We start from the raw sequence: 57,671 nt of genomic DNA, 5'->3' as shown, positions 1-57,671 counted from the left end.
AAACACGTAGTTCTCTCCACCAAGAGCAATGGTCGCGTCCAGGGCCGCTTTCACCTGTGCAGCACCATGGGTCAGTACCTGAAAGTCCGGATTGGTTGCTGCACCGTTCATGTAACGGCGGTGACTAAACAGATTGGCAGTTCCCCAGAGGAGTTTCACCCCGCTGGCCTGCTGCTTTTCTTTCGCATAATCCACTATAGCCGCCAGTCTTTTTTCGTTCTCTAAGACATCGTCTGTATAATCGATCAGATCCACATCATGAAAACAATAGTAAGGTATATTCATCTTAGTGATGAATTCAAATGCTGCATCCATTTTATCTTTGGCCCGTGTCAGCACGTCGCTGCTCGCATCCCAAGGGAACACATGCGTACGGCCACCAAATGGATCCGAACCGTCTCCATTGAAGGAATGCCAATAAGAACAGGCAAACTTAAAATACTCTTCCATGGTTTTGCCCGCAACGATCTGCTTGGGATTATAATACCGAAAGGCCAGCGGATTCTTGCTGTCTTTGCCTTCGAACTGAATCTGTTCAATTCCCTTGAAAAATTCTTTTTGTCCTTTAATTATATTCATCTTATTTTAAATTGATTTTTGTGTTCAATAATTCTTTCCATTGCTGATAATACGTTTCATAGACATCGACCTGCTGTGGTTCAACAATGTACACCGGTTTTAGTGAATGAAAGGCATCTTTTGCATCGCTGTAATAGCCGCTTCCTATCCCTGCACCTAGAGCAGCGCCGACGCTGCCATCGTGATCAAAGATTTCGACCGGCACGCCAGTGGCGCCCACAAATGACTTCCGGAATACTTCACTCAGAAAAAGGTTTGTATTTCCGGCGCGAATCACCTCAGGATAAAAGCCGTTTTCGCGCATAATATCCAGACCGTAGCGGAAGGCAAAGGCAATTCCTTCCTGTATGGCACGCAAGATGTCGCTTGTGTCATGTCTGTTGAGATCTATGGAAGCGATCGACGCTCCGACCAGCTGGTTATGCAGCATGCGTTCGGCGCCGTTACCAAAAGGTATGACCTGTACCCCTTTGCTGCCGACCGGCGATGTGGCTGCCAGTGCATTGATCTGGTCATAGGAAAGCTCCTTCCCGAACAGTTTTTTGCCCCAGCTGTTCATGATGCCGGTCCCGTTGATGCAAAGCAGCATACCGGTACGGATCTCATCAGCACTGTAATTGACGTGCGCAAAGGTATTGACGCGTGATTCGGGATCGGCAATCAGCTGATCGCTAACACCGTATATCACCCCGGAGGTTCCGGCCGTAGCCGCGACTTCGCCGGGCTGCAGCACATTCAGCGACAGCGCATTATTGGGCTGGTCGCCAGCTTTATAATTAATGGTCACTGAGTCCGAAAGGCCCAGTTCGGCCGCTACAGCTTTGCTAATGGTACCATGCTCCGAAAATACGGGTCTGATTTCGGGAATAATCTGCTTATCGAAACCATAATAGTCCATCAGCGAAGTGGACAGGCTATTCTGTTCAAAGTCCCAAAATATCCCTTCCGAAAGTCCGGAGATCGAACTGCTGATGCTACCCGACAATTTCATCGCGATAAAGTCGCCCGGCAGCATGATCTTATCAATCTGTTCATAAATAGCTGGCTCGTTGGCTTTGACCCAAGCTAATTTGGAGGCGGTAAAATTGCCCGGAGAATTCAGATGATGCTGGAGATTGAATGTTTTTCCCAAAGCAGCAAAAGCGGCATTCCCCAATCCCACAGCTCTACTGTCACACCAGATGATGGCATTACGCAAGGGCCGCTGCTGCTTGTCCACAACGACAAGTCCGTGCATTTGGTAAGCAATTCCAATAGCCGTAATAGCTTTAGGGTCATACAATCCTGATGCATTCGCCTTCCAAAGCGCCTGCTTAAAATAGGCCCACCAATCCTGGGGATCCTGCTCGGCCCAATTGGGCTGCAGTGAAATAATCGGCGCTTCGGATTCAGGATATTGCACCGAACAGACTTTGCGCTGGGATGATGCCTCTACTATGGAGACCTTGACCGAAGATGTACCGACGTCTATACCTAACAAATACATGGTAATTTCTTAACTGGTTATAAATTTTAAAAACGGCGACGTTATTGCAACCGGTTGCATAAAAGTAGGAGATGTTTCTGAAATTTCCAAAAATTAAATAAAAATTATTTATTTTGGAGCGTGAATAAAAAAACGACCATATATGACATCGCACGTGAGCTTGGCATTACGGTTTCTACCGTCTCCCGTGCACTGAATAATGTACCTACCATTAGTGAGGCGACAAGACAACTGGTATTGAAGAAAGCGAAAGAACTGAATTACAGTGTCAATAAAATTGCATCTTCTCTATCTTCAGGCAAGTCCAATACCATTGGTGTCATCGTGCCTACCATGCAGATCCATTTTTTTGCGGAGGCGGTTCACAGTATCGAAAAAGAACTCAAGAAACATCGGTACAGCCTTCTGCTCTATCAGTCAAACGAGTCTTATGCGGACGAGGTCAACGGTGTCAAAACCCTGTTGGAAGCACAAGTGGATGGCATTATCGCGTCTCTTTCGCTGGAGACCCAGCAGACAGCGCATTTTCAGGAAGTCATCAGACAGGGTAAGTGCCTGATTATCTTTGACCGTACGCATCAGGATATCCAGGCCCCTGTTGTCAAACTCGATGATTTCGAGGCCGGGTATCTCGCGACCAGACATCTGATCGACCAAGGCTACCGCAATATCGGCTTTATAACAACCAATAAGGAGATCACCATTTTTAAAGATCGGGTCCGGGGATTTGAGGCGGCACTGCAAGACGCAGGTATACCACGACATGAAAGTCTGATTGTCCGCGGTAATCTGTCCATTGAAGCGGGTATCAAGGGGACCGGGCAACTGTTGCAGTCGCCTATCAAACCGGATGCAATTATCGGCGGTGATGATTTTACGGCCGTTGGTATCATGCAGGCACTTAAAGCCCAGCAGATTAATATTCCGGCAACGGGCGTCATTGGATTTGCAAACCAGAGGTTTTCATCCTTCATCACCCCTACACTCTCCAGCATCGATCAGCAGGCCAATAAAATGGGGGAAGAATGTGCTAAGCTTTTCCTAAAGATGGTGAAACAAAAAGACCCCTATGCAGCAATTGAGCAGGTGGTACTGAATCCCATTTTGGTCAAAAGGGAATCAACTGCGAGAAATCAGCAGTCATAACCCCGCCATACCTGCCGCAGCTTTAAACCCAACAGATTACTGAACCATTCAATACGAAAGACATGAAAACACTCCTGCTATTCTTAGGAATCCAAATGGCACTGACAAGCAGCCTGCTGGCCCAAAAACACAGCATACAGCTGCTCAATCAGGAACGTAGCAGCAGTTACCGCGGACTGAGTGTTGTCGACGACCAAACGCTCTGGGTAAGCGGCAGCAAAGGCACGGTGGGCCTGAGCACCGATGCCGGAAGGAATTGGCAATGGATCAATCCCATCGGTTATGAAAAAATAGATTTCAGGGATATTGAAGCTTTTGATGAAAATACGGCCTTGATTATCTCTGCGGGTTCGCCGGCGCTGGTATTACGTACGGCCGATGGTGGGCGTACATGGCAGGAAGTTTTTAAAGATACGCGGCCTGAAATTTTTTATGATGGCTTTGCATTCACCACAAAGGGACTGGGCATCGCCTTTGGAGATGCCATCGACGGTAGGATGCCCTTATTGCGAACTGTCGATTTTGGCAAAACCTGGGAAGATATTTCCGACAATTTAACCTTTGCCATCGCTCGCGGCGAAGCGGGTTTCGCCGCGAGCGGCACTTCCATCTTCTGCAACGAAAAGGGACATTTCTGGATCGCTACAGGCGGGACAGTCTCACACATCTATCATAGCCTCGATCAGGGGGATACCTGGCAACGCTACGCCTGCCCGATCCTGCAGGGCCAGAACAGCACCGGCCCATTCTCCATTGCATTCCGTTCGCCCAAAACAGGCATCGTCGTTGGCGGAGATTATACTGCTGCCCAAAAAAACGAGAAAGCCTGCTTCCTCAGCACAGACGGTGGAAAAAGCTGGACTGCCCCGCAGCAGCCTCCTTCGGGCTACAAATCGTCTGTCATTTATAGCTCCGCAAAGCAGCTGATCTGTACGGGTACCTCGGGAACAGACCTCTCGGCGGACAGCGGCCGGTCATGGCAGCCTATATCGGACGAAAGTTATAACGTCGTACAACGCGCTAAAAAAGGCAAAGCTGTTTTCCTCGCGGGAGATAAGGGAAAAATAGCGAAGCTGCATCCATAGGCAGGCTCCGCTTTTCGTTTTATCGCCGCGAGAGACGCGACTCTTCGAGATCCAGGGAATATTCGAGCTCCTTGATCACCTCACTATCGTAAGCCTTGGTCGACTTCATCCTCGCCAGCCCTTCGCGACGTAATGCCAGCAGTTCGAGCATAATTTTAATATATAATCCCCGAACTGCCGAAAGCTGTGCCCGTGTATCTTCTTCTTTGGCACGTTCGGATGCATTGACACTGCGAATGATCTGCTCTTTCACCCGGGCAATGGTTTCGTATTCCATCATCTCCTTGGCATAATGCTTATCCAGGTAAGCAATGGACTCCTTCCCGAGTTTGACCCGGATTTCATCCATCTGCTCTTCCGCCGGCACCTGCTCGTCCACTTCATCTATTTTGATCAGCCGGATCAGCAGCGGCAGGGTAAGTCCCTGAAATACCAACGTCACAAGAATGACGACAAAAGTAATGAATAGGATCAGATTGCGGTGCGGAAATGCTGTTCCATCGTACAACGTCAACGGTATGGCCAGCGCAGATGCCAGCGAAACTACTCCCCGCATACCTGCCCAGCCGACGATTAGCGGCAGTTTCCAGCCGGGGCTTTTTTCTCTCCGCCGAACTCGTCCCGAAAGCATCCGTGGGACAAAGGCAGACAGGTAAACCGCCACCAGACGCAGTACAATAACAATTACGCAGATGGCCAGTGCATAATCAATCGCTTCCTCCATCGAGTATTCGCCCAGACCGTCAATGATAACTGGAAGCTCGAGTCCGATCAAAATAAATACAAAGCCGTTGAGCAGGAAACCGACGGTCTCCCAGACCTCTGTAGTCTGGATACGAGTATGATAGTTCAGGTAGTCTCCGGCCCTGAATGACAGAAACAGCCCTCCGCTCACGACCGCCAGCACGCCCGACCATTCAAAATGCTCCGCGACAATATACATCAGATAGGGCGCAATAAGCGTGATCGGTGTCGTTATACTTGAAGACTTGGCTACATAACGCAAAAAGAAATAGAGGATATGACCGATGACCAGGCCGACCACCACCCCCATAATCGAGAGTACCAAAAACTGTGTTGTCGCCGTCCCCATGGCAAATTGGCCAGTAAGAATAGCTATGGAAGCAAATCGAAAGACCGTCAGCGAAGCTGCATCATTGACCAGGCTTTCCCCTTCCAATATGGTGATACCCCGTTTAGGCATGTTTACACCTTTCAGTACCGAGCTCGCGGCCACCGCATCGGGTGGTGAAATAATGCCGCCAAGCAAAAAGCCCAAAGCTAGCGTAAAGCCGGGGATAATACTCACCGAGAAATAAGCGATAGCCAGGGAAGTGAAAAACACCAGCCCAAAACCCATAATAAAAATCGAACGACGCCATTTCAGGAAATTGTCCCAGTTGGTATACCAAGCTGCCTCAAACAGTAAGGGTGGCAAAAATACCAAAAATACAATGTCAGGATCAATACTGATGACCGGTGCTCCGGGTATCAAAGAAACTCCCAAGCCACCAATGACCAACAAGATCGGATAGGAAATTTTCAGCCGCTGGCTCAGGACAAACAGCATCGCCATAAAGAAAAATAACACCATAACCAGCAGCAGGTTGTTGTGAACCTGCTGCCCCAGCTTTCCGCCAACAGCGGCTTTCACCTCCTGATAAGGAGCCAGCATGGATAGGTTGTACTGCCGGATTGTCCAGGCACTGTCGGCTTTGCTCAGCACACCGGTACCGCGAAAAAACTTGGTATTTATCTTGAACGTTTCGTCAAACCAGGCAGTGGTACTGTCCTTGTTAAAATAGAGATGTCTACGCTCGTAGGTATAGGTCCAGGCCTGCTTGGGGTCGAAGTATTGGCTGGAAAAGGCCGCACTATGCTCCTTATCCCAACGGTCCTGCCTGTCGGTCCCCAAAATAACAGCGTCAGCCGACAGAGACTGAACAAATGGTCCGAATTTGACTTCCCCCGCTGTTTTATGCCAGGCGTCCAACGTCGTATTGACCTCATCGGCAGGCTGCTGCGCAGCAAGCGGAAGTGCAAAAAGAAATAAACTCAAAAAACAATGAATCGTTATCCCGATCTTTTTAATCATAAATTATTACGCCATTTATCGTTTGTGAAAATACCTTCCATAAAACAAAAAGCTGCAATGTAGCAGCTTTTTGTCCTTATTTAATGATCGCTTCGATCTCAGCAATGATCTTCTGTGCAATCTGTTCAGCCGCTTCCGGAGTCGGTCCTTCAGAATAAATCCGGATAATCGGTTCAGTATTCGATTTACGGAGATGCACCCATTCCTCTTCAAAATCAATTTTCAGACCGTCAATGGTGCTATGCTGCTCATGCTTGTATTTCTCCTGCATTTTGGCAAGAAGGTTGTCAATATCCAGGTCCGGAGTCAACGTAATTTTATTCTTGGACATGAAATATTGTGGCAAAGACGCCCTGTATTCAGAGGCTTTCTTACCCAATTTGGCCAGATGAGTCAGGAAAATTGCCACACCCACCAGCGCATCACGGCCATAGTGTGAGGCAGGATAGATCACTCCCCCGTTGCCTTCACCACCGATGACAGCATCCACTTCTTTCATTTTGGTAACCACATTTACTTCTCCGACAGCAGCAGCATAATACTCGCCCCCGTGCGCCCTTGTTACATCGCGCAGTGCACGTGTAGAAGATAAATTGGACACTGTATTTCCTTTTTTATGCTGCAACAGATAATCTGCTACTGCCACCAGCGTGTACTCTTCGCCAAAGAGCTCACCGTCTTCCATCATAAACACCAATCTGTCCACATCCGGATCAACGGCAATTCCCAGATCAGCTTTGTTTTCCAGCACCGCCGCCGATAAATCGGTCAGATGTTCCTTTAAAGGTTCGGGGTTATGCGGAAACTGACCATTGGGCTCGCAATGGATTTTATAAACGGTCTGTACACCTAGAGCGTCAAGCAAGGCGGGGATGAACGTGCCGCCCGTACTATTTACCGCATCTAATGCTATTTTGAAATTAGCAGCTTTTACCGCCTCTTTATCGACGTATTCCAGTGCCAATACGGCATCTACGTGTTTTTGCAAATACGAATAATCTTTATGCACTTGTCCAAGTTGCTCAACAGCTGAAAAATCAAAATCCAGCGACTCGCCCAGCGCCAGCACTTCTTTGCCTTCTGCATCTGATATAAACTCACCTTTCGCATTCAGAAGCTTGAGGGCATTCCACTGGCCGGGATTATGCGAAGCCGTTAGGATAATCCCCCCTGCCGCCTGCTCCATGGGCACAGCAATTTCAACTGTAGGCGTAGTGGACAGGCCCAGATCAATGACATCAACTCCGATGCTCTGCAATGTGCCGATCACCAGATTGCTGACCATTTCGCCAGATACACGTGCATCCCGGCCGACCACGATCTTCTTGATACCGCTTTGCTGCACGATGATCTTTCCATATGCAGCTGTAAATTTAACAATGTCTATCGGAGTCAGTCCTTCTCCTGCACGACCACCTATCGTACCCCGTATCCCAGATATTGATTTAATTAAAGTCATTTTCTTCGAATTGATTAACGTGTAAATTTAGCATTATGACAATAAAATATCGAATTAAAATGATAAATATTGAATATTTACCGTATCTTTGTTGCAACAAAGTTGTTTTTAAAAGAAACAATCGTTTGCAATGAAATTATTTTTACTTTTGAAAAGCAAGTTTTAAAAGTTTGGGAATTTCATTGTAATCAGCAGCATTTATGATTCAACAATTAGTACACATCGATCAGGAAATTTTTCTGGCCATTAATCAAGGCTTGAGCAATCCCGTATTTGACTGGTTATTGCCTATCCTGCGCAACCCATATACCTGGGCTCCGCTGTATCTCTTTCTGATCATTTTTTTCATTAAGACTTATGGAAAAACAGGTATTCTAATTGTGGCGATGACGTTAATTACGTTTGGCATTTCTGACGGTATTTCATCCCATCTGATCAAGAAGACGGTGAAACGAATCAGGCCCTGCAATGATGTGGAGTTTAAAGAAAATGTGAATATCCGCGTACGCTGCGGCTCGGGATTTAGCTTTACTTCCTCACATGCGGCCAATCATTTTTCGCTGGCATTCTTCTGGATCGTTCTGTTCCGCAGAAGATGGAAGCATGTGCTTTGGCTCTGTATCGTGTGGGCAGCCCTCATTTCCGTGTCCCAGATCTATGTTGGCGTGCACTATCCGTTTGACATACTCTGTGGATCTGCCCTGGGTATACTGGTCGGACTGGCAACAGGCTATCTGTTCAAACGTTTTGTACCAAGCTTTTTTAAAACTGAACAAGCATAATGAATTCAATCTTATTGATTTTAATTTTATTCGTACCTGCATTTGCAAGTGGGATAGCGGTATTTTTCGTACAGAAAAAAGGTACCAATTTTTTGAAATTGATCCTTTCCTTTAGTGGGGCCTACTTGTTCTCCATCACAGTATTGCACCTGATCCCGCATGTCTATCAATCCAACAAGACCTCACCCGAGGTATTGGGTATCTATGTACTAGCCGGATTTTTGTTTCAGCTTTTTCTCGAACAGTTCTCTCAGGGGATCGAACACGGCCATATCCATACCGCCGATGAACATGGCCATCAGCATAGCCACAGTTTTCCGATCGGGATCATGTTCAGCCTATGTCTACATGCATTTCTCGAAGGAATGCCCTTGGCCGCAACACATCAGACCGAGCTGGCACTGGGCATTTCCGTACACCATATCCCCGCAGCTTTTGCGCTGGGAAGCATCCTGATCAGTACTCACCTCAAAAGAAATACCATTATCATCACGCTGGCCTTGTTTGCTGCGATGACACCTTTCGGCTTTTTATTGAGCAAGGCTATCAGTGCAGGCGAGGTAGGCGACATCCAACAGTATTTCGACAAGATCATGGCTGTGGTAATCGGTATATTTTTACATATATCCACTACGATATTGTTCGAATCGGGCTCCATCGATCATCATAAGTTCAATAAAAAGAAGATGATTGCCGTCATTGCCGGGGTGGCTATTGCACTGGCGAGTTTTGCTTTTGGCGGTCACGACCATGCACATGACCATCAGGAACATCAGGAGCATCATGATCACGATGGTCATGACGGGCACGGACATCATGATCATGTGCATTAACTAGCCTCTCAGCTTATCGAGCAGTTCGCTGAGCTGCAACGCTTCCGCAGCAGTGATCCGGCCAGGAAGGATATCCTGCATCAACATGGGTTCTTCGAGATTCTCCAGTATCTTCAGGCCTTTATCCGTAATGACCAAGTCCACAGCCCGCTTGTCGCCACCCGACTGACAGCGGGAGACAAGTCCCTTGCTGACCATTCGGTCAATCATACGTGAAATATCGGGCGTGGTGCTCAGCATTCTTGATTTGATGAGGTTGTTGGTGGCTGGCTTAGGATATTGACCCCGGAGAATACGCAGGACATTGAACTGCTTCAGCGTAATACCCTCCTTTGCCGCCCGCTGTTCCAGTTCATTGTTGATCCAGTTGTACGTATATAAAATATTGACCGTACAACGATGCCATTCATTGCTGAATTTACTTGCCTTGATTTCGTCCTCAATCTTCATTTTGGTTGATAATTAATCATTTTTAGTCGTAAATATAGCTGTTTTTTGCGCTAAATACATAACTATGACATTAGAATCATTCTAAATGACGGAAAAAGCTGTATATTTGAAACATATCAAAAAACAGGCAGATGCGTAACAGAAATAGCTTAGACAGGCTAAAAAAAGGGGAAAAAGCGGTGATTATTGATTTTGATTCGCACGATATTCCAGCTAAATTTTTCGAGCTGGGTTTTATACCCGGTACTGAAGTTGAAGTGAAACATATCGCTCCAATGAACGGTCCCATATGTTTAAATATTATTGCTAATAACGCCTTGATTGCAATCCGCAGATCAGAAGCTAAAGTCATCCTTATCGATCAGAAATAATGAATAACCCGATTATTGCACTTTTGGGTAATCCAAATGTGGGTAAAACCTCTCTTTTTAACCGGATTACAAAATTAAATCAGAAAGTAGGGAATTATCCCGGCATCACGGTCGAAAAGCGTGAAGGACAAGTCAAAGCCAACAACAAGACATACCGCATTATTGACCTTCCGGGTACGTATACGCTCTTCCCGAGCTCTATGGACGAAGAAGTAGTCTTCAACACCTTGGTCAACAAAGGCAACAGTTTTAGACCCAACCTAGTTGTTGTTGTCTCTGAACCGACCAACCTGAAACGGTCTATTATCCTCTATCAGCAGGCGCGCGAACTCGGCCTTCCGGCGATCTTCGTAATCAACATGATTGATGAAGCCAAAGAAAAAGGAATACACATCGATATCCCGAAGCTCGAACAGCTGCTGAACACCAAGGTTTATGAAACCAATGCCCGCACAGGGCAGGGTATTGATCAGCTGATCAAGAATTTCGACGCTGTGCCACCGATGTATATCAGCAATTTTAGCCTGCCTGCAGCCGCCAATGAGGCACTGGAAGAAACAAAACGACTATTTCCGCTTGACACGGAATACCATACCTGGCAGTATCTCGCCAAGGGCGAAGTTTCTTTTCTCTCCAAAGAAAAGAATGATGCTATTCAGCGCATCCGCGACAAATATGCGCTACAGGCCCAGAAGCTGCAAAAGGAAGAAGCAATCTCACGAAGCAAATCCCTGGACAGCAGCCTGTCCGAAATTTATAGGAAGGATGACACGGCAAACAAGAACAAGACCAGCAGCATTGACAGCATCTTGTTGCACCCCGTTTTGGGCTATATGATCTTCTTTGGCATCCTATTCCTGATCTTTCAGGCCATCTACACCTGGTCGGGCCCTGCAATGGACTTTATCGATGGGCTCTTTGGTGATTTGGCAGCCTATATACAGACCACTCTTCCTGCCGGTCCGCTCACAGACCTGCTGAGCAACGGTATTATCAAAGGTATTGGTGGTATCGTGATCTTTATACCGCAGATCGTCATTCTGTATATTTTTATTTCCATTATGGAAGAGACCGGTTATATGAGCCGCGTGGTATTCCTGATGGATCGCTGGCTCAGGCCTTTTGGACTGAATGGCAAATCCGTCATCCCGCTGATATCCGGTGTAGCCTGTGCCGTACCTGCAGTGATGTCGGCTCGCAATATCGAAAACACAAAGGAAAGGCTTGTAACTATCCTGGTGACACCTTTCATGACCTGTTCGGCGCGCCTGCCGATCTATATCGTATTGATCGGCCTGGTCATCCCCGACACAAAATTTGCCGGATTCCAGCTGCAGGGAATGGTCCTGTTCGCCATGTACCTATTAGGTATTTTTGCAGCTTTACTTTCAGCAATCATTTTGACAAAGGTGATCAAATCAAAGCACAAATCCTTTTTGATATTTGAACTTCCGACGTATAAATCTCCCGACTGGAAAAACGTAGCGTTGAACGTATGGGAAAAAGCCTCCAGTTTCGTATTCGGCGCCGGTAAGATTATCCTGGCCATCTCAGTGATACTCTGGGCACTGGGCAGCTTCGGGCCAAATGACAAATTCAGCAAAGCCGAAGAGTATGTCAAGCAAAACAATCCGAATCTTTCCGACGAGGACCTCGACCATGAAATATCGTCCTACCGCCTCGAGCATTCTTTCTTAGGCTATCTTGGCATGGCTATTGAACCTGTTGTCGAGCCGCTGGGTTATGACTGGAAAATGGGTATCGGTCTGATATCCTCCTTTGCAGCACGCGAAGTGTTTGTCGGCACCATGGCAACAGTATACAGCCTTGGCGATGAAGTTGATATTGAAGATGAAGCAACCAAAACGACAGTGCTCAGTAAAATGCGGAACGAGATCAACCGCAACACAGGCTTACCGGCCTATAATTTTGCTTCAGGAATATCACTACTGCTTTTCTACGCTTTTGCGATGCAGTGCATGAGTACCATAGCAGCGGTAAAGAGAGAAACTGGCTCCTGGAAATGGACGTTAATTCAGGTAGGCTTTATGACGGGACTGGCTTATTTCAGTGCTTTAGTAGCTTATCAGCTATTAAAATAAGCTTATCAGAACACGGATAAAAATGATAATATAAAAATAAACTCTCATGGATAATTTAACAGTACAATATCTCATCGTTGGAATTTTGGTGTTGGTGGCCGTATGGTATGTCGTTAGGAATATCCAGAAATCACTCAAAGGTAAATCCGGCTGTTCCAAGGGCTGCGGATGCAGCTGCTCTACCCCGGAAAAAACCCAAAAAGCAAATTAATTTATCTCTAAATGTATCATTTGCAAACAATATTTCGTTTTTAGTTAGAGTGGCCAAAAATCACACTAGCTACTACAACAAAGAGACCGTCTCATAAATAATGATGAGGCGGTTTTTTATTTAGTACAATTTTGAAGTTATCCCTCATCGTCAGCAAATGCGGCAAAGCAAGTTCAGTGATCCCTTTTTGAAAGAATACGAAGCAATAATCTCATCCACCGCAAAAAGGACGGACAACGTACGTAAAATATTAAGGGTTTTAGTAACTTTATGGCTTGGTACAACAGTTCATTTGTAGCATCCACGCACATATGATATAATCAGATAAGCGATCGGCATACGATGGAGCTCAATGTCCAGGGATAGAAACGGTAACCGTATTAACCATACAGATGGAGAAACAGCATAATAAAAACTCAAAACAATTAAAAAGAGGACTGCAAAATAGACATATTCAGCTCATCGCATTAGGCGGAGCGATTGGCACAGGACTCTTCCTGGGTATTGGAAAGGCCGCCACATTAGCGGGGCCGGCCGTGATCCTCGGCTATGCATTTGCAGGAATAATCGCTTTCTTTATTATGCGGCAGCTTGGCGAAATGGTGGTTCAGGAACCTGTCTCGGGCAGCTTCAGTTATTTCGCCAATAAGTATTGGGGGCCCTTTGCCGGCTACGCTTCGGGCTGGAATTATTGGGTACTCTATATTTTGGTCAGCATGGCAGAACTGACCGCCATCGGTGTATATGTGCAGTTCTGGTGGCCAGAGATCCCGTTATGGGGATCAAGCTTGTTTTTCTTCTTTGCCATCAACGCCCTCAACCTCGCCTCCGTAAAAATTTACGGTGAAACTGAATTCTGGTTTTCCATAATCAAGGTTGTTGCCATTATCGCAATGATTGTTTTTGGAGCTTACCTGTTGATCAGTGGTACAGGTGGCGAACAGGCGAGCCTTAACAATCTTACGGCCCATGGCGGCTTTTTTCCCAAAGGCTGGTTTAACCGGGCCCCGGACGGAAGTTATGAAGGACTGCTGTCCGCGATTGCACTGATTATGTTTTCTTTCGGTGGGCTTGAATTGGTCGGCATCACTGCAGCAGAAGCTGAACATCCCGAAAAAAATATTCCCAAAGCAACTAATCAGGTGATCTACCGCATTCTGATCTTCTATGTTGGTGCATTGATCATCTTGTTTTCATTAACTCCCTGGACGAATATCACCCCTGACACCAGCCCTTTTGTGCTGGTCTTCGATAAACTTAAGGGTTTTGAGTTCAGCTTGTTCGGCAATACCTTCTATTTCACAAAAATTATCGCCAACGCGCTCAATCTCATTGTGCTGACAGCCGCACTGTCGGTTTACAACAGCAGCGTCTATAGCAATAGCCGCATGCTCTATGGCCTGGCTGAGCAAGGCAATGCACCAAAATTCCTCTCCAGACTCAACAAAAACCATGCACCTATCCATGCTATTTTGGTTTCGGCGCTATTCGCTGCCATCTGTGTGTTCGTCAATTATGTTGCTCCTAAAAATGCATTGGAAATACTGATGTCACTTGTTGTCTCCTCGCTCATTATCAACTGGCTGATGATTTCCGTTACTCACCTTTATTTTAGAAAGAACAAACAGCAGGCAGAAGAGCACACCAAATTCCCTTCATTTCTGTATCCATGGAGCAACTATATCTGTCTGATTTTTCTGCTTGCTGTCCTTGGCATCATGTGGGTTACCGGCATGAAACTGCCTGTTGAACTGATTCCGGTCTGGTTACTGTTATTGTATATCAGCTATATCGCAATCAAAAATACAAAGGGGAAGCAATAGCTAGGGAGACCAGATTAGCAGCGGCAGAGCTGTTAATATCGAGTTAGACTACCTGCCTTGTGCCGTCCAGCTGGCAAACCAAAGGGCTAAAACAGCCCCAGTTGGGTACCAGCATCCGGCAGACTAAAGAGATCCCGTCTTAATGCCGGCAGACACCCACCGTTCATATACTTTTGGACCGACAGTTTAAACAGCCGCTGCAGGCTTTCAGCCATATTGCCGTCTCCCCTTATGCGCCGGCCAAAATCACTGTCATTGATCTTGCCGCCGTGGCAGGCCTCAATCCAATGCAGGACTTTTTCTGCACGGTCAGGATAATTCTGATAAAGCCAGTCCTTAAAAATATCACCGATCTGTCCATTGAGCCGGACGATGGTATAAGAGGCTGTCACCGCCCCCGCATCTGCTGCTAAGCGGATTAATTCTGCAATCTCGTCACTATTGATACCCGGAACGATCGGCGCCATCATCAGCATCACGGGCACACCTATCCGCGTCAATCCCTCGATCAGCTTGAGACGGGCAGCTGCCGTTGCGGTCCTGGGCTCCATTTTTTGCCGCACTTCCTCTCGCAGTGAATTGATCGTAACCGCCACCGACACCAGGTTGAGTGCTGCAAGCTCCGCTAGCAGATCAAAATCTCTCCGCATCAACACATTCTTACTGATGATAGAAACAGGATGCCTATACTTGACCATAAGTTCCAAAATAGAGCGCGTGATTCCCAGTTTACGTTCGATGGGCTGATAACAATCAGTATTTCCGGAAAGCATGATCAGGTCCGGCTGATAGCTCCGCTTCCGGAATTCATGCTCGAGCAGCTGGGCAGCGTTGTGCTTGACCAGAATTTTCCGCTCAAAATCGAGCCCCGCACTGAATCCCCAGTATTCATGTGAATTGCGCGCATAACAATAGATGCAGCCATGTTCACAGCCTTGGTAAGGATTAATCGAACGTTCAAAACGCAAATCCGGACTATTGGACTTTGATATGATCGATTTGGGATGTGTAGCTATAAACTGCGTTTTCTCTGTCCCCAGAAATTCCTCATCAAGCCCTTCTATATGCTCCTGTACATATTGACTGGAAAAAAATTTGTTATTGGGATTGACCTGTGCCCCCCGCCCCTTAAAATATGATTCTGATGGATTCATGGATTAAAATTACTAATAATTTTAGTAATCTTCCCAAAAAATGTCATTTTATTTAGTCATAAGGAAGCCCTTCACGACCCTCATCCCCACCGTTTTTCATCAATTCGTGAATACGGTTTTCCAACACAGCTTTATGCCATTCGTCAACGATGTTGTAAACTTTATCCAAGGCATCTTCTTTGGGCCGGAAAGTACCCACAACAAAAATCCCTATGCTGTAGCAGCATAGGGATTAAACATCTTATTCGGAATGTGGGTCAGCCGTTATTATTTCATTAAAAAACCGCCACCGATCAAATCATTACCTTCGTAGAACACGGCAGACTGCCCGGGCGCTATCCCCTTAACATTGTGTATAAAGTCAATGCGCACATGGTCTCCTTCCTGAGTGATCGTCGATGAAGCCCCGGGATCTTTATAACGGACCTTGGATATCGCTTCCATAGGCTGGTCGAGACGAGCATATTTTACAAGGTTGACATTACGGACGTAAGCATGGGATTTTTCGAGCTCATGCTCCTCCCCGAGGACAACGGTATTGCTTTCAGGAAGAATCTCGATCACAAACATGGGCTTGCCTAAGGCTATGCCAAGGCCCTTGCGTTGACCTATGGTAAAATAGGGATAACCGATATGTTTGCCGACAACCGTACCATCCGACAGGATAAAGTTGCCAGGGCCGATTTGCTGGTCTAAGGTAGGCACCTTATGTCGCAAGAACGCACGGTAGTCATTGTCCGGCACAAAGCAGATCTCGTAACTTTCAGATTTATTGGCCAGTTCTTTCTGTCCCATATCCAAAGCCATCTGACGGATTTCTTTCTTTGTGAACGAACCTAATGGAAACTGTGTCCGGGCGAGATTTTCCTGAGAAACACCCCAGAGCACATAGGATTGGTCCTTATTTTCATCTTTACCTTTTGATATAACGTAACGGCCATTGTCGTGCAAGCGGATATTGGCATAGTGTCCTGTTGCAATAAACTCGCAGTCCAGCTTATCGGCACGTTTCATCAACGCTTCCCATTTGATATGGGTATTGCACAGCACACAGGGATTGGGTGTACGTCCAGCGATATATTCCTCCACAAAATTGTCAATGACGAAGTCCCCAAACTCATCACGTATGTCCAATATATAATGGGGGAAACCATAGTTTACGGCTAATGTACGGGCGTCGTTGATACTATCAAGGCTACAACAGCCTGTCTCCTTGGACGAACCACCTGCGGAGGCGTAATCCCAGGTTTTCATCGTAATACCAATCACCTCATACCCTTGTTCGTGGAGCATAACGGAAGCAACGGAGCTATCCACCCCTCCACTCATTGCCACCAAAACTCTTCCTCTTTTACTCATCTCAATTTATTGAAATGCAAAGATACGGCTTATTCCCTTTTGGATATGTTAGTTTCTTGTAATTTTATCTCGATCAAAATCAACCTGTTTGGAAAAACAACAAAAATAATATCCCGAAAAGTTTTAGATTTCAAATTATCACACTATATTTGCAACGCAATCGGGAATAAAACGAAAGCAAAAAAGCGGTGCCATAGCTCAGTTGGTAGAGCAAAGGACTGAAAATCCTTGTGTCGCTGGTTCGAATCCAGCTGGCACCACAAAAAAAGCCTGTTCACTTGAACAGGCTTTTTTTATTCCACATCATTGATTAAATTATTATTCAGCAATGATCGAACGGTCCAGGTGCACATAACCACCATCAACATGGATCAGCTGTCCAGTGGTGTGGCTCGATCTGTTTGATAACAGAAAAACAGCTGTATCGGCAATTTCCTCTGCCGTTGTCATACGGTGTTCCAAAGGTATACGGTCCGTAATCTTTTTAAGCGTTTCCTCCGGATTTGGCAGGGTCTGAATCCAGCTATCGTATTGAGGTGTTGCACATTCGGCGACAATGATGGCATTGACACGAATGGAATAAGGCAACAATTCTACCGCCCACTCCCGTGTCAGCGCATTCCTACCACCGTTGGAGGCAGCATAGGCTGAGGTATTCCCTTGCCCGGTTTCACCCGTTTTGGAAGAAATGTTTACGATACTTCCTTTGGACGACTTTAAAGCATCTAGAGCATGGTGTGCCATTAGATAGTAATGAATAAGATTCTTATGCAAAGAAGCAACAAATTTTTCATAGGTACCGGACGCGAGCCCGACACCATCGTTCTGACCAGCATTATTCACAAGGCCATCGATGCGTCCATAAGCTGTCAACGTTTCGCTCACAGCTCTTTCGCAATCTTCAGGACGAGATAGCTCAGCTTCAATACACAGTGCATTTACGCCATAATGCTCGACTTCTTTCCTTACTTTTTCATTGTCAGCCTGTTTACGGCCAACGATAACCGGTATCGCCTGTTCTTTGGCTAGCGCATGCACCACCGCACGCCCGATACCCTTTGCTCCGCCGGTAACAATGACAACTTTATCTTTTAAATGAAGATCCATAGTATTTTTCTTAAAGATTATAGATACGTATCGCGTTTTCGGCCCAAAATGCATTTTTCTCCGCCGTCGTGAACTGCCCCAGTTTATCTTCGACGATGGCTATACTTTCCTCGTAGGAAGCTGCCAGCAAACATACAGGCCAGTCCGAACCGTACATGATCCGTTGCTTACCAAAACGATCGACAATATGGTCCACATATTGCTTGAAATCATCCAGCTTCCATGCTGTCCAATCCGCCTCGGTCGCTAAACCGGACACCTTGCATACCACATTTGGACAGGCAGCAAGCCGGTCAATAAAAGCCGCCCACTCGTCAAACTCCCGGGATTTGATCGGAGGCTTAGCAATGTGATCCAATACAAATTGTAACCGGGGATTTTGCTCAACACATTGCAATGTAGCAGCATAATGGCGAGGCCGAATCAACAGATCATAGGTATACCCGAATTCAGCCAAGGCCTTGAGGCCATTCAATACGGCCGGACGGATCAAAAAGTCAGGATCCGATTCTCCTTCCACCACATGGCGGAATCCCTTTATAATCGACTCAGAACGGTAGTCAGCCAATTGCTGATCGATGTCTTGTGCCTGCAGATCAACCCAGCCAACCACACCTTTGATAAAAGCATATTCTTTGGATAGTCCGACAAGATAAGCGGTCTCCATAGCAGATTGGCTTGCCTGAACAGCCACACTGCCAGCAAATCCATTTCGTTCGAGCAAAAATTGAATGTCAAGCGGTGTAAAATCGCGTTGAATCTCGTGCATCTCATCGGTGATCCAGCTGTCCCGAACAGGATCAAACTTCCAGAAATGCTGATGGGTATCTATACGCATAATCGTAATCTCGTAATAAATTAACTTTTCGAATAAGCGACCACAGTCTGACGGGATTCGCCGAGACCATCTGCACCTAATTCGATGACATCACCTGGTTTTAAATAAATTGGCGGATTAAATCCAAGCCCCACACCGGCAGGGGTACCCGTAGAAATGACATCGCCCGGCAGTAAGGTCATAAACTGAGACACGTAGGAAACAACATGGGCAATGGAAAAGATTAAATCCTTGGTGTTACCGTCCTGGTAAGTTTTACCGTTCACTTTTAACCAAATACGTACATTGTTGATATCTTTGATCTCCTCCTTGGTCGCCATAAAGGGGCCCATCGGCGCAAAGGTATCGCAGCCTTTGCCTTTGTCCCAGGTGCCGCCGCGTTCCAATTGGTATTCGCGTTCTGATACGTCATTATGAAGCACGTAGCCAGCCACATAATCCAGCGCTTCATTTTCTTCAACATAAGACGCTTTTTTACCAATTACAATACAAAACTCCACTTCCCAGTCTGTCTTCACAGATCCTTTCGGAATCATCACATTATCGTACGGTCCCACAAGTGACGTGGTGGATTTCATAAAAATAATAGGCTCAGCAGGGATAGGAGCATTAGTCTCCTTTGCATGATCCATGTAATTCAGTCCAATACAGACAATTTTTGATGGGCGGGCAAAGGGGGCTCCGATGCGTTCGCCGGCTGGGATCTCGATTAATTTGCCTTCATTTGCTTTTACAAACTCCTCCAGGCGGGCAAGACCATCTTCCGCAAAAAACTGCTCGTTATAATCTCCTCCGAACGCACTTACATCGTAATTTACGCCGTCAATCTGAACGCCGATTTTCTCCTTGCCTAAAGCACCAAAACGTATTAACTTCATATTTTATAGTATTGAGTATTTCAACCTCTAATTATTCAACTTGATAAAACCCCCATCGATCGGATAGTCATTTCCGGTAATAAAGCCAGCATCATCACTGCAAAGGAAAAGTGCTAATCTGGCAATTTCCTCTGGCTGCGCCATACGCCCGATAGGCTGGCTGGCGGACAGCTTCTCAAACATCTCGGCCTCTTTCCCGGGATAATTTTTAGCAATAAAACCATCGACAAAAGGCGTGTGAACGCGCGCAGGCGAAATACTGTTGCAACGAATACCATATGCCATGTAATCCCGTGCCACAGACATGGACATGGCATAGATCGCACCCTTGCTCATCGAATAAGCGAAACGGTCGGTAATGCCCACCCATGCTGCTATCGATGCCAGATTAAGGATCGCCCCTGAACCTTGCGCTTTCATGATTGGCACAATCGCGTACAGCGCATTGTAGGCCCCCTTCACATTGACGTTAAAAATCCGTTCAAAATCTTCTGATTTACAATTTTCTAAATTGCCGACATGGGCAATACCGGCGTTATTTACTAAAATATCAATTTTTCCGATATTTTGCGCTATTGTCACTACTTCTTGCTGATCTGTTACATTACAACGGCTGAATACCGCTTGTCCACCCGCCGACTCAATTTCTTCGACGACAGCCTGTCCGCCTTCCTCATTGAGGTCCAAGATATAAACTTTCGCGCCTTCGGCAGCAAATTCCAAACTGATTGCACGGCCAATGCCGCTGCCCCCTCCTGTTACAACAGCTACTTTTTGTTCTAATTTTCCCATTGTTATTTAATTGTTAATGTCAGCACCAGATCTGTTTCATCAGTCGATGCCGGCAGATCCAGTTGCAAACCATTCTGCTTATTGCTAAACTTAACTTCTTTGTTTCCGATAAATGTTGTCACTTTCTTTACCTGATATGGAAGATTTGGAATGTGCAAATCCTTTTTCTCCGGTTTGAGCACATGCAAATATACTTGGTTGCCCTTTCTCGTCAGGACATAATCATCTGTCGGTGCTATTCCGCCAGCCTCCGTACCGTAAATGGTTTCACCATACACTGACAACCATTTGCCAAGCTCTTTTAACCGATCTTGCTGATAATCCTGTATTTCACCGTTTGGCATCGGCCCTACGTTAAGCAGGAGGTTGGAACCATGACCCGCAGCTTTGAGGAGATAGGTTAGCACCTCCTTAAAGGATTTTCGGGTCCGGTCCTTCAGTTCAAATCCCCAGGAGCCGGCTATTGTACCACACACCTCTTTCGGCAATGTACCGACATCATGCGCTTTCGTCCCAAAACCGGTCGTATTCTCCCCCGGCAGGTCACGTTCAAACATCTGAAAATCTTCACCTTCAAACGGCGCCAAATGATGATTATTGCCAACCAGGCACTGTGGCTGCAGCTTGTGAATCAAGGCATAGATCTCCTCGAAATGCCAGTCTGCTTTCGGCTTGTCCCAGTGCCCATCAAACCAGATGCCGTCGATCCTACCATAATTGGTAAGCAGTTCGGTCAGCTGATCTTTCATAAACTGTATATAGTGATTCCAGTCACCCTTGGTCGAATCCCGACCAGCGATACCGCCGCCGGTTTTTCCGGCCGGCAAGTAATCATTTCGCTTCCAGTCCAGCAAGGAATAATAAAACATGACTTTTATCCCTTCGGCACGGCAAGCTTCCACCAGCTCCTTCACAATATCACGTTTGAATGGTGATTTTTGGACAACATTATAGTCAGATACCTGACTATTCCACATCGAAAAACCATCGTGGTGCCGGGTTGTGAACGTAATATACTTTGCACCGGCCTGTTTGAATAATTTTGCCCATTCTTTTGCATTAAAAGCAAGTGGATTAAAGAATCTGGGCAACAGTCCATATTCGTCCAAGCTGATGTTTTGATTGTTCATCACCCATTCACCATCTCCCAGGACACTATATACTCCCCAATGGATGAAAACGCCAAACCGGGATTGTTCAAACCATTCCCTATTTTTTAAATTTTCAGGGCTTCGCTGGTAAGCTTGCTGGCCATAACTGGGGGAGATAACCCCCATGAACAGCGCCAGACCGCAGATGACATGTTTCAGTTTCATATAGATATTATTATTGGTTCATCATAGTGACACACCTCTTCGCCATGGTATAAAATCATCCTGCCCCAACAGCACCGCTTTTGGTTTTATTTCACCCGAGGCGACCGCAATCACATAATCGAGGACTCGATGTGCCGCCTGCTCGATACTTTCTGTACCTTCGATAATAGTCCCGCAGTTGAGATCTATGATATCGGGCATTTTTTCAAAAGTTTTTGTATTGGTGGATATTTTGACTACCGGCGTGATCGGGTTGCCCGTGGGCGTTCCCAAGCCTGTTGTGAATAGCACAATATTAGCTCCTGCTGCCACCTCCGCGGTCGTGCTCTCCACATCATTGCCCGGCGTGCACAGCAAGTTCAATCCCGGCCCATTGGCCAGTTCCGGATAATCGACCACTGCAGCTACAGGTGAAGTTCCACCCTTTTTAGCCGCTCCAGCAGATTTTATGGCATCCGTAATCAGACCATCACGTATATTGCCCGGTGAGGGGTTCATATAAAATCCCGAACCGTCAGCTTCGGCCTTGGCGTTATAGGTACGCATCAACGTCATAAATTTTTCGGCAGTAGCCTCATCAATACACCGGTCGCTCAATTCCTGCTCCACCCCACATAACTCGGGAAACTCGGCCAGGATCACCGAACCGCCCAGAGCAACCAAGATATCGGAAACATATCCGAGTGCCGGATTAGCTGAAATACCGGAGAATCCGTCTGACCCACCGCACTCCAGCCCAATACAGAGCTTGTCCAAGCTTGCAGGTCTGCGCTCATGCTGATCCGCCTGCATCATGCCCGCAAATGTCGCCTTAATGGCTTTTTGCATCAGCTCCTTTTCAGTACCTTCTTTTTGCTGCTCAAAAATATACAGTGGCCGGTCAAAGTCCGGATCTCTTTTTGCAATCTCTGCTTTCAGAATAGCGGCCTGTGCATGCTGACAGCCCAGACTCAGCACCGTCGCCCCTGCAACATTGGGATGAGTAATGTATCCTGCCAAAAGGCCGCATAAGGCATCTGAATCCATGCGTGTACCTCCGCATCCCATTTCATGATTGAGGAATTTGATTCCGTCGACATTCTTAAATAGGCGTTCGTGCCTTACTGATACTGGATCCGCTTGTAGATTCCTTGCAAGAATCTGGTTCACATCCGCGCCGGATTTGTATAACGTGATCAGATCTTCTACCTCCGAGACATAGTTATTTGCATTCACTTTATAGCCCAGTTTTTCTTCGAATGCAGCTTTTAACGTCAGTACATTACGGTTTTCGCAGAATACCAGTGGTATGACCAGCCAGTAGTTGGCCGTTCCGACCGTTCCGTTAGAGCGGTGGAACCCCTTAAAGGTCTTATCTTTAAATGCAGAGACATCCGGCTTCGTCCAGCCGGTCTTGCGTTCCCCCATGCGGAAATCTTCGGACGCATGCCGCAAGTTTTCTGTCGTAATCAGTTCCCCCGCCAGCAAATCATGGTTTAGCTTTCCCACTAAAACACCATACATAAACACGCTGGTATCCTGCTTCATGGGCTGGATGGTAAATTTATGTTTGGCAGCAACAGCCTGTTTGAGTGTAAATTCTTTGTCTCCAAAAACAATCGTCGTCCCCTCGGCCAGATCCTGCAATGCAACAAGAACATTGTCCATGGGGTGGATCTGTAAATAGCGTTGTATGGCCATAACTTATACTAATTCAAATATTTTATCCATTATTACCCACTTCTCCCCCGCTTTGGCCCCAGGTATTGCAGCCTGATATTTCCACATCAGCTGCTCCCACTCCTGTACTTTTTCGTTGGCGGCATCCATAGTGGCTTTCCGCTCAAAAGAAAAGTCCTCGCTTACTTCCATACACATGAATAACCTATTCCCGAACCGGTAGATCTCCATTTGCGTCACGCCCGCGTCGAGGATCGAACGCTTGATCTCTGGCCATACTGCACGGTGATAGTTTTCATATTCCTTGATCAGCTGTGGATCATCAATTAGATCCAATGCCATGACATATTTTTTCATTCCTGTTTATTAATGTGATTTAAGATTTTCTGTTTCGTCAATACGGACATCTTTGTTCTGATAAGCAAAGATCAATACAACAATAAAGCAGACCAGGGGCACAACATATCCGTATTGAAAGTGGCCTGTTTTATCCGAGATTAAACCGAGAAGCGGTGGCAACAATGCACCACCGACGATTGACATGACAATCAGGCTAGAAGCAGATTTGGTGTCTGCCCCTATCCCCTGTACACCAAAGGCAAAAATCGTCGGAAACATGATGGACATAAAAAATGCAATACCTATCAACGCGTAAAGCGTCGCCACACCTGTTCCAAAGATTACAACTAAGGATAGTGCGATGGTGATAAACGAATACATGATAAGCAATCTGGACGCCGTGACAAAACGCATAAAGAAGGTTCCGATAAAGCGGCCCAGCATAAACGCCAATCCGGCAAAACCCGCGTAATCAGCACCGTCTTTTCCCGATATTCCCGCCACTTCGGTCGCATACAGTACCAAGAAGCTCAATATACAAACCTGCGCACCCACATAAAAGAATTGGGCAACTACGGCCCAGCGTACGTTTTTATGCCTGAGTGCATGAAAAAAGCCCGCCTTTCCTTCCTCCTCATCGTCTTTGATATCCGGAAGCTTCGTAAAGAAAAACAGTGCTGCGATCAACAAAATCAATATCCCCAGAATCAGATAAGGCATCTTCACCGAAGCTGTCTCGGACTGAATATAGGCCAGTTTGGCCTGTTCTGTCATCTGGGCAAGTTCCTCCTGCGATTTGGGGGCATGCGACAAGATGAATTTACCACCAAATATAGGGGCTAAAAAAGCAGCCAGCCCATTGAACGACTGAGCAAAATTAAGCCGCTGCGCGGATGAGGCCGGATCGCCTAGAATGGCCACGTACGGGTTAGCCGCGGTTTCCAATATCGTCAGACCACAGGCTACTACAAATAAAGCGCCCAAAAAGAAAATATAACTGATGGTGTTGGCAGCCGGTACAAATAGAAAACATCCGATGGCAAAAAATAGCAAGCCAATCAAAATACCCGCTTTATAACCGTAGCGCTTCATGATAATCCCTGCTGGTATAGCCATCACAAAATAAGCAATGAACACCGCCGAATCGACCAACGAAGCCTGAAAATGGGTTAAACTGAAGGCATTCCGCAAATGTGGTATCAATATGGGATCAAGGTTATGGATAAATCCCCAGAAGAAGAAAAGGGAGGTTACCAAAATCAGGGCAAATGTGTAACTCTTTCTGTTAGTCATAGTTTCAAACGCTTTATAAGTAGTTATTTAAATGTAAAATAAACTTAAAAATACTAAACTATATTCAGGTATATTATCATTTTATTAAGCTATATTACCTTCACTATCTAGAAATACGTAACTTTATTGCATATATTTCATAGTTATGAAAGCACAATTGCTCCATCTAAATAAACACCTCGCCCATTCCTTCAATGCCAGACAGGATAGTACACCACAATATCACAACCTTTGGCACTACCATGAGGAGCTTGAACTGATCTATTTTGCCAAAGGATCCGGCACCCAGTTTATTGGAGACAGTGTACGGCGTTTTGAGTCTGGTGATATTACGCTGGTCGGCTCCAATCTTCCACATTATTGGTTATTTGACGAGATCTATTTAAAAAAGGATCAGCCTCAGCCGGCGGATATTCGCGTCATACATTTTAAAGAGAATTTTTGGGGACATGACTTCATCAATTTACCCGAAAATCAGCAGATCAAAGAATTGATGCGCACGGCCAAACGCGGCATTGCACTTTCTGCAAAAAGCAAATCGAAAACAATCCAGTATATCAACGATATACTACGTAGCGCAGGCACGGCACGGATCATATGCTTATTGGAGATCCTGGTGTGCGTCGCCGCCGAGGAGCAACATGACCTACTCACCAGCGAGACGTTTACGGTGCAGCTACAGAATCAGGATGCCGACCGCATGCGGATCGCCATGCAATATATTGGTGAGAACTATCGCGATCAGATCCGTTTGCAGGAACTGGCCTCTCTGACTGGCATGACGCCAAATTCATTCTGCCGCTACTTCAAATCACAGGTAGGCAAAACGCTTTTTCAGTTCTTGATCGAGATGCGTGTCAAGACCGCCTGCAACCTTTTGCGGGAAAACAAACATACCATCAAACAGATATGCTTCGACTCTGGATTTCAGAACTTCTCGAGTTTCCATAAATATTTCAAAAATATCACCGGCACAACGCCACTCAACTTTCAAAAGCTAAAAGCTTAGCACAACCTTACCGAGCAACACAGAATCCTCCATGATACGATGGGCTTCGGCGGCCTCATGAAATGGAAGTACGCGAAATAACACCGGTTTAAAATCGCCCGAATCAATTTTGGGCCATACACTTGACCAGATTGCATCGCGTAGGCCTTCTTTGAACTGCCGGTCCCTGGCGCGTAGTGTACTACCGGTTAGCACTATTCGCTTCTGCATGAGCTTGAGTAAGTTCAGTTCCACTTTTGCACCTTCCATTGCATTGATATACACCAGCCGGCCATCAGCATCCAACAGATTGACATTCTTTTCAAAATAGGATCCGCCGATACTGTCCAGGATGACATCAACGGGCAGGCCAGCCAAGGCCTGCTGAAAGTCTTCATCCTGATAATTTATGGCTTTGACCGCACCAAGGGAAAGGCAGAAAGCGGCTTTCTCCGGTGAACTGACGGTTGTATATACGCTTGCTCCGAACAGCGCCCCAAGCTGAATGGCGGTACTCCCGATTCCCCCAGCGCCACCATGCACCAGCAACCCTTCTCCTGCCTGTAGCATCCCCCTGCGGAAGACATTGTCCCACACGGTGAAAACCGTCTCCGGCAACGCGGCGGCTTCCTCAAAACTCAGCACATCCGGAATGGGAAGGCAATGTCCGTGATACACGGCAGCATATGCTGCGTAACCACCGCCTGCCACCAGAGCGCACACCCGATCACCGATATTCCAGTCTTTTACGGCACTTCCTTTTTCAACGATCACACCCGCTACCTCCAGCCCCGGTATCCAGGGATCCACGCCCGGAGGCGCTGGGTAGTTTCCCTTTCGCTGAAAAACATCAGGCCGGTTAACTCCCGCGGCGCGGACTTCGATCAGCACTTCCGAGTCGCTGATCCGGGGACGCGCCCTCTCCTCTACTTTGAGTACTTCCGGTCCGCCCGGCATTGTCATGACAACTGCTTTCATCTGCATAATTATTATAGGTGACACTTGATGTATCGACATTTAGTTTTCCTCACACTATTGCAGTTTCCTGAACAAGCGCATACTTCCGTCTCCAAGAAGCTGCAGCTGGACAATTTATCCCGACTTTTTCGGATATTTCTGCAGGCGTATATTAAGGGACAGCATAAAATAGCGTGCCAGACGGTTATTCTGAACATCAAGGATATCATTGCCGACAACAGCACGCGAGATTCCGGTATTTTGGTTCATCAGGTCAAATCCCTGAAATCGTAGCATACCGAGATTATTACGCCCAAAAGTATACTCCATATATGCATTGATAATGGTTGGATTTATATTATTCCACGAACTGGAATACCCCGCGTTAAATTTTTGGGAGACCTCCAGTCCCATCGTCACATGCTTGCCCAGATAAGCCTTGGACCCGAGTCCCACGATTCCAGAATGTGCCGTTATATTGTCCTGCACCGGCCAGTCGAATGTAGCCCGGTTTAAAGAATAGTTGCCATTTAACTCAGCTTCAAAAATATCATTCCAAGCATAACGGAACTGAATTGCCTGCGTGAGTAAAAAATGGCCACCAAAGCTCTTTTTTTCATTGATATAGGATATGTTGTTGTAATAGTCGGCATTGCCATTAAGGCTCATCTGCAAATTGTCAGACAGCAATGATGCCGTAAAAAGATAGTAGCTTTTAATATCATAATATCCCTCGGTATTGCGGTAACTGGTCTTCTGAACAGTCGAGTTTTGTTCGATCGTCCGGTTGGCCACGATCTTGTCGTTTACCAAATTAAAAGCGAGGCTCGCTTCGAGATACTGTCCACGCCTTGTCATGGATTTACGATACTTAGAAACAAAGCTGTGGGCGAACTCGGACTTTAAATCTTTATTGCCGACGATAATATTCTGCGTATTGGTATTGTCCACGACAGGTTGTATCTGATAAAAGTTAGGCTGATTATTGCGTCCATAATAGTCTATCGACAGGTCTTCTTCTTTGGTAAACTTCCATTTGAGGCCAGTAGATGGCACAAGATTCACATTCGAATATGATGTCCTGATCGCCTTGTCGGTAGAAGTCCCCGTCAGTTCTGATGGTTGCACCGCAAATCCAAAGCTCATTTTGACCCTTTCGCCGAGATCATGCCGGTAGATCATCCCAACTTTATTGCTGGCAAAGGCATAGTTGTAGCGCAGACTGAGCGAATCTACCAAAATTGGGTTGATACTCTCATCCTTTGTATCATAGGTTGAGCGGTTTGCATCTATTTTGGTATAGTCGAAGTCGTAGTTGATTTCCAGAACACCCCCCAGATCGACAGGCTCGACCAGAGACAGCCGGCTCTGCAGGTTGGTATTCTGATTGTCCGAACGGATCATCTGTTTGAGAAATGTCTCCGTTCTCCGAGGTTCGGTTGAACTGCTGTCTATCGCACTATTGGCATCACGAAGCTCTTCATCCTTATCGAGCGAATTAAAATCGGTATGAAAGGTATAGAGTATTTTTCGGCCGGGCTTGCTGAAGCTCCGTACATAAAAAAGATCGAGGGCGGCAGCCGGACTTTCGCTGCTGTTGACAGCACCGTAACGCCCAGTACTGCTCAGACTGTTGTTCCGAAGACGTCTGTCTTTGTAAGTCTGTCCAGCCGAATTGGACCAGGAAAGTTTCGGGGAAACTTTTAATTGGTCTTTTGGGGACAACTTCATGTCAAAGTCCCAGTCCATCTTATGCGTACGGTCTACGGACCTGATTTTGTAATCTTCGTAATTACTAATGGAATTGTTGACACCCTTGCCGGATTTATAGATGGATTGCAGGAATGAATTCCCTTCGGTATAGTTGTTACGCTGGGTAAAGCTATATCTTCCACTGGCATTCACTGTTTTGGACAGTGGGCTGGAGAAACTAGCTCCCACTGAGCTGATTTTATTGACTCCATCAGTAGGGTCCGCAAAATCCGCGAGCTCCCCCATCTCCCGCTCGCGCTCTCCCCCATTGGGCGACCCAAAGGAAAAAAGATTGGTGTTTGTATTATTAGTCGAAGAAACAATAGAGTATTCCTTTCCATTGTCAAATCTATTGACCCCAATGCTGCCGAGGTAGCGCTCTGCAGAACCGCCGCCCAAAGTTGCCTGGCCAAAGGTAATTTTCTTCTTGTCTTCCTTGAGGACAATATTCAGCACCTTTTCGGATTCGGTGTTTTTGACCCCTTTGGCTGTCGCTTCATCACCATAAAAATCAATAATCTGCACGTTTTTTACAAAGTCCGCCGGCAGGTTTCTCGTAGCTGTCAGCACATCACCGCCAAAAAACTTCTTACCATCCACTTTGACCGAGGAAATAGGCTTTCCAAAAGCATAGACAGAGCCGTCGCGCGAGACCTGTACATTTGGCAGTGCTTTAAGTGCTTCCTCCAGTAATGCCCGACGGTCAAACTGAAAAGCATCCAGATTAAATTGTACAGTATCCTGTTTGTAAACAATGGGTTTATATTTTTGGATCACAATCTCTTTTAGCAGCGAAACATGCGGAAACATCGTCAATTTGCCGACATCCAGCTTAGCTGTGGTGCTGCTGTAGAGGGGATAACTACGTTCCAGTATGCTGAGACCGATCTGGCTGCAGCTTATACGGATATCGTTGCCCAGCACCCTGCTGAAATGAAAGTAACCTGTAACGGATGTGGAAGTGAACAAGGTATCGCGGGAGCTCGTCAAGTGGACATTAACCCCTTTTAGCGGCCTGCCAGCTGTATCTACAACAAGTCCATAAACTTCTTTTTTTGTCGACTGGCCAAAAGTGATCCCTGGCAGAAAAAACAAGCTTATAATAGACAACAAAAGTATAAACCGGATGATATTCCCGCCCCTTAGTTCCATCAAATAGACTTTGCAATTATACAATTCAATATAAGAATTCTTAAGCTATTAACGTAAAAAGTTGTGATTTTGTATAAAAAAAAACGAGCTGTCGGGAAAACAGCTCGTTCTTTCGGATAAATCTTTCTATCTTTTACTCACCAGCAAAAGAAACTTTAACAAGGTGTTTGTCAATTTCCCAGCGGCCCGTACCCTCTTCACCGATAACATCAAATAACTCGAGAATGCGTCGCGCAACAAATTCTTCTTCAACTTGCTCTTCCAAAAACCACTGTACAAAGTTGAATGTCACATAATCTTTTGCTTTTGCACATCTGTCTGCAATGTTGTTAAACTGCTCGGTCACAAACATTTCCTGCTCCAGTGTTTGCTCAAATACACCGCGGAAAGACTCAAAGTCCTGTGGGATCCCTGTAATCTCCGGAGAGATCGCACGTCCACCACGGTTGTTGATATAGTTAAAAAGCTTCAGCATATGCTCACGCTCTTCATTGGACTGTCTCGCAAAAAACTCAGCTGCATTTTCCAAGCCTTGATCATCACACCAAGATGACATCGCTAGGTACAATGCTGACGAGTGTGCCTCTACCTTGATCTGTGCATTAAGTATATTTTCGATTTCTTCTTTTAAAGAAGATTTTAATTTCAATAAATCTTTCATATTTTCCTTAAGTTTAATTTCTAAAACAATCTCGAGCGATAGATCCGATCACCCGACTTCATTACAAAGATACATCGCATTTAAACAATTTGTATAAAGAATATGCAATACAAATTCAGTCTAAATTAGCCAATAAAAACGCAACTTGTTTAGAATCAATACAATTACAAATACAACTGATCGAAACTTTCAATAGGCAATAAATGAAAACAATGAGGCTTTAAATCGCTTTAAAAAAGCAGAATTTACGGCTTGCAGGATTAGGCCCATCGACCTGTTATTTAATTTTAATTTAAATAAGGAGTCCTTATAAAAACTGTGGTGTATATTTGTCAATATACACCGCAGCTACTATGTTGTATTAGGATACGTCAGCCTAGGCTAATACAGCGAAAGGCGATACCTGCAGGCAGGTTCTGACGACACTGTTTAATTCAATCATAAATTTGGCGCCATTCAGAAGCTCGCGTAGTTCAAGTATATTCTCCACTGAAAGGATAAAACAGCGTTCCGTACGAAATGGCATGACAATTTCAAAATCTGAGGAACGAGTTGTATCATTGAGCATCCGTTCCACATCTATGGTATCAATTCTTTTTTTGAACTTCAAAAAATCCGAAACTGAAAAAGAAGTGGTGCTATTATTATAAGCTAACCAGAAACAATTTTTACGGCTACATTGATAAACTGTACCAGCGGTGGTAGAAAATACCTCTTCTACGTTCGCTAACGGGCAAACCAATTCTGACATTTCTATTCCTCTTATCATTTGACTGCCCAAAAGTAAATATTATTTATAATCAATCCAAGTAAAACATTACATTATTTTGATTTATTATAAATAAGATTTTTCCTGTATAAAAAAAGGAGGCCAGTATGACCTGGCCTCCTCTACAACATGGGTATGTATATATTTTAATCGTATTCTTCCTCTTCTTCCTCCTCTAACAAGACTTCTTTACGATTATTAATGACTGTATTTTTTGATTTTGTTTTATATTTATTAATCTGTCTACGAATAGATTCAACGGCAATATCAGTTGCCTCTTCAAAACTTTTCGCCTGTCCTTTTGCAAAAAGTTGGCTTCCGGGGATATTCAGTTTTATTTCCGAAATTTTGTTCGCCTCGTCATCAACATTTTCCAATCGAAGATAGCATTCACCACCGATGATTGAATCCAAAAACTGCTCCAATTTTCCTGTTTTCTTTTTAATGAATTCGATTAACTTCTGATCCGCATTAAATCGAATGGATTGCACAGTAATGTTCATTTTTCCTCCTTTTTTTTAAGCTTTTGGATGAGCTTGTTTATAAATTGACTTCAATCGCTCTGCTGAGTTATGCGTGTAGACCTGCGTTGCCGCCAGGCCTGCATGTCCCAGCAGTTCTTTAATTGCATTTAAATCGGCCCCATTGTCCAACAGGGCGGTTGCGAACGTATGCCTCAAGATATGAGGGCTTCGTTTACCTTGAGTAGAAATCAGCGTCAGATGCTTATGCACAATATCATAAATCAGCTTGGCATACGCCGGTTTTCCCTCTTTGGTCACGATCAATAAGCTATTATCTGTATCAACAAATTGCGTCGCTTTTTGTTGTAAATAGTTTTTCAATTCTTTCAGTAAAACATCATTTATCGGAACAAGCCTTTCTTTGTTCCTTTTACCTAATATAAGGATTTTTTTGTTAAAAAAATCGATATCCTGTTCCTTAATTTTCAACAATTCGGCCAGGCGGATTCCTGTACCAAAGAGCAATTCCATCACAATGTAATTGCGGCAGGATTCAAAATCCTCCTGTTGCTGCTCCATGTGATCCAATAGACGGACCAACTTATCCCTCTCCACCACGACCGGTAACTTTTTAGCTGTTTTTAAAGCCTTGATTAAGGTCATCGGATTCTTAACAATATAATCCTCCCGCTGCAGAAATTTGAAATAGGTACGCAACGACGACATACTCCGATTAACAGAGCTGGCATTTTTTCCGCCTTCCATCATTTGCGCAAAGTAATGGCGCAGATCACGGTAGACCACATCCTTCACCTCCAGTCCTTCGGCGGTCAAAAAGTCCCGAAACATGTCCAGCTCATGCCGATAGGCAATCACAGTATGTTCCGAATACCTTTTTTCAATCTGTAAAAAACGAATAAACTCCTTTTCCAACATAATTACCGCGCTATAGTATGCTTAATTTACAAATTTAAAAGCACAAAAAAAAGGGAAAAGCATGGCTTTTCCCTCTATATTTTTGAAATCTCAGCGAATCAATTAGTTAGCTACATCTTGATTCAAAGATTGTTTGTAGATCGCTTTTTTCACTTGAATGCGACGAGTCACAGATTTCTTCTCGTAAGCTTGACGTGAACGTAACTCTCTCAAAACTCCAGTTTTCTCGAATTTCTTTTTGAAACGTTTCAATGCTCTATCTAAAGATTCTCCTTCTTTTACATTTACGATAATCATGCGTTGTATATACCTCCTTTCGTCGCTTTTAAAATTTAAAGTGGCACAAAGGTACAAAATAAGAATGATAATGAAAAGAAAAAAATCACTTATAACAGCTTAAACTTTTCCAGCAGGACTTTTAACGGTTTCTCTTTGGTACATAGTGCCGTGTGCCAGCCCAATCGTTGGGCTGTTGCCAGGTGCTGCGGACTATCATCAATAAAGAGCGTCTCTTCTGGACGCAATTGCTGCTCCTGCATGACCAGTTCAAATATTTCAGCATCGGGTTTTCGCATCCCTACCATATGCGAATAATACGTCTTTTCAAAAAAAGCTTCATTGTCGGCGACACCATACTTCTGCTGAATATCATTCATGCAATAGGCGTAGTGGATTGCATTGTTGTTGCTTAATAAGAATGTGCGATAATTATCTTTCAGCTGCATTAACAGATCGTGATTACCTTGAGGTACGCCAACGAGCAGACTATTCCAGGCGGCATCAATCTGCGCATCACTTAGCGCCGCATTTCCTGTGATTTCGCGAATACCGTCCCTGAATTGCGCCGCGTCAATCTTTCCCTTGTCAAAATTGTCAAAAAGTTCGCTCTGCCCATGGTGCCCAAAAACCGCATCCACGTCTTTTATACCTAACTGAGTAAAAGCAGCTTTCAATTTTACAAAATCAATCATGAAGATGACGTTCCCATAATCAAGAACAATATTTTTAATTTTTTCCATCGAATTATTTTGAAATACCGATACAAATATCGATAATTGCATCGTCAAAACAGCACAACAGTGGCTAAAATTGACGAAATAAGCCGCTCCTATAGCTCAGTCGGTTAGAGTAGAAGACTCATAATCTTTTGGTCCCTGGTTCGAGCCCAGGTGGGAGCACAGCCGAGTCGCTTTCTATAAAGAGAGCGACTTTTTTGTTTTTACATATCGTTTCCCTAAGGTGTAATGACCTATCGGAAATCTCCTGTTTTGCCTCATTTTGTTGAAGTTCACATCAACATGGATGCCTCCCATGCATATTAATAAAAGACTTCTTTCAATTTTAAAATAATATAATTGATATTTTTTTTGTATAAATTCCCTATACAAGGATATTTATCGTAATCATCGCGAGGATTGTATAACAACAATATAGCCAACACATTCATACTGAAAACATAAAAACAACACTTGATCAAAAAAACAAAAATATAAGTAACCAATAAGTCAAAAAAATGTAGCACATCACTTTAATTGTCCGTTATATAGGAAATAATTTATGACGACCTGGGCCGCCGTACTATAAAATGATGGAAAATACGAATAGAAACAATGAACCATTCCACAATGAAAGCTATAACAGACATTCGAATTGGTATACTAACCGATTTCCCGAAAAAGAACAGAAAGTAGCCTTGCTGCAAGGCATTAAAACTTCAAAAGGAACAATCAACCACTGGCTACAGAACCAATTTTTCAACTGTGTCAAACCCATTACAGCATATAAAAGCGCGTCCTGGCTGACTGTTGGCGATGCCTATGGTCATGATGCGAATTATCTGATCGAGAACGGCGTACTCAATGTGATTGCAACGGATATCAATGACGCTTTTCTTGCCGTGTCAAAAGAAGTCGGCCTTATTGAAAACTATTCAGCTGAAAACGCAGAAAATCTATCATTCGACGACAATAGCATAGATTATATTTTGTGTAAAGAAACTTATCATCATTTTCCTAGGCCGTATGCTGCATTATATGAAATGGTCAGAGTAGCAAAGAAAGGAATCGTGATCATAGAGCCACAAGACCCTATTTTGAAAATGCCCTTTTTGCTATTTATGAATAACGTTTTAGAAAAGATTAAATATGGGTTAGTTAACAAAATTTGGAAAAACCGATTTTCTTACGAGCTGGTAGGGAACTTTGTATACAAAGTTTCTGAAAGAGAAATGGAAAAATTTGCAGCAGGGCTAAACTTGCCAATGGTAGCCATTAAAAGTTTTAACCCTAATTTCTGGTTTCAGGGAAGTGATAAAATTCCAGCGATCAGAGCCGACAGAAGATTTCGCCAAATACTGCTCAAGAAAGGCTTTAGAGATGTTCTGTCAAAGTACGGCATTGTACCTAGCCAATCGCTAAGTGTGATTATATTCAAATCCATCCCAGAAATTGAATTACAGAACGTCTTACAAAAAGAGGGGTACAGGCTAATAAAAATTCCTGATAACCCCCATCTATAATTCCGTATTCGCTGGTTCTCACGTTAAAAGGACCGAAATGTGCAACATAAATATTGCTACAATCCGGCCCTGCCCACGTATGCCTAAATTTCCTTCCGATTATCATCCGAATCCACGTCGATAAGTTTATTGTATGGATCGATACCCACCTGAAACGGCGGAGCGTCCACGACTAGTTTCAGGGTATTGTTGATCTGACTGATACGGTGCTTGTTGAGGTAAAGCTCCTGCGGCTTCCCCTTCCCCTCCTTTGGTTTACTAAAAACTCCGATTTCAATATAGTCGTTGAGGGGCAGCGACTGCACCGTCACGCGCTCAGATTTTTTGAACTGCAATGGCTTTTCCCCCGGATCATTGTAACTCTTCTTACCATTGGCGTCTACCCGATACTTGGACACTTCAAACTGTATGTCGATCTGATATTTACCGTTATTTAGTTTTTTGTTATTGACTTTCACGACCTTGTTATTATATAGCGTGATTGTCTCAAACATGTCCTTGATCAGATAACGGAGCGAGTCAGGTGTAGCCTCACGGAGGTAATCCACAAATTCGAGCGACGTCGTATAAGGCGGATTCTGGAAAGCGGTCTTCTGTAGATAAGATTGTACGGTACGATTGAAAACATCTTCGCCCAAGTAGTCGCTCAAAGCATAGAGGACCAAGGAACCTTTTTGATAATGGATATACATCTGATTTTCATTATACATCAAAGGACGCTCGCCCAGCCGTTCTTCACTTCTGCCTTTGAGATAGCCGTCCAGGGCATCTTTGAGGAATTTACGCATCTGCCCTTTTCCATATCTTTTTTCGAGCACTTTCAGTGAAGAGTATTCGGACATACTCTCAGACATCAATGTTGCTCCCTGAGCGTTGGCCCCGACAACTTGATGCGCCCACCACTGATGTGCAATCTCATGTGCCGTCACTGCATAAGGGTAGTCTACTGCGTCATCCTTCTTTTCGTCAACATCGGCAATAAAACCGATCGCCTCAGAAAAGGGAATGGTATTCGCGAATGACTGAGCAAATGTACCTGCTGTCCGCGGAAATTCGACGATACGAAGCTGCCGATGTTGATATGGGCTATATTCCTTGCTATAATATGCCAAAGACGCCTTACTGGCAGCTATCATCCGGTCGAGATTATAGCGATGTGATTTATGGTAATAAACCTCCAGATTAACGCCGTTCCACCGTTCCTTTTTGACTGCATAACGGGCAGAATTGAATGCGAAGAAATTCAGGATCTCCGAATCCATTTTATACTGGTAGTATTTGCGGCCATCTTTCTCCCATTGTCTGATGAGATATCCCGGTGCAATGGCTAACTGATCAGCATCCGTGCTGACGACAGCTTCAAACCGGATCCAGTCCGCATCATTCGAAATGTAATTGTTTTTCAGGGCCTTTGGATCGGTTGGCGGCGCCATACGGTCGCGGTGAGGAAGACCATATTTCTTCCGTATATCATTGTCCACCAGCTCACTCCGATCAGAATATCCGATATTCGGAAACACCATATTGTTGATGAACGTACCATTGCCCTTAACCGGCGATTTTTGGTTCACCAAAGTATTAGCGGGGCTGACAGTACTGAAACTGAACACGATGGAGTCCCCCGGAGCCATGGGCTTATCCAGCTTATAGATATTGAAATTGTATTTGTCATCGGCCGAAATCAATTTATTGGATACATTGAACGAAAAGCTGTAGTCATAGTCATTATAGTTAATAAAAATCGAATCAATGACTGAAGTCGTTTTATTTTTCAGCACGTAGGACGCCTGCGCCTTAAAGCTGCGTTTGGAGGGATAAATGTCCATATTAAACTTGACATCAACGACGCGCGGCTGCGGACGGTCCTGATATTTTTTATACTTTTTCTCCCATTCCACAGATTGTTTTTCATAATCCAAACTGGTATAATACGGATTTTTAATATGATTTTCATAATATATGGCAGCCGCAATGCCCATAAATCCAATGGCACTGGCAATCAATAGTCCCATATTCGCTGTGCTCATATTGGCCCTAGCTATCGCCATACGCTCTCTGACACCCGAAAATCCCCCCCTTCGCCATAGGAGCAGTGCTATCACGAGAAAACACAGAGAAAACAGCAACCAATACAGCCTATAAGTCAAAAATGGCAGGATATAGCCGAATCCGTCCATGTCCGAATATTCTAACCCCGGCCCTTGGTTAAACTGAAAAATAGCCTGTTCCACACCCAGCATCGACAAGAAGGGCAAACCGATAAATAACGTTAAAAGCACAAAAAATCCAGCGAGATAGTTCCTGAAAAGGGTATGCACAAAAATCGCAATAAAAAGCCATGTCAGGTTGGACAACATGCCATACACCATTAAGCTCATCAGATACTGCCCTGGTTCAACATGGTAATACTGGTGGTAGACCTGTATGCCCATACAAGTCAACATCACAACCAGCAGCAGCGTCAGCTGCATCAAGATAATGGCCATAATCTTAGATCCCAGCAATGCCCAGCTAGGTACCGGAGTCGTATCCAGCAAGCTGCCCATACGAGTGATCGAACCGCGATGGACAAGCAATCCCGAAAATAGAAAAGTCAATATCAGCAGGAAAAACTTAAAGGTTGCCCCGGGGATCAGCAGCATTTTCCAGGTAACTGGATAGGTCGAAGTACCGAATATGGACCCGATGGTGCTGGCCATCAAAATAATAAACAGTATCCCGACAAGGGTGATAATCAGAAAAACGGGACTTTTGACAATATAACGATAGTCATACCGCGCCATGGTCCACATGGTCCCCATGTAGTGCCGCACCGAAAAGTCATAAGAAACTTTGGGGAGATTGATCTTAAAGATCGTATCGAAATTATTTTTTGTTAACCGGGCTGCCTTGTTGCCTGTCTTCAGCGCGATGGAATGTTGAGAAAATGAAAATAGCGCATAAAATATGCCTATGAACAATGCTGCCACACCGAGCCAGATCAGCCGGTTATAAATAATGGCCGAAGCCAAAGGCAGGTTGTTTACATTCTTTTCTTCCGGAGACCAATAACGGGTGTAATAGGAAATCGCGCTGTCCCCAAAGGGATCTATCAGCGCTCCGAGATAAAGTTTATCCGCCTCTGTGGTTAAGTTCTGTACGAGTACCTGGAGGATGATAAGGACCAAAACCGCAACAAAACCAACATAGATATTGCGGGTTAGGGTTACCAGGACGAAAATAATCGCGCTCAGGACAATCAGGTTAGGAATCACCTGGATCGCATAAGTCTGGATGTAGGCCAACACACGCGCTGGACCCAAAAGATCAGGATTGGTTCCCGGAAGCAGCTGGGCAATTACAATTCCAAGCGTTGAAGCCAGCACAATGACCAGCACCACCGCCATTGACCCGAAAAATTTGCCCAGCAAGTAATCGGTTTTCGTAATAGGGTAGCTAAATAGGATGGTATGTACATTATACTGAAAATCCCGGTACACACAGGCGCCAACTATTGAAGGGATTAAAAAATAGATCAGTGAAGACATTCCGTTGATCATTTCATTGATTGCCCAAGGCGAATTTCTGATCGTGTTGGAAGATGTGGTTGCCGTAACGCCGTCAAACATCCCCAATGAAGACAGCATGATGAGCAAGGACAACAAAAAGAATATCGCTATATAGATATAGACCGTAGCATTCTTAAACCAACGTGTAAACTCAAAATTAAAGATCGAACTAAACATGGTGCCGGTCAGTTTTGAGTGAAACAAAATAAACATCCTCCAATTGTGCCTGAGCGTTTACAAACGACTCATCTGGCTGTACGGCACTAAAAACACGGATATTGAGCGTATTGTCCTGATTATAGTTTGAAGAAATGACCTCATGCGTTTGGGTATATTCATCCAATTGGTCGCGCCCAATGACACGCACCCATATCTTACCCTGCAACTGCGCTATAGTGTCCTTCGGTGTACCGCGCAAAAGTATTTTCCCGCCGTTGAGGATGGCTAACTCATGGCACAGTTCGCGTACATCATCCACAATATGAGTCGAGAAGATCACCGTATGATCGGTACCGATCTCGCGGAGCACATTCAAAAAACGGTGCCTCTCCGCCGGATCCAGCCCGGCAGTGGGCTCATCGACAATAATGAGCCTGGGATCGTTTAACAGGAGCTGTGCAATCCCAAAGCGTTGTTTCATACCGCCTGAGTAGCCGCTAACACTTTTGTTGCGCACGTCCCAGAGGTTGGTGACTTCAAGGACGCGATTGATGACGGCATTTCGGTCTACACTGGATTTGATACCTTTGAGCTTAGCAAAATAGTGCAGCAGATCTACGGCAGAAAGGTTCGGATAAACGCCAAATTCCTGTGGTAGATAGCCCAGCACCCGCCGCAGATCCATCGGCCTACTAAGCACCTCAATATCCCCGAAACGGATGCTTCCACTGTCGGGCTTCTGAAGTGTTGCTATCGTGCGCATCAAAGATGACTTCCCCGCACCATTAGGCCCCAATAGGCCAAACATTCCGGGTTTTATTTCCAAAGTGACGTCATCTAGCGCTTTTACGCCGTTAGGATAGGTTTTGCTGAGTCTTTCTATTGATAAGTTCATAAATAAGTTAACTGTTAATAAGCCATTAGTATACTGAAACGATAGTTTGTTACAGCAATATACTAAAAATTATGCAGTCTTGAGCAGGGCAGCTCAATACTGGCTGAATTTAGCCAAAACAGTTAACAGTTGAACAGATGGCCAACGCCTATTGCTCCGGGTCAATCCGGAGCTCAAATAAGCTCACCGTCGCGTTATCATAATGTGCGGGTAATCCGGCGGTATTGCGCAATTTGCGCAAACCCAAAAATTCAAAACCGCATCCGGTATAATGCTTAATAAGGCTTTTATTTTCACCAACAGTATCCATACGCACATATTGCTTATTATTTGATTCGGCATATCCGATAGCCCAGCTGACGATGTGTCGAACCAGATTATTGCCTCTGAAATCCGGATCGGTAGCTATCCGATGGATATATACCGACGGCTCTTCGTTTTTCTCCTCCCAAATCTCTGGATCAGTAAACGTTGTGGCCCATACACAGGCGATCTGCCCATTGATCAGCATTTTCCATTGCCTGTGTTCCTTTACTTCGGCCTCGACAAGCTCATGGGCGAACTCCGGCCAGGAGACCATGGATTTTGATTTTTGATAATCGGTTGCCATCCGATAAAGTCCGAAAATATGTTCTATATCGTCTATCGTACTGTTGCGTATCTGTATATCCAGTTGTTGCATATCTCATTAACTGTTGATGTGTTATACAAAGCTATCATTCGCATCGCAATGAAAAAGGATACAGATTCACTCCATCGAAGGGACTCAGTATAAATAGCGATTGATTCACAGCGGAGCAATTTATATGCTCAGTATCCATCGTACATCAAAAGGATCGACCACCTCCAGCAATCTGTCATGCAATTTGTCAGCCGACGGCGGCCGTTCAGGTCGTGCCAGTTTTGCCATCAGCATTCTGCGGCCGGCAGCGTCCGGACAGGTCAAAAACACAGAAACATAGTTCCCTATTTTTCTTCCCTCGTCATGCACAAGATCCGACCCATAGATAATCACCCCGGGGGCAATCAGAGAGGCACTTACCACTGGAACTTCTGAATTCCCGTCCACAGTCTGTCCAAACATGTGGAATTCTAAGGTGCCACCGAAACATGTTTGATAAAACGTAAGTGCCTTTCTGCAATTGCCCGAAAATGTGATAAACACCCCACTTTTTAACCCTTCCATGGCTGGTTGAACTATGCGTCTGGTATTACGGGCTCCACGAGCTTTTTCATCTTTTCCAAAGACTCCTGCCAGCCTAGATAACACATCTCCGCAGGAATAACCTCGGGAATACCAGTTTGTTCAATTTGCAGCTCCGTGCCGCAGGACACTGCCCGCAACGAAACTGTTGTGGTCATTTCTCCCGGCAGGTTGGGATCGTCAAACCGGTCCACATATTTAATCAGGGTATGGGGCGTAATTTCCAGGTATTCGCCACCAAATGAATGACCGTTTCCGGTACCGAAATTGATAAAGGTCATCTTGAAACTTCCACCAACTTTAAAGTCCATCTGTTGCACAGTACAGACAAAACCGTAGGGTGGCAGCCAGGAAGCGTAGGCCGCTGAATCCGAGAATGCATGGAAGATTTTTTCAGGGCTAGCCTGAATAATCCGATGTAAAGAAACACGATTTGTTTTCATTTTTAATATAGTTTTATAAGTAAATTGCTATTCGCATGCGTTATGGCGAGCTATCCGCTCTGTAGGCAAGCTTTCCCGCCGCATGTATTAGGACAACGTCGACGCCGCACCGCCAAGTGACAATTGGCCCGAACGGCTAATCTTGCCCCTATAGAGATACGATAACATCAGAATACCCAATACGATAAGTGGCATCAGCATATAGGCGATATTCTTGTCTACACAGGCGTGGCTAATAAAGGCAAAGATCAGATTGAAGGTCAACCCGGCATATGCCCATTCCCTAAGTTTAGCCGGAAACTTAGGCATGGCTATAGCAATGACGCCCAAGACTTTGCAAATAATTAATGTATACGCAAAATAATCAGGATACCCCAATGGTTTTGTACCCATATTGACATATTGCGGCGCAAACAATAAGGTGCTCAAGGGCATAACGCCTTCCCAGAGGATAATAAATACTGTCGCAGCCCAAAAAATAATTCTATTCTTTTTCATGACTTCAGCTTTTTATGTTGTTAATTTTTTGATTCTACATGTTTAACAAAGTTATCGAGTATAGCCTGCCAGCCCTGTTTCTGAAACTCAGGATTATTGGTTTCTTCCGCATCAAAGACAGTGGTCATGACTGTTCTTCCATCATTGGGGGAAAAAATTGTGCTAACCCTCCTGCCATCGGCCATGATGTAGGCAATCTCCTGATACAGCTCCACCTTGTCATAGGTGCCTTCAAAATCAAATCCGAAACTACCGTCTCTCGCTTCCATACGATTTTTGAATGTCCCGTTTACCCGGAGGTCATTCTGGCTGCTCGGACAATGCCAGCTCGGATCCGCCACATTCCACTGCATAATATCGGCCGGAGTATTCCACTGTTGCCATACTTTTTCTACCGGTGCGTTTACCGTTGCTTCAACCTTAATTTTTGTTTGTCTTTTCATGAGTTTATGTATTTGTTTATAATGATATAGCAAAGATGCAAAGGAATTGCACAGCGCGTAAGGCGTAAAACCGACAACTTTAGGGGTGGATTACGACAAAAACAATTTGTACCTTTACGTTATAAACTTAATAAGATATGCAGATCTCTGTCTTTGTTCCACAATATGGTACTATTGAAGGCATTACGCCCGCATTTAGAACGTTCCATACCGCCAATGAATTTCTGACAGCATTTGGCAAGAAGCCTATATTTCGGGTGGAATATGTGGGTCTGAGTGACTATGTCCCAGCAAATAGTGGTGAATATACCATCCGAACGCACCGGCTGCTTCAGGACGTTATCCAGACTGACCTGCTCATTATACCGCCTACTTTCGGGGACATCGATAATGGCATCCGGGACAACGCCGATGCAATACCGTATTTTAAAAAATTGCACGCTAAAGGCACACGCCTGGCCAGTCTGTGCGTAGGGGCGTTTCTATTGGCCGAAACAGGACTGCTGGACGGAAAAAAATGCTCCACACACTGGGCCTATATCAGTGAATTCAAGGAAAAATACCCCGCCATTGAAATCGAAGATGGGGCCGTGATTACGGAGAACGACAATATCTACAGCAGTGGTGGTGCCAGCAGCTTATGGAACCTGATTCTCTATCTGGTTGAAAAGTTTTCTGATCGGGAGACCGCAGTAATGATAGCGAAGTATTTTGCACTCGATATCAGTCGCGACAGCCAATCCCAATTTGCCATATTCAGAGGACAGCGGAACCATGACGATGCGGACATCCAAAAAGCCCAGGACTTTATTGAACAGAAATATGAGGAAAAAATCACAGTGGAAGACCTTGCCAATCTAGTCAACATCGGCCGTCGTACTTTTGAGCGACGATTTAAAGAAGCGACCAACAATACGCCGGTCGAATATATCCAGCGCGTCCGTATAGAAGCCGCAAAGAAATTTTTCGAAGCTTCGCGGAAAAATGTATCCCAGGTCATGTATGATGTGGGATATACCGATACAAAAGCGTTTCGCGATATCTTTAAAAAGATAACTGGCCTTACTCCGATCGAGTACCGCAATAAATTTGCAAAAGTTGCCGAAGCTTCATAGCACAGACGCCTCTGTATCGGATATCTGCAATCTTCGCTTACTTTGCCAGCATCATCTCGCGAATATATTTTACTGGTGAATTACCGAAGCTTAAAAATTTCTCATTGAAGGCCTTCAAATTAAACTGTGCCCCTTCCTCTTTTTTTACGGCTTCGCGTAGGTCATAAATTTCTTTGTAGCCCGTAAAATAGGAAGTTAACTGCACACTGCTCACTGACACTCTTTTCCACTTGCCTGCTGCTTCGGCCTGCTGTTGAAAAGCCTCGTCCACCAGAAGATGCATAGCTTCCTTCTCGCTCATGTTTTTCACGTGCACACTGTAATCCAGTATAGCATTACATACGGTACGAAGATGCCACTTATACCACATCAGCCACATCTCAGGCGCATGGTCACCGTAACCATTCTCCAGCATCATTTGTTCGGTATACACAGCCCAGCCTTCGATCATTGCTCCGTTACCGAGCACGCTTTTGATGAGACTCGGCGACTGATTGGCATACACCAGCTGCGTATAGTGCCCCGGAATAGCTTCGTGGATATTCAATATCTGTAAAATGTAGTGGTTATACTCCCGTAGATAGCTTTCAGAAGCCGCTTTGGTCCAACCGTTCAGGCTACCTACATTGTAATAGGTATTTCCCCCTTTATCGTAGGGACCGGGTGCACTGATGGATGCTCCTGCAACCCCGGCCATATAAGCAGGCTCCTTGCGCACAATCAATGGTTTGCTATCATCGATATAGAGAAGATCTTTCTTTTTCACAAACTCCACCAGTTTCGGTATCTGCGCTTCAATTGCTGCCTGAAAATCTTCAGCTTTCACATGGTTGACAGATAGGTTATCGATCATCTTACGGATCAGTCCGAGGCTATCCGCCGGCTGAGCAGCAGGCCCAAAATATTTAGGCCATAGCTCTTTGCTAATTTTGTACATCTCGGTGTGGAGATAGCTTTTGCGCGCCACGGCGGCATCGTAAATCTGCGCTGCTGTAGAACCGGACTGAATGTCAAATTTGAACTTTTGTTCATAAAGTTCCTGCCCTAACCTAAAACTTCTTGGGGCAGGATTCGGAGTTTCTTTAAGAAAGGTTACAAAACCTCTTATCGCATTCATGGCGCTGTCTGCTGCTGTCTGCAAATTCGATTTCTCGGTGGCCGAAAGATTTGACTTTTGCAGGGAATCTGGTAGATCAGCTTCAAATACCGATAATCCTCCCAGATTCTGCTGTATCGCCAGATCCGTCAGCTCCTGCGCAGGAGCTTTGATCTGCTGCTGTGCGGCCCGATAATAAGCTGGGATCTGAACAATGCGCTGATGAATAGCCCGAAGGCGCTGGTCTAAGGGCGCATAATTCTCAGCCAGCATAAAGGCGATGGTTCCGCTAACGTTGTAGGAAGAAGGGTTCCACTCATGCGAACGCTCCTTTTCTATTGCCCACACTGTTGATTCAAGATAATTCTGCATCAAATGGTAATCCGTCTGCTGCGAAAGATTGAGATCGTTCAGGTCAAAGCTGCTGAGACTGTCCAGATGACGCTTTGAAAAAGCTAAACGCTGTTCCCTGCTGCGCGAATCGGGGATGGTCAATAGGGAGTCATAACGATGGAATCCAACCTGTGTCGCCCATTCGGGGTTCTCCCGCCAGAGCTGCTCTATAAAGCGGTCTTCGTATGCCTTAAATTCTGCATTTGCCACAGTATCCGCCTGCGCCTGCTTTTTGTTGCTGCCCGCGCCACAGGAAGCCAAAAAAACAAGGCCTAAGATGAAAAGTATCAATGTTGTTAGTTTCATTGGAGTAATTTGAATAAAAATAACATATTGCCAGCGATTTCCAGCAAAATTTTGCTAACCTTTTCCGGCTAATCAAAGCTGTTCGAAATGGACCGACTATACTTCTGCCCCATCTCCACGGCCCCCTATCCCGTAATAAACGGATTATTTAAAAAAGACAACAACACAACTCATTAAACAACAGATAGTTATACATAAATTAAAAAATATTAAACGCTTCCTGTCCAATTTCTTTAACTTCAATCATTATTGTAGTGTAAATCAGTTACACTTAAAACAATAATAAAATGAAACAACGAATTAATTTTTTCGCCAAGGGACAAAATGCCATGAAGGCTATGTATGGATTGGGTGTCTACCTCAGTAATTGTACAATTGAGCAGGAACTGCTGCACCTCGTTTATTTTCGGGTATCACAGATCAATGGCTGCGCGTATTGTCTGGATATGCATTCCAAAGATCTGCTTGCCACTGGAGAAAATCCACAGCGCTTATTCCTATTGGATGCCTGGCGGGAGGCTCCATTGTATACTGCACGGGAGTGCGCTGCGCTAGAATGGGCGGAGGCCGTGACGAAAATCGCCAACGGCGACGTCCCCGACGACGTGTATGCCAAGGCGAGCAGTGAGTTTTCGGAAGCAGAATTGGTCGATCTGACCTTGGCTGTAACCACTATCAATACGTACAATCGGTTTAATATTTCTTTCCGTACCGAAGCCGGCGGCTACAAAGTTGGTCAGCATAAGGTGCAAGCAACGTAAGGATAACATATATTCAATAGATAAATCAATAGCATGAAAGATTTCATCTTATTATTTCGCCAGGCTGGCAGCGAGCAGCCGCGGCTAACTGAACAGGAAATAGGTGCCATAAACAAAAAATGGCAGGACTGGATCAGTGGTATCGAGGCACAGGGGAAATTGTCCAGCCATGGCTCCCGCCTGGTGTCCACAGGAAAAGTCCTAAAACCCGGCGGTGTGATTACCGACGGCCCATTTGTTGAAATCCGGGAAAGACTCGGTGGATTTATCATCGTTTCGGCCGAGAATCTGGAAGAGGCCACCACACTGGCACATGGTTGTCCTATACTGGAATCCAGTGGAAGTGTGGAAATCCGGGAACTTCTCCTGTAACACCTATTATTCCGGCAGCTGCTTAATCGCAGCTGCCTTGATATATTATTATGGAATCCAATTTTCTAAAACAACTTTTTCAGCAGGAGTTTTCCAAAATAGTAGCCGTCATATCCAAAGGCTTTGGTCTTCAGTACATTGAAGTGGCAGAAGACATTGTCAGTGAAACTTTCTTGCTGGCAACGGAAACATGGCAGACCAATGGCCTGCCACCGAACCCCACGGCATGGCTATATACCGTGGCCAAACGCAAGACGTTAAGCCACTTCAGGCGGATCAAAATTTTTGAGGAGAAAGTGATGCCTCATCTGCATCAGGAGCAACAAATGGTAGCTTCGAATCCCGAATTTAACTTTTCCCGGGAGAACATCGAAGATAGTCAGCTCAAGATGCTCTTTGCCATCTGTACCCCCGCCATCGCGAGCGAAGCTCAGATCGGACTGGCATTGCGCATACTCTGTGGATTTGGTATTGATGAAATTGCCGAGGCTTTTCTCTCCAACAAAGAAACAATTAATAAGAGGCTCTTTAGAGCGAAAGAGAAATTACGTACTGAAAAGGTCGATCTGCTTTTACCCCCTGAAAACGAAATTGTCAAGCGCCTGGACAACGTATTGCACGTGATTTACCTGCTATTCAATGAAGGCTATTATTCAAAAACACAAAATCAGATTTTAAGGAAAGATCTGTGTATTGAAGCACTGCGACTAGCCCTGATGTTAGCAAGATACGAAAAAACAAATGTCCCGAAAACCAATGCTCTCATCGCCCTCATGTGTTTTCACTCTTCGCGTTTTGATGCCCGCCACAGCAGCGACGGTGAGTTTGTGCTGTATGAACAGCAGAATGAAAACCTCTGGAATCGGGACCTGATCCACCAGGGCATTTATTTTTTAAACAACGCTGCAGCTGGTAATGAACTGACATCCTACCATATTGAGGCCAAAATTGCACAATGCCATTGTACGAAAGCGGATACCCCTGAAAAATGGAAGGAGATCCTTCAGCTTTACGATCGCTTGCTCAGAGTCAATTACTCTTCTGCCACCCTACTCAACAGGATCTTTGCGCTATACAAAGCAAAAAGTGCTCAAACAGCCCTACTGGAAGCGACGAACCTGGATCTCGTAGACAACCATTTTTATTTTGTCCTGCTGGGTGAACTTTATAAAGATATTGACCGCGAAAAATCAATCGCGAATTTTCAGCGTGCCAGAACATTGACCAAAAATCCACTGGAACAGGAAACGATCCAACGTAAGATTGATGCACTCTGCAATTCGCGATTGTCCGATGGAGGATAGCACGGCTAAACTGCTTTCCTGGACTCCTCCCAGGAGCGCATAAACAATTCGTAAAGCGCTGTAGCATCGACATCGACCATTGAGGACGAATACATGATATGCAACTGCTGTGATGGTTCATCAAAGGCCATCTTCCATAGCATTGACGACAGCCGGCTTCTGTATGAAGCGGCATTTATCACCGACACGACAACCAGTGTATCGCCTCCGACTTTTTGTAATTGAATGGACGTGACATCGTCCCAATTCCCTACACCAAAAGCTTTCGCCAGCGGTGTAGTTTTACCCTGAAAATTATGGCGATTGAACACGATCTGAGCGGAAGTATCTTTTAGACTAATTAGGCTATTGATCAATAAGGTCAGCATGACGATACATGCTCCTCCCGCAAAAATAGCGGGTTTTATTTTCAATATGCCGTCAAAAATACCGAGACCATACAATAAAACGAAGAAAAGAGCGATACATACTGCACCCGACGTCTATAAAAGCTTTTTTGTTTTGCTTTTATTGCGGAACAACTTAATCTCATTTCCCATTTTAGTTTCCCCATGTCACATTGAGATGATGTTTTTCGGCATACGCTTTCCCCAAAGTATATACCTGTTCAAAAGCCCGGTCAACTTCGGGCATATATGTTGTGCTGATTTTCTGCAACAGCGCTTTCTTCTCTGCATCAGGGCCCTTTGTATCACACAATTTTGCATAGGCTGCATATTCGTTTTTATAGATAGGCAGTACTTTTTCAAACAGGGCAACGGACTGCGCCTGAAGTGCTTTTGCATCCTCATCTGATACTTGAAGTGCTTTGATATCTTTTATGGCTTTCTCGACGGTCTGAATTTTAATATCGACCGACTTCTGCGCTTCATCGCCCTGCTTTTTAGTCGACGGCATATCCGCAAATTCAACAGTCTCCTGCTCCAGGCGTTTACCATAACGTTCGGGAGCAAAATCAGCTATCAGGTTGGTATTTAGAACAACTTTGCCGAAAAAATTTTCAGGACTTGGAGATTGACAAGCCGTAAAAGCTAAACTTGCTGATAGTGCAAGAAGAAATAGGAAGTGCTTCATATTTAAATATTAATTTGTTCGAAACTACCGAATAAAACTTACACGCACAAGTCAGTTCTTTCGAAGCAGCCGGTGATAATAGGATTGCACTTGCCTAAGATGTTAATTTTTAATATTTTAGCAGACACATATAAAACAACAGATTAAAAACCGTTAATTATGGGCTATGACGTTAGTTACCATCCAATATCCGAGCAACAAATCAACGCCTGGTATTTTGAGGCAATCGAGCATCCCGAAAAAGTAGAGGAACTTGCAGTAGCCAATAATCTGGAAGAATTCTACAAAACAAAATACCAGGACACGATAAATGCTGGCCGGGAAACAGACCAGAGTGACTATTTCGATAAAACACATGGCTTTTTTATTGCTGTTGTTCAAGGTTTTTTTGAAACCTATTTTTATATCCGTGGCGCTGCACTATCCTTCTCAGGAAACAAACAGTTAGACGTCTATTACAAAAAGTGGGAACAGTTCGTTCCTCAGCATATGCTGACCGGGAAGGTACGGAACCGGCTCATCGAAAATTATTGTTCGGGCGTATTTATTCCTGCCGAGCAGGTAGCACAGCTGCTCGTAGATTATGACTGTAGGCCTTCGGTCCGTTCAGAACTGGACCATATATTTTCAGAGGGACGTATTGCTATTTTTCTGAAAGCACTACATTATGCGAAAGAACGCGGGCTAGGCCTCCTGGAGGCTACAGAAGTCGTTGAACCTCAGCCTTTGGATTTAAATGAATCCAAAAGCTATTCCAATCTCTCCAACTGTGATCAACAGGGACCATTGCTGTATCAGCAAATGGCCTTCATACAGATCGGCGATATTGAACAGCGCAATAACACTTCTGGACAGGACATCCTACAAAACGTGAAAATTGAAAAGGTGCAGGTACAACCCGCTCATATGACAACTGCCGAGAACACCGAGACGCGCAAATATAAAGGAAAAGGCTTCTGGAAACGCTTGTTCGGCTGATTGAATAACAAAGAGATCCCATCGGCTCATATCGTCTTGACGTGCTGCACAATAATCCGTATCTTTGATGCAGACCATCTCCAGGATGGTATCTCTATCCAAACTGGCAATTAAAGCTCCATAGTGTTGTTCTATACACAATAACCTCTCCTTTAAAAGCAGCTCCACCAATTTCGCAAGGCTAGTATAGCACAGCAAAAGGGCCCGTAAATTCAAATCAACTTTAATATCATGAAACAGACTGCTAATTTTATCGTCCTCACGGGAGGACCTGGTGTAGGCAAGACCGCCGTATGGACTGCCTTACAACGGAAGGGCTTCGGAACTGTCGCCGAAGAAGCACGCCGTATCATTAAACAACAAATAGAAACCAATGGCGATGGACTGCCTTGGAAAAACAAACAACGCTATGCGACTCTGATGCTCGAAGCATCCTTTGAAAGCTATCGCTGTGAATTAAACAAGGATAGCAGCGGCTCACCGCATATCTTCTTTGATCGTGGCATTCCGGACACACTGGCCTATATCGAGATGGAAAACCTTATTTTTGAAAAAAGTATGCTTGAACAGGCCAAAAGCCTACGTTACCATCAAAAAGTATTTATTTTCCCTCCTTGGCGTGAAATTTACGCAACAGACAATGAACGGAAGCAGACCTGGGCGGAAGCCGAAGCTACATTCTGCTTCATGAGCGATATTTATAAGCAGCTCGGGTATCAAATGTTAGAGATGCCAAAAACATCGATCGAGCGGCGCTGTCAGTTTATACTTCAGCATCTAAATGAGCCCCGTTATTAACTGAGGCTTCTGCTTCCTTTTCACACGGATATCTAACATAAGCTGCCATACAGCTCCCTCGATGGACGACTGCCTATTCGGCTCTATCGACCGGTCTTAGGAGCTGATATTGTAGACCTAAGCGGAATACATTGAGACGCGCTGGCCCGAAGTCCCCTCCGATAAGCCCACTTCGATAATCCATAAGCCCCCACGAATAACTAGCAAAGACCGTATAACGGTCATAGTTTACATTGAACTGCAGCCGTGGCCGAATATCGAGTTCGATTATCTTACCTCTATCTCTATCAAACTGGGTTTTATTTCCCTGTTTGTCTTCGATACTGCCGTTTTCCTTCATACTGAGTGTCTTGGCAAGGTCAACGCCAAGCTGCATATCCATTGACATGGGTTCGAAAAAAACACGATAGCCAACAAAAGGATTGAAATTCAGAAACTGCTGGTTGAGCTTGGTCAGCCCACGGCTGCCGTTCGCAAACTCGTTACCCTCCAGATCCACTTTGGTCTGCAAGCGCTCGAAAGCAGCTTCAGCTCCCAAAATAACGTTAGTGGCAAAAACATAACGGTAGTTGACTGCCCCACCAAGATTAATTCCATATTTTTTGCCATAAGGATTATTGGTATAATACTCTTGTTGACTGGAACCATTCAATGCACTCTTTCCGACACTGCTCGATCCGGTGAAGTTGGAAATGCCTGAAGTGATACCCACACGCAGCTCATGAGTTTGCGAAAATGCCAGAAACGGAACGATAACGGCTGAACATGTTGTAAGTAAAAATCTCTTTATCATAAATAATTTAAAAAATGGAACAATTTAGCGGATCAGCACAATTTTATTTGTTTCTAAAATTAGTAAATTTTAGCCGATTGAATCTGACATTCCATTAATTTATTTCGATACTGGATAAACGCATAAGTAAATTAATCTGTATTCCTGCGATTTCTTGAACTACATCAATGAAATTGAGGCTATTGAATTCTAATTTTGTTCTGTCAACATTAAAATAACGAGCAGATCGTATGAAATATATTCTAGAAAATCCGGCACCCTCACCACCTTAGGCAGGTACATCGATAAGAAAGGGCTGTCCATTGGAGACCTGGGCGTTGCGGCCAATATGTAATTACGTATTGAGAAAGAACAGGTTGTAAGCTACTTTGAAAGGGAGATATTTTTTGACCAACCTATACCGAAGGAGCTACAACAACACCTGCAACAAGTCCCTGAAGAATGCCCGGTCTCCAAGATATAAAGGTTAACGCAGTTGTGAATACCAACATTAAAAATAGGTTGTTAATGAAGAACTTGAACATCGTTGTATTTGGAAAAAATGAAGTTATTCTGAATACTTTAAAACGGCTCATTGAGAGCAATACAGGCTGGAAAGCCATCATCCAGCAGGATATTGCTTCCTGTAAAACCTATCTGTCGAGTAACACAGTCGATATACTGCTGTTGAGCTCAGGACTCTCCTCGCTGGAAGAACAGGCGATAACGGCGCATTTATCAGTTCTAGACTACAGTATCGGTCTGATACATCATTATGGTGGTGGAAGCGGCCTTCTGAAAAATGAAATCTACAGTCTATTTCCCAGCTTGGTTTCACGCCAATAAAGCTTACGTGAACGCAGCAGCATCGTACAGTTATCTAGGATACCCTTAATGAATATTATAACAACACAATTTAAAACAACAGTAAGCACATGAACAGGAATCAATTTATAAAAAAAGGAATTTTAGGTTCCGGAATCTTTACAACAGCTTCGTCAGGTAAACTGTTGCAAAATGATATTGATGAAATCGCACCCTTGGAAGGGCTGGAAGCAAATGATATGGGGGGTAACAACGACAAACTTGAAAATCATAGCGTACTGCATAGCGCATCCAGCCGCGGATATGCCGATCATGGCTGGCTGCAGAGCAACCATACCTTCAGCTTTGCCAATTACCATAATCCGGAGCGCATGCATTTCGGCGTACTGCGCGTCCTGAATGATGATATCGTCGCTGGGGGACGCGGATTTGGCTTGCATCCACATGATAACATGGAAATTATCAGTATTCCTTTGGAAGGAACCCTTGTACATGAAGACAGCATGGGAAATAAGGCCATCATCCAAAAAGGAGACATTCAGGTTATGAGCGCAGGAACAGGCATCATGCATAGTGAATATAATAAAAATGCGGATCAGAACGTCAAATTTTTGCAGATCTGGGTATACCCCAACCAACGTAATGTGACTCCCCGATACGATCAGATAACACTTGACAGTACCCAGAGACAGAATAAATTTCAGCAGGTCCTCTCGCCGGATCCGGGAGACGAAGGGGTATGGATTCATCAAGATGCATGGTTTCATCTAGGGCGTTTTGAGCGCGATATTGAGACGAATTATACACTCAAGCAGGAAGGAAACGGTATCTACATCTTTGTCATCAATGGCAGCGTCACTGTAGAAGGGCAGGAGCTTCAAACGCGGGACGGTTTTGGAATCTGGAACACTGCTGAGATCAAATTAAAAGCAACATCAGCCGACACCGAAATTTTGTTGATGGACGTTAGCATGGCGCTCCGTTGATGTGAATACATAGTGTCGTGGCACCAGAACCATATACAGCTGCCAATCCAAATGCGCAGCTGACTCAATGCACGGAAGCAGTAAGGGAAAATTTGACAAGTTCCCCCTTACTGCATTACCTATTCACATTTAAAAACTGACCGAATTAAGCTTTTTGTCAACCAGGATACCGTCAATGGCTTTCGGATGAAAGCGGCAGTCCCGTTTCGCTTTTAATTTAATTTTAAATAGCATTTCAGAGCCGCTTAATGTTTCTTTATTTCCAAGATTCACAAAGGTAGGATAAAGCGCCTTGCTGCCATTCGTATGCAGGCGATCGTTTGTGTAATTGCTCATTCCCTTTATGTTCAAGGATTCGATACCAACAAAATCAAAATCGCCTTGATGATACGGCAGCGCGAAACTCAGTGCATTGACCGCTTTCAGATTGTGGCCACTGACGGTTATCTCCATTATATCGCCCTGTTTGAGCGAGGTGTTCGAAACGGCGAGGCTAAGCTTGCCTGTGACTTTTTCTTCTTTGGCCGGTTTGGCGCCGCCTTCAATCCGTACAGCGACATTCGAAATGTCGTAAGCATCGATCAAATTGTTTTTATTGACATCCCCATTGCTCACATAACCTTCAAAATCGCCATCTCCTAAACGCAGTCCAGTATAGTTAATATAGGATGTCAGGTCATTCTGATCGATCAAACGATCATTATTGATATCACCAGGTAAGTAGCTTGTCGAACCGGGCAGCTTAAATACATAGAGTTCCCGTCCCGACCCAAAACCGCCGACAGCTTCCGTGACAACGATTTTAACAAACCGGGTTACCGGATGCTGAGTGAACCCGAAACGCTTCATTTCAGCATCACGCTTCCAGTCGAAGCTGCCGGCTTCGATCCAGGTTGCCTTGTCATTACTGTAATAAACTTTACCTTTCAGAAGGATACCGTTACCACCGTCGGTACGCGGCAGATATTCGAATTTATCTAAGTGGTTGACGGACTGCAGATCCAGAATCATATCAAATGGTACCGCCGTCTGCCCCCATTTGGTATGCCACATGTCACCTTCATCATAGTTAAATAACTTCTGGATACCATTTCCGCTCTGGTTGTCCACAGAAGTTTCAGCTTGGATACCCTCAATGGCAAACTCCAGCGGGTTTGCTTTAGTTTTCGCGGAAAACGAGCTCCAGTCAGATACGCCGGATTTGTTGACGGCCCGAATTTTAAACGTATAATCCGTTTCAGCTTCCAGGCCTTCAAAGAGTAGCTGTTCGTCTTTGATTGTCGAATAAATCAGTTCATTGAACGCGACTTCATAGTAGTCTGCATTCGCTACCTTCTCCCAGGTCGGAGTCAATGCATAAGCCTGTCTATTTTGGTCGGTCACCTGTGCCTTAGGAGCCTCGACTGCACCCGCTTTTGACAAGTAGCGACTATCGGGCGCAAACTTGAATCCATCCACCTGCACCTCGATGGTCGTCGCCGTAATGTCCTGCTTGCCGATCCGCACGCGCAGCATCGGATTTTTTATCAATTTGACATTTTCAAACTCGGAGCCTTTACTAGCGAACTGGTTTAGGTCGGGTGCTGCATCATAGAAGTAAACGTTCTCAGTACGCTCTAATTCATCTAATGTATGGACTTCGTGTAGTTTGACGGATTTGTTATTTATTTTTGCCAGCACTTTTTTAGGTACTTCGGTCACATTGAAACGAATTTCTGTCGATTTCATTTTCTCAAAACCATCGAAATCACCTTGTGAAGCCGTAATGCGCAACAACGCTTTATTGCCCTTTACGATGGATGTGATTTGTGTATTCATGCCTTTGCCGTAACGATAAGCTTCTGTCTTGCCGTCATCGTCGTACTCCGTGAAGCTCGAATTCCCATGAGGGTACACCTCATAGATTCGCTGATCCGTTCGGATTTCCTGCACATTGTTGTTGGGATCAGTGACAGGGATGATGGCACCATTTTTCACGAAAACAGGAAGTTTCCAGATCGGAGCGTCAAAATTATTGATGATCTGCCCACCCCTGTATTTTTCACCGGTGAAATAATCAACCCATTCTCCGTCCGGTAGGTAAATACCATTGCGGATGTCGTTTCCTTTCTCATCCACCTTGGTTTCCTGATAGATCGGGGCCACTAAAAAGTTGGGGCCATACAAATATTGATATTGGGTGGACTTGCCCAGCGTATACCGGTTTGCCTGTTCCAAAAACATCGCACGAATCATGGGTAGACCGTCTACTGCTTGTTTTGCAATACTATAACTATAGGGAACCAATTGGGACTTTAGCTTTAGGTATAACCGGTTGATGGACGTCGCCGGCTCGCCGAGCGCATGTGGGTATTTTTCATTAGCTCCCCATCCGTCCATATTGAGCTCCATGGGTGTCCATGTTTTCCATTGGAAGTCCCGGATATTGACTTTAAAGTTCTTGCCTCCAAAAATACCATCCATATCCGACGTGATATTAGGTTGACCGGATAAACCCGAACCGATATAGGTCGGAATATGGAAGCGAATATACTCCCATACGCCCCCAGTTTGATCTCCCGACCAGATACCCGCATAACGTTGTGTCCCGGCCCAACCGTCCAGGGAGATTATAAACGGCCTTGCATGATTGCCATAATAGGGCATAATATGTCCCACATCGGCCACACCATTTAAACCGAAGGAATATCCCGGTCCCACCCAGGCCACGTCTGTTTTCAAGACTCTGACACCTGCGTCCCGTACTTCTTTTACGATATCGCGTTGCAGTAAGGGACTGATACTATCCTTAGGATGCAGATCCGATTGCGTCCAAAGGCCTATCTCAACGCCGTTTTGACGTGCATACTCACCAAATTTTTTGAGATTTTGAATATTACCATCCAAGGTCTGAGCCTGTCCATAACCCGCTCCATAGCCATCGTTGGGTAAAATCCACCCCAATGGCATGTCGTGTGCCTTATACCGGTCTATCACCGCACGAGCGGAAAATTGGTAGTTATTATTCTCTCCGTTCAGGGATTCTTTAACGCCCCCATTGTCCTTTTGGCTCTCTTTGTAACGTTTGCCATCTTCGAAAAGAATTCCTTTCTCATCCTCCTTCCAAAAATCGCGGTTGTAAGCGTTGAGATGTCCCTCATATAAACCAAACTTAGGGAGTAGAATAGGGTTTCCGGTCAGTTGGTAAAAATCATTCAATAAAGGCACGACACCATCGTTTACCATAAAAAAGATGTCCAGATAATCTGTATCATGCGACAAACGTACAGTCCCCTTCGTCTTTGCACCAAAAGCATAACTTCCCTTTTTGAAGGTATGCCACATGAAACCATACCCTTTCGTTGACCAGAAATATGGAGTGGGTGACGCGACACCGCCATCGGTCCAGCTATTTTGGTTCTCAATGGCAATCACCTTTCCCTTATGTGAAAAGCGCCCATTTTGTACCCCGCCACCAAAGAAATACTCGTCGTCATTTTCTTTCAGTTCAAGGATCACCTGCTTCTCCTGAAAAGCAATAGGCTTTAAACTTTCCACAACCACTTTGTTCGTCCTTAGATTCAGTACACTAAACTGCGATGTCTGCTTATCCATAGTGAACCGGATATCTTTTGTTAGGATATGGAACCTATTGCCCTCTTCACTGACCTCCAGCCCATCCACTTTCCCTCTCGGCTGGTCGACCAAGATCTTAGCCTGGGGCTTCGCCTCAGGATCCCTGATTATACCACCATGTATATCTTGAAACATCCTAAAAATGTGGTTCGCATAAAAATCCAGCGTCAGGCGCTGGTTATTTTCGTAGACGATCTCCACTGTGGTCGGATTTATTTTCTGGACAGCAATGATCATGTTCCCATTCTGCGTATATGCTACCCGGTGGGGAGTTTGATCATCGATGCTTGCGCTGAGCTTGCCCGACTGAAAAATAAAAGGAGAAGCCAATCCGACCAATAATGTGGCCTGGGCTTTAACGTTCCAAAAAGATATTTTCATCTATATGATTTATGCTATTGAATAGCCTCTATAGGTTAACATGGAATTCGTACACTTATAGAAGCTGTTAAATTAACTTAACAATAATACAACAGTAATCTGAAGTAAAAAAGCGATTGGTAAATGCAAACGATTGTCCAATAATAATGTTGCATAGGACTCGTATAAAAGCACATGTGCCTTGGGAAGTCTGCTTGGGTTAGATCCATTTTATTGGTCTGCCCTTGGGTACGCTGGGGCGGTGTACCGCTGTAAACGAAAGAAGCCCTTGACTGTTTCCAGCAAGGGCTTCCGTGTAAAAAAAGGCACCGACCTACTCTCCCACCTGTTACGGCAATACCATCGGCTCTG

General features: G+C 44.9%; 54 protein-coding genes and 2 tRNA genes (1 of these 56 running past the window's edge). 20 read left to right on the top strand and 36 right to left on the bottom strand.

Going from position 1 to position 57,671, the window contains the following annotated elements; translation table 11 throughout:
• Both xylA and K7A41_RS20340 read right to left on the bottom strand, forming a co-directional pair.
• On the bottom strand, positions 1-579 hold the 5' portion of the coding sequence (gene xylA / locus K7A41_RS20345; protein WP_265715222.1) for a xylose isomerase. The gene continues 750 nt to the left of window position 1, outside the view; 579 of the gene's 1,329 nt are visible here — the first part of the coding sequence; its start codon is at positions 577-579; its stop codon lies off the left edge, out of view.
• A 1-nt stretch (position 580) separates the two neighbouring features.
• Complete coding sequence (locus K7A41_RS20340; RefSeq protein WP_265715221.1) at positions 581-2,065, bottom strand: xylulokinase; 1,485 nt, start codon at positions 2,063-2,065, stop codon at positions 581-583.
• A gap of 120 nt (positions 2,066-2,185) precedes the next feature.
• Here K7A41_RS20340 and K7A41_RS20335 point away from each other — a divergent pair, with 120 nt between their 5' ends.
• Positions 2,186-3,211: a LacI family DNA-binding transcriptional regulator gene (locus tag K7A41_RS20335; RefSeq protein ID WP_028070033.1), complete on the top strand. Its 1,026-nt coding sequence runs from the start codon at positions 2,186-2,188 to the stop codon at positions 3,209-3,211.
• Positions 3,212-3,273: 62 nt separating this feature from the next.
• A complete protein-coding gene (locus tag K7A41_RS20330; protein WP_265715220.1) occupies positions 3,274-4,296 on the top strand; it encodes a WD40/YVTN/BNR-like repeat-containing protein in 1,023 nt (340 codons plus the stop codon).
• A gap of 19 nt (positions 4,297-4,315) precedes the next feature.
• Here K7A41_RS20330 and K7A41_RS20325 read toward each other — a convergent pair whose 3' ends face one another.
• Together K7A41_RS20325 and glmM are read right to left on the bottom strand one after the other, a co-directional pair.
• Positions 4,316-6,391, bottom strand: a complete 2,076-nt coding sequence (locus K7A41_RS20325; protein ID WP_081817872.1) for a Na+/H+ antiporter — start codon at positions 6,389-6,391, stop codon at positions 4,316-4,318.
• A 76-nt stretch (positions 6,392-6,467) separates the two neighbouring features.
• Positions 6,468-7,850 (bottom strand): phosphoglucosamine mutase, encoded by a 1,383-nt coding sequence (gene glmM / locus K7A41_RS20320; protein WP_265715218.1) that lies wholly within the window; start codon positions 7,848-7,850, stop codon positions 6,468-6,470.
• A 200-nt stretch (positions 7,851-8,050) separates the two neighbouring features.
• Between glmM and K7A41_RS20315 the strand changes: the two genes are divergently transcribed.
• The gene (locus K7A41_RS20315) at positions 8,051-8,632 is read left to right on the top strand and encodes a phosphatase PAP2 family protein (RefSeq protein ID WP_028070029.1); all 582 of its coding nucleotides are present in this window, start codon (positions 8,051-8,053) and stop codon (positions 8,630-8,632) included.
• Entirely contained in the window at positions 8,632-9,465 is an 834-nt protein-coding gene (locus K7A41_RS20310; protein WP_265715217.1) for a ZIP family metal transporter, read from the top strand. The genes K7A41_RS20315 and K7A41_RS20310 overlap by 1 nt, the downstream gene beginning before the upstream one ends.
• On the opposite strand, the gene K7A41_RS20305 is transcribed toward K7A41_RS20310, so the two are convergent.
• Positions 9,466-9,915 (bottom strand): MarR family winged helix-turn-helix transcriptional regulator, encoded by a 450-nt coding sequence (locus tag K7A41_RS20305; RefSeq protein ID WP_028070027.1) that lies wholly within the window; start codon positions 9,913-9,915, stop codon positions 9,466-9,468.
• 131 nt (positions 9,916-10,046) lie between these two features.
• On the opposite strand from K7A41_RS20305, the gene K7A41_RS20300 reads away from it, so the two are divergent.
• The 4 genes from K7A41_RS20300 (at position 10,047) to K7A41_RS20285 (ending at position 14,422) form a co-directional block, all read left to right on the top strand.
• Entirely contained in the window at positions 10,047-10,286 is a 240-nt protein-coding gene (locus tag K7A41_RS20300; protein ID WP_028070026.1) for a FeoA family protein, read from the top strand.
• Entirely contained in the window at positions 10,286-12,388 is a 2,103-nt protein-coding gene (feoB, locus tag K7A41_RS20295) for a ferrous iron transport protein B (RefSeq protein ID WP_265715216.1), read from the top strand. Before K7A41_RS20300 ends, feoB begins: the two co-directional genes overlap by 1 nt.
• Before the next feature lie 46 nt (positions 12,389-12,434).
• A complete protein-coding gene (locus tag K7A41_RS20290; protein ID WP_081817871.1) occupies positions 12,435-12,599 on the top strand; it encodes a FeoB-associated Cys-rich membrane protein in 165 nt (54 codons plus the stop codon).
• A gap of 392 nt (positions 12,600-12,991) precedes the next feature.
• The gene (locus K7A41_RS20285) at positions 12,992-14,422 is read left to right on the top strand and encodes an amino acid permease (RefSeq protein ID WP_265715215.1); all 1,431 of its coding nucleotides are present in this window, start codon (positions 12,992-12,994) and stop codon (positions 14,420-14,422) included.
• Between the two features lie 86 nt (positions 14,423-14,508).
• Here K7A41_RS20285 and K7A41_RS20280 read toward each other — a convergent pair whose 3' ends face one another.
• From K7A41_RS20280 to mnmA, 3 genes are all read right to left on the bottom strand, one after another.
• Positions 14,509-15,576, bottom strand: coding sequence for a PA0069 family radical SAM protein (locus tag K7A41_RS20280; protein WP_265715214.1), 1,068 nt, complete (start codon positions 15,574-15,576; stop codon positions 14,509-14,511).
• 52 nt (positions 15,577-15,628) lie between these two features.
• Positions 15,629-15,775: a hypothetical protein gene (locus tag K7A41_RS20275; protein WP_265715213.1), complete on the bottom strand. Its 147-nt coding sequence runs from the start codon at positions 15,773-15,775 to the stop codon at positions 15,629-15,631.
• Between the two features lie 68 nt (positions 15,776-15,843).
• Positions 15,844-16,935 (bottom strand): tRNA 2-thiouridine(34) synthase MnmA, encoded by a 1,092-nt coding sequence (mnmA, locus tag K7A41_RS20270; protein WP_028070018.1) that lies wholly within the window; start codon positions 16,933-16,935, stop codon positions 15,844-15,846.
• A 187-nt stretch (positions 16,936-17,122) separates the two neighbouring features.
• Here mnmA and K7A41_RS20265 point away from each other — a divergent pair.
• Positions 17,123-17,195, top strand: a tRNA-Phe gene (locus K7A41_RS20265).
• A gap of 58 nt (positions 17,196-17,253) precedes the next feature.
• Here K7A41_RS20265 and K7A41_RS20260 read toward each other — a convergent pair.
• The 8 genes from K7A41_RS20260 to fucP are packed head-to-tail and all read right to left on the bottom strand — an operon-like array spanning position 17,254 to position 25,157.
• Positions 17,254-18,042, bottom strand: a complete 789-nt coding sequence (locus K7A41_RS20260; protein ID WP_265715212.1) for an SDR family oxidoreductase — start codon at positions 18,040-18,042, stop codon at positions 17,254-17,256.
• A 10-nt stretch (positions 18,043-18,052) separates the two neighbouring features.
• Positions 18,053-18,880 carry an amidohydrolase family protein gene (locus K7A41_RS20255; protein ID WP_265715211.1) on the bottom strand — a complete coding sequence of 276 codons (828 nt, stop codon included), beginning with the start codon at positions 18,878-18,880 and terminating at the stop codon, positions 18,053-18,055.
• A 20-nt stretch (positions 18,881-18,900) separates the two neighbouring features.
• Positions 18,901-19,758, bottom strand: coding sequence for a fumarylacetoacetate hydrolase family protein (locus K7A41_RS20250; protein WP_265715210.1), 858 nt, complete (start codon positions 19,756-19,758; stop codon positions 18,901-18,903).
• Between the two features lie 27 nt (positions 19,759-19,785).
• Entirely contained in the window at positions 19,786-20,550 is a 765-nt protein-coding gene (locus K7A41_RS20245) for an SDR family NAD(P)-dependent oxidoreductase (protein ID WP_265715209.1), read from the bottom strand.
• A gap of 2 nt (positions 20,551-20,552) precedes the next feature.
• Positions 20,553-21,866 (bottom strand): alpha-L-fucosidase, encoded by a 1,314-nt coding sequence (locus K7A41_RS20240; protein WP_265715207.1) that lies wholly within the window; start codon positions 21,864-21,866, stop codon positions 20,553-20,555.
• 21 nt (positions 21,867-21,887) lie between these two features.
• The gene (locus tag K7A41_RS20235; protein WP_265715206.1) at positions 21,888-23,546 is read right to left on the bottom strand and encodes a UxaA family hydrolase; all 1,659 of its coding nucleotides are present in this window, start codon (positions 23,544-23,546) and stop codon (positions 21,888-21,890) included.
• 3 nt (positions 23,547-23,549) lie between these two features.
• Positions 23,550-23,882 carry an L-rhamnose mutarotase gene (locus tag K7A41_RS20230; protein WP_265715205.1) on the bottom strand — a complete coding sequence of 111 codons (333 nt, stop codon included), beginning with the start codon at positions 23,880-23,882 and terminating at the stop codon, positions 23,550-23,552.
• Positions 23,883-23,891: 9 nt separating this feature from the next.
• Positions 23,892-25,157, bottom strand: a complete 1,266-nt coding sequence (fucP, locus tag K7A41_RS20225; RefSeq protein WP_265715204.1) for an L-fucose:H+ symporter permease — start codon at positions 25,155-25,157, stop codon at positions 23,892-23,894.
• A 145-nt stretch (positions 25,158-25,302) separates the two neighbouring features.
• Between fucP and K7A41_RS20220 the strand changes: the two genes are divergently transcribed.
• Positions 25,303-26,166, top strand: coding sequence for an AraC family transcriptional regulator (locus K7A41_RS20220; protein WP_265715203.1), 864 nt, complete (start codon positions 25,303-25,305; stop codon positions 26,164-26,166).
• Here the strand turns inward: K7A41_RS20220 and K7A41_RS20215 are convergent.
• The 8 genes from K7A41_RS20215 to K7A41_RS20180 form a co-directional block, all read right to left on the bottom strand.
• A complete protein-coding gene (locus K7A41_RS20215; protein ID WP_265715202.1) occupies positions 26,155-27,123 on the bottom strand; it encodes an NAD(P)H-quinone oxidoreductase in 969 nt (322 codons plus the stop codon). The genes K7A41_RS20220 and K7A41_RS20215 overlap by 12 nt on opposite strands.
• A gap of 114 nt (positions 27,124-27,237) precedes the next feature.
• A complete protein-coding gene (locus tag K7A41_RS20210; protein WP_265715201.1) occupies positions 27,238-30,006 on the bottom strand; it encodes a TonB-dependent receptor in 2,769 nt (922 codons plus the stop codon).
• Between the two features lie 133 nt (positions 30,007-30,139).
• The gene (locus K7A41_RS20205) at positions 30,140-30,667 is read right to left on the bottom strand and encodes a ferritin (protein WP_028069998.1); all 528 of its coding nucleotides are present in this window, start codon (positions 30,665-30,667) and stop codon (positions 30,140-30,142) included.
• A gap of 376 nt (positions 30,668-31,043) precedes the next feature.
• Positions 31,044-31,418: a DUF6686 family protein gene (locus K7A41_RS20200; RefSeq protein WP_265715199.1), complete on the bottom strand. Its 375-nt coding sequence runs from the start codon at positions 31,416-31,418 to the stop codon at positions 31,044-31,046.
• Between the two features lie 164 nt (positions 31,419-31,582).
• Positions 31,583-31,939, bottom strand: a complete 357-nt coding sequence (gene hpf, locus K7A41_RS20195; protein ID WP_028069996.1) for a ribosome hibernation-promoting factor, HPF/YfiA family — start codon at positions 31,937-31,939, stop codon at positions 31,583-31,585.
• A gap of 15 nt (positions 31,940-31,954) precedes the next feature.
• On the bottom strand, positions 31,955-32,836 hold the full coding sequence (locus K7A41_RS20190) for a tyrosine-type recombinase/integrase (protein WP_265715197.1): 882 nt from the start codon (positions 32,834-32,836) through the stop codon (positions 31,955-31,957).
• A 102-nt stretch (positions 32,837-32,938) separates the two neighbouring features.
• Positions 32,939-33,133 (bottom strand): 30S ribosomal protein S21, encoded by a 195-nt coding sequence (gene rpsU, locus K7A41_RS20185; RefSeq protein WP_028069994.1) that lies wholly within the window; start codon positions 33,131-33,133, stop codon positions 32,939-32,941.
• 89 nt (positions 33,134-33,222) lie between these two features.
• The gene (locus K7A41_RS20180) at positions 33,223-33,855 is read right to left on the bottom strand and encodes an HAD family hydrolase (RefSeq protein WP_265715195.1); all 633 of its coding nucleotides are present in this window, start codon (positions 33,853-33,855) and stop codon (positions 33,223-33,225) included.
• A gap of 85 nt (positions 33,856-33,940) precedes the next feature.
• Between K7A41_RS20180 and K7A41_RS20175 the strand changes: the two genes are divergently transcribed.
• Together K7A41_RS20175 and K7A41_RS20170 are read left to right on the top strand one after the other, a co-directional pair.
• Positions 33,941-34,014 (top strand) — tRNA-Ile (locus tag K7A41_RS20175).
• A gap of 407 nt (positions 34,015-34,421) precedes the next feature.
• Positions 34,422-35,354, top strand: a complete 933-nt coding sequence (locus K7A41_RS20170) for a class I SAM-dependent methyltransferase (RefSeq protein WP_265715194.1) — start codon at positions 34,422-34,424, stop codon at positions 35,352-35,354.
• Positions 35,355-35,437: 83 nt separating this feature from the next.
• Here K7A41_RS20170 and K7A41_RS20165 read toward each other — a convergent pair whose 3' ends face one another.
• The 7 genes from K7A41_RS20165 to K7A41_RS20135 form a co-directional block, all read right to left on the bottom strand.
• Positions 35,438-39,079 carry an ABC transporter permease/M1 family aminopeptidase gene (locus K7A41_RS20165; RefSeq protein ID WP_265715193.1) on the bottom strand — a complete coding sequence of 1,214 codons (3,642 nt, stop codon included), beginning with the start codon at positions 39,077-39,079 and terminating at the stop codon, positions 35,438-35,440.
• Complete coding sequence (locus K7A41_RS20160; RefSeq protein ID WP_265715192.1) at positions 39,072-39,956, bottom strand: ABC transporter ATP-binding protein; 885 nt, start codon at positions 39,954-39,956, stop codon at positions 39,072-39,074. Before K7A41_RS20160 ends, K7A41_RS20165 begins: the two co-directional genes overlap by 8 nt.
• A 148-nt stretch (positions 39,957-40,104) precedes the next feature.
• Positions 40,105-40,638 carry a GNAT family N-acetyltransferase gene (locus tag K7A41_RS20155; RefSeq protein ID WP_265715191.1) on the bottom strand — a complete coding sequence of 178 codons (534 nt, stop codon included), beginning with the start codon at positions 40,636-40,638 and terminating at the stop codon, positions 40,105-40,107.
• A gap of 120 nt (positions 40,639-40,758) precedes the next feature.
• Positions 40,759-41,142, bottom strand: a complete 384-nt coding sequence (locus K7A41_RS20150; protein ID WP_265715190.1) for a VOC family protein — start codon at positions 41,140-41,142, stop codon at positions 40,759-40,761.
• Between the two features lie 11 nt (positions 41,143-41,153).
• Positions 41,154-41,603 (bottom strand): SRPBCC family protein, encoded by a 450-nt coding sequence (locus tag K7A41_RS20145; protein WP_265715189.1) that lies wholly within the window; start codon positions 41,601-41,603, stop codon positions 41,154-41,156.
• 87 nt (positions 41,604-41,690) lie between these two features.
• On the bottom strand, positions 41,691-42,101 hold the full coding sequence (locus K7A41_RS20140) for a DoxX family protein (RefSeq protein WP_265715188.1): 411 nt from the start codon (positions 42,099-42,101) through the stop codon (positions 41,691-41,693).
• A 20-nt stretch (positions 42,102-42,121) separates the two neighbouring features.
• Entirely contained in the window at positions 42,122-42,544 is a 423-nt protein-coding gene (locus K7A41_RS20135; RefSeq protein WP_265715187.1) for an SRPBCC family protein, read from the bottom strand.
• A 137-nt stretch (positions 42,545-42,681) separates the two neighbouring features.
• Here K7A41_RS20135 and K7A41_RS20130 point away from each other — a divergent pair, with 137 nt between their 5' ends.
• Positions 42,682-43,659 (top strand): GlxA family transcriptional regulator, encoded by a 978-nt coding sequence (locus K7A41_RS20130; protein WP_265715186.1) that lies wholly within the window; start codon positions 42,682-42,684, stop codon positions 43,657-43,659.
• Between the two features lie 37 nt (positions 43,660-43,696).
• Here K7A41_RS20130 and K7A41_RS20125 read toward each other — a convergent pair whose 3' ends face one another.
• On the bottom strand, positions 43,697-45,454 hold the full coding sequence (locus K7A41_RS20125; protein ID WP_265715184.1) for a DUF885 domain-containing protein: 1,758 nt from the start codon (positions 45,452-45,454) through the stop codon (positions 43,697-43,699).
• Positions 45,455-45,741: 287 nt separating this feature from the next.
• Between K7A41_RS20125 and K7A41_RS20120 the strand changes: the two genes are divergently transcribed.
• From K7A41_RS20120 to K7A41_RS20110, 3 genes are read left to right on the top strand one after another with little or no spacing between them, the layout of a single operon-like run.
• Positions 45,742-46,215 (top strand): carboxymuconolactone decarboxylase family protein, encoded by a 474-nt coding sequence (locus K7A41_RS20120; protein WP_265715183.1) that lies wholly within the window; start codon positions 45,742-45,744, stop codon positions 46,213-46,215.
• A 33-nt stretch (positions 46,216-46,248) separates the two neighbouring features.
• Positions 46,249-46,587, top strand: coding sequence for a YciI family protein (locus K7A41_RS20115; RefSeq protein WP_265715182.1), 339 nt, complete (start codon positions 46,249-46,251; stop codon positions 46,585-46,587).
• Positions 46,588-46,637: 50 nt separating this feature from the next.
• Entirely contained in the window at positions 46,638-47,891 is a 1,254-nt protein-coding gene (locus K7A41_RS20110; protein ID WP_265715181.1) for an RNA polymerase sigma factor, read from the top strand.
• A 5-nt stretch (positions 47,892-47,896) separates the two neighbouring features.
• Here the strand turns inward: K7A41_RS20110 and K7A41_RS20105 are convergent, their stop codons facing one another.
• Positions 47,897-48,304 carry a hypothetical protein gene (locus K7A41_RS20105; protein ID WP_265715180.1) on the bottom strand — a complete coding sequence of 136 codons (408 nt, stop codon included), beginning with the start codon at positions 48,302-48,304 and terminating at the stop codon, positions 47,897-47,899.
• Between the two features lie 127 nt (positions 48,305-48,431).
• Complete coding sequence (locus tag K7A41_RS20100) at positions 48,432-48,965, bottom strand: hypothetical protein (protein ID WP_265715178.1); 534 nt, start codon at positions 48,963-48,965, stop codon at positions 48,432-48,434.
• 159 nt (positions 48,966-49,124) lie between these two features.
• Between K7A41_RS20100 and K7A41_RS20095 the strand changes: the two genes are divergently transcribed.
• Positions 49,125-49,943, top strand: coding sequence for a hypothetical protein (locus K7A41_RS20095; RefSeq protein ID WP_265715177.1), 819 nt, complete (start codon positions 49,125-49,127; stop codon positions 49,941-49,943).
• Positions 49,944-50,174: 231 nt separating this feature from the next.
• The gene (locus tag K7A41_RS20090) at positions 50,175-50,741 is read left to right on the top strand and encodes an AAA family ATPase (RefSeq protein ID WP_028069910.1); all 567 of its coding nucleotides are present in this window, start codon (positions 50,175-50,177) and stop codon (positions 50,739-50,741) included.
• Positions 50,742-50,814: 73 nt separating this feature from the next.
• On the opposite strand, the gene K7A41_RS20085 is transcribed toward K7A41_RS20090, so the two are convergent.
• Positions 50,815-51,534 (bottom strand): outer membrane beta-barrel protein, encoded by a 720-nt coding sequence (locus K7A41_RS20085; protein ID WP_265715175.1) that lies wholly within the window; start codon positions 51,532-51,534, stop codon positions 50,815-50,817.
• A gap of 507 nt (positions 51,535-52,041) precedes the next feature.
• On the opposite strand from K7A41_RS20085, the gene K7A41_RS20080 reads away from it, so the two are divergent.
• Positions 52,042-52,359: a hypothetical protein gene (locus tag K7A41_RS20080; protein ID WP_265715174.1), complete on the top strand. Its 318-nt coding sequence runs from the start codon at positions 52,042-52,044 to the stop codon at positions 52,357-52,359.
• 89 nt (positions 52,360-52,448) lie between these two features.
• Positions 52,449-53,324 carry a pirin family protein gene (locus tag K7A41_RS20075; RefSeq protein WP_322784043.1) on the top strand — a complete coding sequence of 292 codons (876 nt, stop codon included), beginning with the start codon at positions 52,449-52,451 and terminating at the stop codon, positions 53,322-53,324.
• Between the two features lie 129 nt (positions 53,325-53,453).
• Here the strand turns inward: K7A41_RS20075 and K7A41_RS20070 are convergent, their stop codons facing one another.
• On the bottom strand, positions 53,454-57,320 hold the full coding sequence (locus K7A41_RS20070) for a TIM-barrel domain-containing protein (protein ID WP_265715173.1): 3,867 nt from the start codon (positions 57,318-57,320) through the stop codon (positions 53,454-53,456).
• Between the last annotated feature and the right edge of the window lie 351 nt (positions 57,321-57,671).

It is taken from the genome of Sphingobacterium sp. InxBP1 (genome assembly GCF_026191775.1).
Lineage (GTDB): Bacteria > Bacteroidota > Bacteroidia > Sphingobacteriales > Sphingobacteriaceae > Sphingobacterium > Sphingobacterium thalpophilum.
This window is presented reverse-complemented; position numbering and strand designations above follow the sequence as displayed.

What these genes read in the sequence shown, in the direction of transcription:
- K7A41_RS20340 (WP_265715221.1), bottom strand. Translation starts at nt 2,065, where the DNA reads ATGTATTTGTTAGGTATAGACGTCGGTACATCTTCGGTCAAGGTCTCC.
- K7A41_RS20330 (WP_265715220.1), top strand. Translation starts at nt 3,274, where the DNA reads ATGAAAACACTCCTGCTATTCTTAGGAATCCAAATGGCACTGACAAGC.
- K7A41_RS20325 (WP_081817872.1), bottom strand. Translation starts at nt 6,391, where the DNA reads ATGATTAAAAAGATCGGGATAACGATTCATTGTTTTTTGAGTTTATTT.
- glmM (WP_265715218.1), bottom strand. Translation starts at nt 7,850, where the DNA reads ATGACTTTAATTAAATCAATATCTGGGATACGGGGTACGATAGGTGGT.
- K7A41_RS20315 (WP_028070029.1), top strand. Translation starts at nt 8,051, where the DNA reads ATGATTCAACAATTAGTACACATCGATCAGGAAATTTTTCTGGCCATT.
- K7A41_RS20310 (WP_265715217.1), top strand. Translation starts at nt 8,632, where the DNA reads ATGAATTCAATCTTATTGATTTTAATTTTATTCGTACCTGCATTTGCA.
- K7A41_RS20305 (WP_028070027.1), bottom strand. Translation starts at nt 9,915, where the DNA reads ATGAAGATTGAGGACGAAATCAAGGCAAGTAAATTCAGCAATGAATGG.
- K7A41_RS20300 (WP_028070026.1), top strand. Translation starts at nt 10,047, where the DNA reads ATGCGTAACAGAAATAGCTTAGACAGGCTAAAAAAAGGGGAAAAAGCG.
- feoB (WP_265715216.1), top strand. Translation starts at nt 10,286, where the DNA reads ATGAATAACCCGATTATTGCACTTTTGGGTAATCCAAATGTGGGTAAA.
- K7A41_RS20290 (WP_081817871.1), top strand. Translation starts at nt 12,435, where the DNA reads ATGGATAATTTAACAGTACAATATCTCATCGTTGGAATTTTGGTGTTG.
- K7A41_RS20285 (WP_265715215.1), top strand. Translation starts at nt 12,992, where the DNA reads ATGGAGAAACAGCATAATAAAAACTCAAAACAATTAAAAAGAGGACTG.
- K7A41_RS20280 (WP_265715214.1), bottom strand. Translation starts at nt 15,576, where the DNA reads ATGAATCCATCAGAATCATATTTTAAGGGGCGGGGGGCACAGGTCAAT.
- mnmA (WP_028070018.1), bottom strand. Translation starts at nt 16,935, where the DNA reads ATGAGTAAAAGAGGAAGAGTTTTGGTGGCAATGAGTGGAGGGGTGGAT.
- K7A41_RS20260 (WP_265715212.1), bottom strand. Translation starts at nt 18,042, where the DNA reads ATGGATCTTCATTTAAAAGATAAAGTTGTCATTGTTACCGGCGGAGCA.
- K7A41_RS20255 (WP_265715211.1), bottom strand. Translation starts at nt 18,880, where the DNA reads ATGCGTATAGATACCCATCAGCATTTCTGGAAGTTTGATCCTGTTCGG.
- K7A41_RS20250 (WP_265715210.1), bottom strand. Translation starts at nt 19,758, where the DNA reads ATGAAGTTAATACGTTTTGGTGCTTTAGGCAAGGAGAAAATCGGCGTT.
- K7A41_RS20245 (WP_265715209.1), bottom strand. Translation starts at nt 20,550, where the DNA reads ATGGGAAAATTAGAACAAAAAGTAGCTGTTGTAACAGGAGGGGGCAGC.
- K7A41_RS20240 (WP_265715207.1), bottom strand. Translation starts at nt 21,866, where the DNA reads ATGAAACTGAAACATGTCATCTGCGGTCTGGCGCTGTTCATGGGGGTT.
- K7A41_RS20235 (WP_265715206.1), bottom strand. Translation starts at nt 23,546, where the DNA reads ATGGCCATACAACGCTATTTACAGATCCACCCCATGGACAATGTTCTT.
- K7A41_RS20230 (WP_265715205.1), bottom strand. Translation starts at nt 23,882, where the DNA reads ATGAAAAAATATGTCATGGCATTGGATCTAATTGATGATCCACAGCTG.
- fucP (WP_265715204.1), bottom strand. Translation starts at nt 25,157, where the DNA reads ATGACTAACAGAAAGAGTTACACATTTGCCCTGATTTTGGTAACCTCC.
- K7A41_RS20220 (WP_265715203.1), top strand. Translation starts at nt 25,303, where the DNA reads ATGAAAGCACAATTGCTCCATCTAAATAAACACCTCGCCCATTCCTTC.
- K7A41_RS20215 (WP_265715202.1), bottom strand. Translation starts at nt 27,123, where the DNA reads ATGAAAGCAGTTGTCATGACAATGCCGGGCGGACCGGAAGTACTCAAA.
- K7A41_RS20210 (WP_265715201.1), bottom strand. Translation starts at nt 30,006, where the DNA reads ATGGAACTAAGGGGCGGGAATATCATCCGGTTTATACTTTTGTTGTCT.
- K7A41_RS20205 (WP_028069998.1), bottom strand. Translation starts at nt 30,667, where the DNA reads ATGAAAGATTTATTGAAATTAAAATCTTCTTTAAAAGAAGAAATCGAA.
- K7A41_RS20200 (WP_265715199.1), bottom strand. Translation starts at nt 31,418, where the DNA reads ATGTCAGAATTGGTTTGCCCGTTAGCGAACGTAGAAGAGGTATTTTCT.
- hpf (WP_028069996.1), bottom strand. Translation starts at nt 31,939, where the DNA reads ATGAACATTACTGTGCAATCCATTCGATTTAATGCGGATCAGAAGTTA.
- K7A41_RS20190 (WP_265715197.1), bottom strand. Translation starts at nt 32,836, where the DNA reads ATGTTGGAAAAGGAGTTTATTCGTTTTTTACAGATTGAAAAAAGGTAT.
- rpsU (WP_028069994.1), bottom strand. Translation starts at nt 33,133, where the DNA reads ATGATTATCGTAAATGTAAAAGAAGGAGAATCTTTAGATAGAGCATTG.
- K7A41_RS20180 (WP_265715195.1), bottom strand. Translation starts at nt 33,855, where the DNA reads ATGGAAAAAATTAAAAATATTGTTCTTGATTATGGGAACGTCATCTTC.
- K7A41_RS20170 (WP_265715194.1), top strand. Translation starts at nt 34,422, where the DNA reads ATGATGGAAAATACGAATAGAAACAATGAACCATTCCACAATGAAAGC.
- K7A41_RS20165 (WP_265715193.1), bottom strand. Translation starts at nt 39,079, where the DNA reads ATGTTTAGTTCGATCTTTAATTTTGAGTTTACACGTTGGTTTAAGAAT.
- K7A41_RS20160 (WP_265715192.1), bottom strand. Translation starts at nt 39,956, where the DNA reads ATGAACTTATCAATAGAAAGACTCAGCAAAACCTATCCTAACGGCGTA.
- K7A41_RS20155 (WP_265715191.1), bottom strand. Translation starts at nt 40,638, where the DNA reads ATGCAACAACTGGATATACAGATACGCAACAGTACGATAGACGATATA.
- K7A41_RS20150 (WP_265715190.1), bottom strand. Translation starts at nt 41,142, where the DNA reads ATGGAAGGGTTAAAAAGTGGGGTGTTTATCACATTTTCGGGCAATTGC.
- K7A41_RS20145 (WP_265715189.1), bottom strand. Translation starts at nt 41,603, where the DNA reads ATGAAAACAAATCGTGTTTCTTTACATCGGATTATTCAGGCTAGCCCT.
- K7A41_RS20140 (WP_265715188.1), bottom strand. Translation starts at nt 42,101, where the DNA reads ATGAAAAAGAATAGAATTATTTTTTGGGCTGCGACAGTATTTATTATC.
- K7A41_RS20135 (WP_265715187.1), bottom strand. Translation starts at nt 42,544, where the DNA reads ATGAAAAGACAAACAAAAATTAAGGTTGAAGCAACGGTAAACGCACCG.
- K7A41_RS20130 (WP_265715186.1), top strand. Translation starts at nt 42,682, where the DNA reads ATGCAGATCTCTGTCTTTGTTCCACAATATGGTACTATTGAAGGCATT.
- K7A41_RS20125 (WP_265715184.1), bottom strand. Translation starts at nt 45,454, where the DNA reads ATGAAACTAACAACATTGATACTTTTCATCTTAGGCCTTGTTTTTTTG.
- K7A41_RS20120 (WP_265715183.1), top strand. Translation starts at nt 45,742, where the DNA reads ATGAAACAACGAATTAATTTTTTCGCCAAGGGACAAAATGCCATGAAG.
- K7A41_RS20115 (WP_265715182.1), top strand. Translation starts at nt 46,249, where the DNA reads ATGAAAGATTTCATCTTATTATTTCGCCAGGCTGGCAGCGAGCAGCCG.
- K7A41_RS20110 (WP_265715181.1), top strand. Translation starts at nt 46,638, where the DNA reads ATGGAATCCAATTTTCTAAAACAACTTTTTCAGCAGGAGTTTTCCAAA.
- K7A41_RS20100 (WP_265715178.1), bottom strand. Translation starts at nt 48,965, where the DNA reads ATGAAGCACTTCCTATTTCTTCTTGCACTATCAGCAAGTTTAGCTTTT.
- K7A41_RS20095 (WP_265715177.1), top strand. Translation starts at nt 49,125, where the DNA reads ATGGGCTATGACGTTAGTTACCATCCAATATCCGAGCAACAAATCAAC.
- K7A41_RS20090 (WP_028069910.1), top strand. Translation starts at nt 50,175, where the DNA reads ATGAAACAGACTGCTAATTTTATCGTCCTCACGGGAGGACCTGGTGTA.
- K7A41_RS20085 (WP_265715175.1), bottom strand. Translation starts at nt 51,534, where the DNA reads ATGATAAAGAGATTTTTACTTACAACATGTTCAGCCGTTATCGTTCCG.
- K7A41_RS20080 (WP_265715174.1), top strand. Translation starts at nt 52,042, where the DNA reads ATGAAGAACTTGAACATCGTTGTATTTGGAAAAAATGAAGTTATTCTG.
- K7A41_RS20075 (WP_322784043.1), top strand. Translation starts at nt 52,449, where the DNA reads ATGAACAGGAATCAATTTATAAAAAAAGGAATTTTAGGTTCCGGAATC.
- K7A41_RS20070 (WP_265715173.1), bottom strand. Translation starts at nt 57,320, where the DNA reads ATGAAAATATCTTTTTGGAACGTTAAAGCCCAGGCCACATTATTGGTC.